Below are 55,395 nucleotides of genomic sequence, written 5' to 3'. Positions count from 1 at the left end.
TGGGTCTGCTCCCGAGATCGATTAGGACTGAATATAGTCCTTTATCGGTCTTGTTACAACCTGCGACGCGGCCGCGCACTCGACCAGCCAAAGCTGACCAGGTCAGGCGTCGGGTAGCGGTCGACCTCGCGCTCGGTGCCGGCGGTGTAGTCGATCTCGATGATGCGGTGGCCATTGGTGGCGTAGGCGAACTTGAGCCCTAGGAGCTCCGCGTACTCCCGGGCCTGCTGCACGCCGGTTTCGGCGGGCAGGCCGATCTGCTTGGCTTCGACGACCGCCAGCGGGTAGTCCCGGCGGTAGTACAGCAGGTAGTCGGCACGCTTCTGCTTGCCGCGACGTACCTTCCCGCCCGCGACGATGATGCGGCCATTGGTAAAGCTGCGCTGCTCGCCGATGGTGTGCAGTGCCGCGCCCCATCCCGCCTCGACCAGCCGCGGTGTGACGAACTCGCGGCAGGTGTCTGCTTCGGTGATAAAGCCAGGCCGAACGGCCTGGCTTTCGTGTCGGTGGTGGCGTGTGGTTGTCGGTCACAAAACGCGCCCGTTGAGCTTACGAGCAATGCCGCGGGCATCTGCGGACTGGTGAGCACCCGTCAGCGGGAGAGCAGTTCCACATACGCCTGGTAGCTGTAGACGCGGTTCTTCTTCTGCCCAGTGAGCTCGGCCAGGATGCCAAGATCCTGCAGCAGCTTGACGGCGGCGCTGGCCGTGGGAAACGTCGTCTCCAGCCGCTGGCGAACATGCTCGACGCTGAAGCGCGGCATCATCGGCAGCAATTCGAACAGACGGTAGCTGATCGGCCCCGCCTTGGGAGATTCGAGCAGGCGCTTGCGATCCGCCGTGATCAGGCTGGCCACGTCGATGATGCTGCGCTCGGCATCCGCGGACGCCACCGCCACGCCCTCCAGGAAGAAGGATACCCAGCCCTCCCAGTCGCCGTCGCCGCGGATGGCGGATAGGCGCCGGTAGTACTCGGTCTGGTGCTGCTTGAGGTAACCGCTCAGGTACATCAACGGCTCTCTCAACAGCCCCCAGTGCTCCATCAGCGCGGCGATCAGCAGCCGCCCGATGCGCCCGTTGCCATCCAGGAAGGGGTGGATGGTTTCGAACTGGGCATGGATCAAGGCGACCCTGACCAGCGGCGGCAGGTCAGGGTCGGAGGCATGGATGAAGCGCTCCAGGTCCGTCAGCAGATTGGCCACCTGCTGCGGGGGTGGCGGCACGAAGGCGGCGTTGCTTGGGCGCGTGCCGCCGATCCAGTTCTGCGAGCGGCGAAGTTCGCCCGGCTGTTTGCCCGCGCCGCGCACGCCGTCGAGCAGCAGGCGATGGGCTTCGCACAGCAGGCGAACGCTGATCGGCAAGCCCTGCGGGTCGCGCAGTTGCCCCTGTACCCAACGGAAGGCGCGCAGGTAGTTGGTGACCTCCTCGACATCGTCGGTGTTGCTGACCTTCAGCCCGGCTTCCTCGTCGAACAGGTCGGTCAGCGTAGCCTGGGTGCCCTCGATTTGCGAGGTGAGCAGCGCTTCCTTGCGGATGGCGCTGTAGAGCAACCATTCCACCGACGGGACCAGGCCCGACACCCCGGCCAGGCGCGCCAGCGCCAGTTCGGCCTGCCGGTTCAGGTCGGCGAAGCAGGTCGGCGCCAGCGGAGGATCAGCCGGGGGCAGCGGTCGCGGTACGAAGGCGCGGACCGACTCACCCAGCGTGGTCGCGGTGTCGTAGGTGCCGGTGGTGCGGGGCATTGAAAGCGTGCTTTGATTTCCCGGATCAAATTAAAGCACGCTTTACTTTTATGCGCCAGTATCAAAGCAGGCTTTCATACGGCACGACGCCGACCTCGATATGGCTTCGAGGTGTTCCGTGCGCTCGGTCAGGACCAGCACCTTGCGGCCCTGTGCGAAGGCGTTGCGCACCTCGGCAGCGATGGCCGCGGTCCTGGCCTGATCGTTGGCGAGATGTCGGAAGACATCCTGGATGCCGGCATCCTGCGGCAGATCGATGCGAGCGTGGCTGGCGCGCGGCACGACCTCCAGATCGTGCGGCGCGCCGGCCGGAGTGGCCGCCGTGTGGCGAATCGGCCCGCACTGCATGAAGATGATCGGCTGTTGCCCGTCGCGTCGGATCGGGGTCGCCGTCAGGCCGAGCACGAACTTGGCCTTCGTCCGTTTCAGGATGGCATCGAACGACACGGCGCCGACGTGGTGGCACTCGTCGACGATTACCTGGCCGTAGTCCTCGACCAGCGGGTTCACCTCGCCCTGGCGGGACAAAGACTGCATCATGGCAATGTCGATCCTGCCGGTTGGCTTCGCCCTGCCGCCGTCGATGTAGAACTTGCGCGGCTCGGGCGATGGCTCGTTGATGAGGATTCCGGTGTCCGGGCCGATCTGCTCTTCAGGCACCTCGTACTCCAATATCCGGGGCTCGGGCGGCGTCTCGGGCTCGATCTCCGTGACACTGACCTGCTCGCCCGACTCGTCGACCGTAACCTCCTCGATGCGTGCCGGCTCGCCATCGAAGTTCGGATCGGCAAAGTGGCGGGTAGCCGTGCCGGTGAAGTCGATGATGTTGAAGTACGTCTTGCCGTAGTCGACCTTCAGCCGCGTGCCGCGACCGACGATCTGCTTGAATTCGGCGCGCGAGCCAACGACGCGGGCCAGCACCACGTTCTTGACCATCTCGGCATCGACGCCGGTGGTCAGGAGCTGGGAGGTGGTCAGGATGACGGGCGCCGGCTTGTCCACATCCTGGAAATGCGCCAGATGCGTCAGGCCAATGGCGCCCTCGTCGGCCGTCACGCGGGCGACGAAGTCCGGGTACTGCTTCACCAGATCGCTGTTGAGGTGGATCAGCTCCTGGCGCATCTCGGCGGCGTGTTCCTGGTCGACGCAGAAGACCAGCGTCTTGGCGAAGCGGTCGGTGCCCCCGAGGAAGTCGGTCAGGTGCCGGGCCATCGCCCGCGTGCGGGCGCGCAGGGCCACGACACGCTCGAAGTCCTTGGTCTGGTACTCGTCGTCCGGCACCACGCGGCCGTAGCGGTCGAGCTCATCCTTGTTCGGCCGCCAGCCCGCCGCATCGACGGTGGTAATCACCCGATGCACGCGATATGGCGCGAGAAAGCCGTCCTCGATGCCCTGGCGCAGACTGTAAGTGTAGACCGGGTTGCCGAAGTACTCGTAGCTGTCGCGCGACTCCTCGCGCAACGGCGTCGCCGTCAGGCCGAACTGCACTGCGGGGGCGAAGTAATCCAGCACGGCGCGCCACGCGCTCTCGTCGCGGCTCGAGCCCCGATGGCACTCGTCAATGATGATCAGATCGAAGAAGTCGGGCCGGTACTGCCGAAAGACGTCGGTGCTGGCAGTGCTCAACGCCTGATAGATGCCGAAGTACATGTCACGACCCTGGCTGACGTCGCCGCCGGCGATCTTGTGACGAGCATCGCCGAAAGGCGCGAACATCTTGGCCATCGGATCGTCTACCAGGATGTTGCGATCGGCGAGGAACAGGATCTTGGGTCGGCGGTACTCGCCGGCGCGGTTCCACCGGCTGCTCCACAGCTTCCAGCAGATCTGGAACGCGACGCAGGTCTTGCCGGTGCCGGTGGCCAGGGTCGCGAGAATGCGCTTCTGCCCGAGCAGGATCGCCTCGATCACGCGATCAATGGCGATCCGCTGGTAGTAGCGCGGTACCTTGCCCGACACCAGATTGAACGGCTCCAGCAGGTGTGACGCCGCTTCCTGGGGCAGATGTGACGCGGCGGTCAGGCGGGCAAACAGCTCATCGGGCGTCGGATAGCGGTCGATCTCGCGCTCGGCGCCGGTCGTGTAGTCGATCTCGATGATGCGGTGACCGTTGGTGGCATAGGCGAACTTCAGGCCGAGGATTTCTGCGTATTCCCGGGCTTGCTGCACGCCGGCTTCCACGGGCAGACCGATCTCCTTGGCTTCGATGACGGCCAACAGGTAGTCGCGACGGTAGTACAGCAGGTAGTCGGCACGCTTCTGCCTGCCGCGACGCACCTTCCCACCGGCGACGATGATGCGTCCATCGGTGAAGCTGCGCTGCTCACCGATGACGTGTGGTGCGGCACCCCACCCCGCCTCCACGAGCCGGGGTGTGACGAACTCACGGCAGGTATCTGCTTCGGTGATCACGCCATCGCGCATGGCCTGCCCCTTCATCGTCGTCCTTCAGTTGATCGATACCTTGAAGCTGGTGGCCAGCGCCATGGGCGCGATTTCGCGGACTCTCCTCCTCGAGGTCGCCAATCGGTCGCTTTCCATCATCGGCAAGGTGCGCGACAGGTTCAGCACCTAGCGCCTGTCAGGTCAGCCGATTCTCTCAACGACGCGAGTGGCTGATCTCGGATGAAGCGCAACAGAAGCTGGTTGCCCTCCGACAAGATCGCCGCCATCGTGCCCACCAAGGGAAACCAGATAGTCGGCGGGTCCTTGTCCGATGTCGGCTCAGGCTCCCCGGGTCGACGAATACCGACGCGTAGCGTTTCATCTCGAGCCGCTCGGGTGATGGCGCTGCACGACCCGCAGCGCGCGGAGACCTCCCGCTGAAGCTGGCCACCAGCTGGCCGCCGCACTGCAAGGATGCGGCTCAACGCGGGTGCCGTGGACGTCGCGAATCGAATGGGTCAAGCGGGCCAGCGCTTGCCGTCGGCTCGGCGAACGCCACCGTCACGCGCAAGCCGGGGTGGGCGTCGGCAAGCTCGATGCTGGCCCCGTGTCTCGCCGCAATCGCGGCGACCAGGCTCAGGCCGAGGCCATGCCCCGGCGAGGAGCGGCCGCGATCGAGCCGATAGAAGGGCTGCGTGACCCGCGCCCGCTCCGGGGCGGGGATTCCGGGCCCCGCGTCGGCGACCCAGAGCAGGGTGCGCGCGCCCTGCTGATGGGCACCGAGGCGGATCGGCGTGCCCGGCCCTGTGTGGCCGATCGCATTCTCCAGCAGGTTCACGAGCAATTGCACGAGCAGGCGGCGGTCCGCGAGGACGCGGACGGGGGCGGGGATCTCCAGCGCGAGCGTCTGGCCCTTGTCCTGGACGATCGGCTGATAGAGCTCGTCGAGCTCCTGGAGCAAGGGACCGACCTCGATCCACTCCCTGTTCAGCGCGGCGTTGCCGGACTCGATCTCGGCCAACCGCAGCAGCGAACCGAAGAGTCCTAGGATCTGGTCGAGCTCGGTCAGCGCCGCGTCGGCGAGCGTTGCCGCCTCCGCCGGCAGGGGCAGGGCCTGCATCCTCTCGAGCTTCTGGCGCAGGCGCCCGAGCGGCGTGCGCAGGTCGTGGGCGATGTTGGTCGAGACCTGCCGCACCTCGCTCATCAAGCGCTCGATGCGGTCCAGCATCTGGTTGATGGTCGCCGCCAGCTGGGCGAAGGCATCTTGCTCGCGGCCGATTGGAATGCGCAACGACAGCGACTCCTCGCCGATCGCTTGCGCAACCCGCTTCAGTCGCTCGACTCGACGCAGGAAGCGGCGGCTCACGACCGTGCCGCCGCCGACGCCGACCGCGAGCGTGACAAAGAAGACGGTCAGCAGCATCCGGCTCAACGCCTGGGTCATCTCCTGCGCAGGGCCGCGATCGGCCCCGACGCAAAGACGATAGCCGGCCTCCAGCGCGGTGCAGAAGAGCAGCAGCTCGCGGCCATCGGCCGTTTGAGCGGCCTGCCAACCGTCCCTGTCGGCGTATCGCACGGGGTCGAAGATGGCACGCCCCGCGGGGTTGATCAGCACGTAGCGGAGCCGGCTGGACGGATTGGCCTCGATCCGCTCGCGAATGTCGTGACGCAGCTCCTCGAGCCCGTCGTCGCGATAGTCGCCGAGCAGCTGCGCCAGGTCGGACTCGACGTGCGCCTGAAGCTGCCGCTCGAGCGAGAGGCCCACACCCCAGAGCACCAGGGCCCCGACCACCGCCATCGACAGCGCGAAGACGGCGGCGAAAAAGGCCATCAGCCGGACGTCGCTGCGCCGGGCGAGGTCCCTAAGGCGGGTCATCGATCCGATATCCCGCCCCCCGCACCGTCTTGATCAGCGGGACGGGCGCATCGCGGTCGATCTTGGCGCGCAGCCGGCTGATGTGCGTCTCGACGATGTTGGTACGGGGATCGAAATGGATGTCCCAGACCGCCTCGAGCAGCATGGTGCGCGTGACCACCTGCCCCTTGTGACGCAGCAGGTGCTCGAGCAGGCGAAACTCGGTCGGCTGCAGCGCGATCGGCCGCGACCCGCGCTGCACGACGCGCCCCACCAGATCCATTCGCAGATCGCCGGCCTGAAGCAGCGTCACCGGCGCCGCGGCGCGCTGGCGCCGCGTGATCGCCCCGACGCGGGCATAGAGCTCGGCGAAAGCGAAGGGCTTGACCAGATAGTCGTCCGCCGCCGACAGCCCCTGCACGCGGTCCTCCAGGCCGCTCATGGCCGTCAGGAGTAGGGCCGGGGTCGCCATGCCGCCGGCGCGCAGCATCTTCAGCAGAGCGAGGCCGTCGAGCCGCGGCAGCATGCGGTCGATGATGAGCACGTCATAGTCGGTGCCACTCGCGAGCATGAGTCCTTCATGGCCATCCGCGGCCAGGTCCACGACGTGCCCCTGCTCGCGCAACCCCTGCGCGATATAGCGCGCGGTTTCGGCATCGTCTTCGATCACCAGAATGCGCATGGCTCCTCGCGCGCCGCCCCGGCCCGCGGAGCGATCCGAACCGGGGCGGCCATCGATCGCGTCAGTCAAGCGGCCAGACCGGCCCCGCTCGCGGGTTGCGGGTCCGCCCGCGCGGCGAGTGCCGTCGCACGACGCTAGTCATCGAGGTCTTCGCGGACGCCAAACACCGCGCCGTTGACGGCATCGACCTGGACATCGAAGACCCGGCCGTCCTTGACGACCGTGACCTCGTAGGCGGGGCGGAAGCTGTCGTCGTCGAGCCCCGCCTCGATCGCCTGCCCGCCCTGATGGGTCTCGGCCGAGCGAATCGCGTCGATCAGGCTGATCTTGGCCTCCGACAGCATCCGAATCGCATCGCGATCGGCCCAGACGGGGCCGCCGACCAGTAGCATCGCCATCAGGATAGCAATCGACAAATGGGTGAGAGGGGACTTCATTGGCCTGTCCTCGGATTGATTGGATGCGGGTCGTGTGGCTCGGCGAGCGGCCGAGCTGGTAGCCAGTCTAGGCCCCATCACCTCACGGGCGAATGTCCAGATCTATACGATCCTGTAATCTTGGCGCCGACGGGAAAACCAGCTCGGCCAGTTCGGCCAGTTCGGCCGCGTCAATCTCGACGGCGCCAGGATTCACGCCAACATCAGCCGGCACAGTGCGCTGTCTCAAGGCCGCGCCGCGACCATCGGGCGGCGCGCCGACTGCGGCACCAATCTGCGGGGATTCGATCCTGTCGATGCGGGAAATCGGCATTTGTCTTGCACGCATCGGTCATCCAAGCCCTCAGTCCTCGGGCAGCGGGAGACGCAGAACCAGGTCGTCCCAAGCGATCGCCACACCCGGCAGGACCGCCACCGGCGTCTCCCCGACGAGCTCGCAGATCTCGGGCTTGCCGAACCGGCCCTCCGCGAGACGATAGATGGTCACCATCCGGTCGGTCGGGTGCACCAGCCAGAATTCGCGCACGCCGGCCCGCTCGTAGACCTGGCGCTTGCGCCGATGGTCATGGCTGGCGGTCGCCGGCGACAGGACCTCCACGACCAGATCCGGTGCCCCGCGCACACCGCGCCGGTCGAGCTTCGCCGGGTCGCAGACGACCAGCACGTCCGGCTGCACCACCGTGTCGACGAACTCATCGGCCTCGTCGGCACGTGGCAGGCGGACATCCACCGGGGCAATGAAGGGACGGCAGGTTTGCTTCGGGCCGGCCAGAGCGTTCGCCAACTGACGAAAGATCTCCCCGGCGACATCCTGATGCTCCAGCGTAGGCGCCGGGGCCATCAGATAGGCCTCGCCATCGATCAACTCGTAGCGCACCTCATCTGGCCACGCCAGATAGTCGGCATAGGTGTGACGATCGCGTGCGTGTCTTGCCGCTTCCATTTGAGACCTCCAGGTAGTCGTTCTCACCCGGTAGACCGCCAAATGATAGCCGGGATCGGCGTCGTCGGATCAGCATGAGACGATCCACCCGTCGTACGGGCCGCCCGCCGCGCTGCTCGGGGCCGTCCCCTATCCGGCTGGCCGCGTCGCTACCTCTGCCTCTAGCTGCGTCAGGCGATCCAGCGCGACGTTTCTGTTGGGATAGATGTTCTCCTTGCCGAGCAGGGGCAACAGGCCAGCGCGCTCGAACGCATTGAGGACCGGCTTCTTCAGGCCCGAGAACATCAGCGTGCAACCGGCGGCCCCGAGGTCGCTGGCGAGCGCCTTGATCGCCTCCGTGCCCGAAGCATCGATCCGGTTGATGCCGCTGCCGATCACCAGCACCGCCGTCGCCTTGGGGAAACTCGCGACGGCCCGGCGGACCGCCTCCTCGAAATAGGCGACATTGACGAACACCAGTGAGGCGTCGAAGCGCAGAACGACGAAACGCTCGCTGAGCGGAGGCAGATCATGTGTGAAGGCGCCGCCCAGCGAGCCCGTTGGCAGCCGCCCGAGCACCTCTGCGCGCGGACGCATCGTACCGATCAGGAAGGCCAGCGCCGCAAGCACAACCCCCACGAGCACCCCTCCGGCGAGGTTGGGGGCGAGGGCAAGTGTTGCGAGGAAGGTCACTAGCCCGATGACACCGTCAGCGCGCTGGACGCGCCAGGCGCCGACCAGCGCCTTGACATCGATCAGCCCGAACACCGCCGTCATCACAATCGCTGCGAGCACAGCCTGAGGGAGGTGATAGAGGTAGGGGGTCAGAAAGAAGATCGCGGCCACCACCGCGAGCGCGCTCACCACCGCATAGAAGCCGGTTTGCGCCCCGGCGCGCGCGGCCACCGCAGAGCGCGAGAAGGAGCCACTGACCACGTAAGCGTGGAATATGCTGCCGATGATGTTGGCGAGCCCCTGGCCGATCAACTCCTGGTTCGTATCAAGCTTCTCGCGCTTCTGGGCGGCTAGGGCGCGGGAGATCGCGGTGGCTTCCATGAAACCGATCAATGCGATGACCAAGGCCGCCCCGAACAGCGACGGGGCCACCTCCCAATCCACTACCGGCAGGGCCGGCGCTGGCAGTCCGCGCGGGATGTCGCCGACCACCTGGCCGCCGCGGGCGAGCAGAACCTCATCGATATCGACCCGCACCACTCGCCAGCCGCCTTCACCGGGCGATGCCTTGCGGTACCCGACCACAGCGCCGCCATCCGCCACCGGCGCCAGCACGAAGCTGTGCGCAGCGATGCGCTGGGCGTTGAGCTGTCGCTCGAGGATGCGCTCGGCCGCTGCCAGCCGGGCTTGCTCCACCTCGAGCTCCGGCATGAACTCTCCGCGGCGCTTCGCCTCCCGCAGCTCGTCCCCGAGCCCAGCGAGTCGCTCGCTGGTCGCCCCGAGCTCGGCACGCGTCCGAGCAAGCGCCTGGTAGGCTTGGCGAGCCGTCGTGTCGAGGATACCGTCGAAGGGCACGCTGGCATTCTGCTCGAAGCCGATCACGGCGCTGACGCTGGTCCCCAGCAGAACCGCCAGCAAGACGGCCGGAACCCGCGGTGCCATGCGGCGCATGAGGAGCAGGAAGGCGAGTGTCGCCACGCCGAACACCACCGTCGGCCAATGCGCATGCGGGAATTGGGCCACCACGGCAGACAGGTCCACCACGAAGCTGTCCGAGCGCGGCATCGGCACATTGATGAAGGTGTTCAGGAGCGACAAGCCAATGATGAGGGCCGCGGCGTTGGTGAAGCCGAGGGTCACCGGGTGCGAGGTGAAGTTCATCAACACGCCGAGACGGAACAGGCCGAACGCCAGGCGCAGGACGCCGACCATCAGTGCGAGCATCACAGAGAGCGTGATGAACTGTTCACTGCCAGGTGTCGCGAAAGGCGCTATCGCCGCCGCCGACATCAGCGACAGCATTGCGACCGGCCCCGTGTGCAGGAAGCGGGAGGACCCCCACAGCGCGGCCACCGCGACGGGTAGCGCCGCTGCATAGAGCCCGTAGACAACCGGGAGCCCGGCCAGCCCCGCGTAGGCCATGCTCTGGGGGATCAGCACCATGGCCACGCTGAGGCCGGCGATCAGGTCGGCGCGCAGGCCTGCACGACTCATTGGGAACCATCGCAGGAAAGGGAACAGGATCGATAGCCAGGCGGACACGAAGTGGCGACCTCTAGAGGAAGGAAAACGATCGAAACGGGCTAACAGCTAACCCTGGACGGCTAGCGCCCGCCCGCCACTGCGGCGTTCGTTCGGGGGCGAAGCGTCCCGACCACGCCTGTGTAGAAGGCGTTCGGCGGGCGCTCGACTCGCCCTTGTCTGGAGGGCGATGGTGACCCGGAGCCCACTACCCCCTGGATACGAGGCGTGTCCGCCCGAGCGGCAGCGCCGTGCCCTCCGCCCTGACGATGACAATGGGCAAGCCGAAATCCATCCGGCGACGCCCGCCACCGCGCACCTCGTGGCCGAAGAAGCCGGCGTCGCTGCACGCCAAGAACAGCATGCGTCGCTCTTGGCGCAGGTAGCGCACGAGGCTGGAGTGTGGTTCCCCCTGCAGGCGGGCAATCCGCCAAGGCACGCCTGCGCCTTCCAACTCGGGGAGATGCGGCGCGAGCAACTCGCGGACAGTGTCCTCCGACTGGAAGGTCACGAGCGTCAGGGTCGACTGGATTTCGCGACAAGTGTCGGCGGCATAGCGGATCACTGCCGGGTCCAGGGTCGCCCCGAGGTACAGACCGACCTGCTGCCTGAGCCCCGGCAGCGGGGTGACTGTCGCGGCCTGGCGCAGCAACATCGAAGTTGCGGTTGGTGTTGCAGGGACGGGTTTGACGGACATCCCGAGGACCCTGTCCTTGTCGATGCCCGGGAGCATCTCTCCGACATCGGCGTAAGCGAGGGCGGCCAAAGCCTTCTTCAGCTGGGCGATGAGTCGCTTCATCGTGTTTCTCCAGAGAACTGAGCCGAATCCAGCCCTATTCCAGCAATCCGCGCGCCAATGCGCTTCAATGCGGCAACCCGCTGTTTCTGAATGCGGCCTTGGTGAACTGCGAGAGGGTTCAGTCGTTGCGTAACGCAACGCCGTTAGCATTCAGATCGGTACGCACTCAAGCTTGCCTAGCGACTCGCCGGAGTGTTACAAAATGCAACGTCCAATGTTGCATGCTGCAACCGATTACCGCGCGCAATCCATGACCAGCCTGCGCCGCAAGATCACCTTCGGCTACTTCCTCGCCGCCGGGGCCGTGCTGGCGTTGGCGCTTCTGCAGTTCGCGGTCCTTGGCCTGGTGGAGCGAGGCCTGGCGAGAGGCGAGGCGGTGGCCGACCTGCTCCAGGACAGCCTGGAGATGCGCCGCAACGAGAAGAAGTACTTCCTCTCCGGGGATGACGCGGACCTCTCGGCCGCGCTCGATCATGCCGAACGAGGGCTCGCCCGCCTGCGGGACCAAGCCAAGCTGTTCAACCGACTGGCCTCGCCGGCTGAGCTTGGGCAGCTCGAAGCGAGCCTGACCCGCTACCACGAACTCTTGACCAGCTACGCGACCGCCTCGCGCGCCGAACGGGAGGGCATCAGCGAGCAGGCGCGCAGTGCCGGCCACCTCGCCTCCCAAACGGCGAAGATCCTCAGCCGGCGCGAGCGTGACGAGCTCACGGCCAAGGTTGAGCGGTCGGTGAACGCCCTGATCGCTTTCTCGATCCCGGCGGTGATCCTGGTGCTGGTGGGCGGGCGAACCCTCGCGGCCCGTATCCTCTCGCCAATCAAGGCACTAGAGACGGACCTCAAACCGATCGGCGAGGGGCGCTATCGGCACCTCGCGCTTCCCACCATGGACCGCGAGATCGTCTCCTTCACCCGCACCTTCAACAGCATGCTGGCCGAGCTTCAGGCCCGCCAGGATCAGCTGCGTCATTCCGAGCGCCTCGCCTCTCTCGGCACCCTGGTCTCGGGGGTTGCCCACGAGCTCAACAACCCGCTTGGCAATATCTCTTCGTCGACGCAGCTGCTCATCGAGGGGGGCGAGGCCACCCCCGCTGAGCAGCGGTGTACCTGGCTCAGGCAGATCGAGGGCGAGACCGAACGCGCCCGCGGCATCGTGCGCACCCTCCTCGATTACGCAGGCAAGGAGCCGCTGCGCCCCCGCCAGATGGAGTGCGTTGCCCTGGAGGAGATTCTCGTCGCCGCCCGCGCCTCGGTGGCCCGCAGCGCCACGTCCATCGCGCGAATCGTGCTCGATGTGCCGCCCGAGCTGGTCCTGATCGCCGATGAGGAGCGTTTGCGGCAGGTCTTCATTAACTTGATGAAGAACGGTCTCGATGCCTGTGGGCCGACAGGTGCTCTGCGGGTCAGCGCCCAGCTCAGCACCTGGGCCGCGAGCACACCCGACGCCGCCGCTTGGACCTTGGGGGGCGAGCCGCTGGCGCGCGACCCCGAGCAGCCCCTGATCCTGATCCGCGTCGAGGACGACGGCCCGGGCATCCCGCCCACGATCCTCCCGCGTGTCTTCGATCCCTTCTTCACCACGCGCGAGACGGGGCTTGGCACCGGCCTTGGGCTCTACATCGTGCAGGAGATCGCGCAGGAGCACGGTGGCTGCGTCAGCGCCGAGAACCGCCCGCAGGGCGGCGCCCGCTTCACGCTCTGGCTGCCGACCAGCTGCGATCAGGCGGACGCGTGACCCAGCCGCTTGGCGTCCCGACCCGCCTCCTCGTGATCGACGACGAGGCGATCGCCCTCGAGAACCTGGTCCAGATCTTCGAACGCGAGCCCTACCAGGTTGTGCCATGTCCGACCGGGACCGCGGCGCTCGCTGCCCTGGAGCGCGAGCCCTTCGATGTGGTCCTGACGGATCTGCGCATGCCGGAGGTGGACGGCATGAGGATCCTGCAGCACGCCCGGGCCCTTTGGCCCGACATCCAGGTGATCCTTGTCACCGGCTATGCCACACTGAACTCCGGGATCGAGGCGATGAAGCAGGGCGCCTACCATTACATCGCCAAACCCTATCGTCTGGACGAGGTGCGCGAGGTCGTGCGCGGCGCCGCTGAGATGGCACGTTTGAAGCGCGAGAACCGCGAGCTGCGCGAGCAGGTCGCGTCGACCACCGGCCAAGGGACCATCGTCACCCAAGACCTGGGCATGCAACGGCTGTTGGCAACCGCGCGCCAGATCGCGCCAACCGACTGCAACGTCGTGATCACCGGCGAAAGCGGCACCGGCAAGGAGCTCCTGGCCCGCTATCTGCACCGCCACAGCAACCGGGCGGACAGCCGCTTCTTCGGGGTGAATTGCGGGGCACTGCACGAGGACCTGTTGGCGAGCGAGCTCTTCGGGCACGAGAAGGGGGCCTTCACCGGGGCCATGGCTCGCAAGCTCGGTCTGATCGAGGCGGTATCCGGCGGGACCCTCCTGCTCGATGAGGTCGCGGAGATGCCGATGGCGATGCAGGTCAAGCTCCTGCGCGTCATCCAGGAGCGCGAGCTGCTGCGTGTCGGCGGTCACGAGCCGGTGCCGGTGGACGTGCGGTTGATCGCCGCCACCAATCGCCCGTTGGAGGCCGCGGTCGCTACCGGGCGGATGCGCGAGGACCTCTTCTTCCGCCTGAACGTGGTCAACCTGGGGGTACCACCGCTGCGCGAGCGACGCGACGACGTGCCGCTGCTGGCCTACTATTTCCTGCGGCGCCACGCCGTCACCATGGGGAAGGAGGTCGACGAGATCGCCCCCGAGGCGATGCGTCTGCTTGCTGGCTACGACTACCCGGGCAACGTGCGCGAGCTGTCGAACTTCATCGAGCGTGGCGTGGCGCTCGCCACCGGACGCGAGCTGCTTCCCACCCATCTCCCCGAGGCCCTCACTCGGCTGGAGGTGCGGGTGATGCACCCGATCGAGGCGGGCGGCCTGCCGACCCTGGAGGCCCAGGAAGAGCAGTTGATCCGCGCGGTCCTCGTGCGCACCTGTGGCAACCGCACCCGTGCCGCCGAAATCCTCGGGATCGACCGGGTGTCCCTGTGGCGCAAGATCAAACGACTGGGCATCGATGTGTGAGCCTGTGGACTGCGCAGTCGTGAAGGTGATCCGGCCACCTATCGAGACCCACGACATGGCCGATCTGCCTTGGGGTCGGGCTACTGCGCGACTGGCCTGGCACACCATTGCTCGCTCCCGGCGGTCGCTTGGCTTTGGCGAACGTCGGCGAGCAAGATCGCGCCGTCGAGTCGAAGGTTGTGTGTCGACGGCGCATCACGTAACGTCAACCAGCCCCATTGGAAACCTAAGGATATTCGACGACGAACACTGTTATGCTCTAGGAGTCGAGAATCCCTGACGCCACCCGCGCTGACCGATGAGCCTGCTCGAGAAGATCCACGCCTGCAACCATTGGGATCCCGCCGATTACGTCCCCTTCGTCGTCGCCGGTGAACGACTGGGGCTGACCCGCCGGGGCTTCGCCGAGGCCCTGGCCGCCGAGGACCGCGACTTTAGGCTTGACCGCGACGGCCTCGTCTGGTGGTCGGCGCCGACCGAGTTCGACGCGCGCTCGGCGCAGTTCGCCGCGATCCTCGCCCGGCTGGTCGACGCCGGCCTGATCGGGCCGCTGCACCGCGAGCCCTACCCGGTCACGGCGGGCGGGCGCGGGCAAGCCCGCTTCCTGATCGATCGCGCCGCGGCCCCGTGCTTCGGAGTCCGGGCCTTCGGCCAGCATCTGAACGGCTACGTGCGCACGGCCGCCGGGCTCGAACTCTGGGTTGCCCGCCGCGCGTGGGACCGGCGGCACTATCCGGGGCACCTGGATCACCTGGTCGCCGGCGGACTGCCCTGGGGCGTGTCGCTGAGCGAGAACCTGCGCAAGGAGTGCCACGAGGAGGCCGGACTCGACCCGGAACAGGCGGACCGCGCGCGACCGGTTGGCGCCGTGACCTACTGCCGGGCCTCGACCTCCGGGCTCAAGCCTGACGTGATCTACTGCTATGACCTCGAGTTGCCGGCCGATTTCGTGCCCCACTGCACCGACGGCGAGGTCGCGGCTTTCTATCGCTGGCCGGTCGACGAGGTCCTGGCGATCGTCCGCGATAGCGACGACTTCAAACTCAATTGCAATCTGGTCATCATCGATTTCCTGATCCGCCACGGACTGATCGGCCCCGAGGAGCCGGACTATCTGGCGCTGGTCCAAGGGCTGCGCGCACCGCTACCATAGCCGGGGGCCGGACCGCGGCGGCCCCATCCCGAGCCGACGCGGACCCGCCGGTCCGGATCGGTTCCTTCCCGCCGACCATCACAGACAGCCACCATGAGTACCTCAGCGATCCAACGTCACCCCACCCTACCGGTCCGCATCGGCGACATCGTCGTCGGCGGTAACGCCCCGATCGTCGTGCAGTCGATGACCAACACGGACACCGCCGATGTCGCGGCGACCGTGACCCAGGTCGCCGACCTCGCGCGCGCCGGCTCCGAGCTCGTGCGGATCACCGTCAACAACGAGTCGGCCGCGAAGGCCGTCCCGCGGGTCCGCGAGGCGCTCGACGCGCGCGGGATCGGGGTCCCGCTGATCGGTGACTTCCATTTCAATGGGCATCGGCTCCTGACCGATTACCCAGCCTGCGCCGAGGCCCTCGCGAAGTATCGGATCAACCCGGGCAATGTCGGTCGCGGCGAGCGCCGCGACAGCCAATTCGCGACCATGATCGAGATCGCGTGTCGCTATCGGCGGCCGGTCCGCATCGGCGTCAACTGGGGCAGCCTGGACCCGGAGCTCATCGCGCGGATGATGGACGAGAACGCCCGGTCCGCCTCGCCGAAGCCGGTCGATGCCGTGATGCGCGAGGCGATGGTGCAATCGGCGCTCGAGAGCGCAACGCGGGCCGAGGCGCTCGGCTTGCCGCGCGACCAGATCCTCTTGTCGTGCAAGATGAGTGGGGTTCAGGACTTGATCGCCGTCTACCGTATGCTGGCAGCGCGCGGGCCTTACGCGCTGCACCTCGGCCTGACCGAGGCCGGCATGGGCTCGAAGGGTATCGTCGCCTCGACCGCGGCGCTCGCGGTTCTGCTGCAGGAGGGGATCGGTGACACGATCCGCGTGTCCCTGACGCCGGAACCCGGCGCATCGCGGACCAACGAGGTCGTCGTCGCCCAGGAGATCCTGCAAACCATGGGCCTGCGGTCCTTCACGCCGATGGTCACGGCCTGCCCCGGTTGCGGACGGACGACGAGCACGCTGTTTCAGGAACTCGCCCGCGACATCCAGGACCACCTGCGTGCGCAGATGCCGATCTGGCGCGAGCAATTCCCCGGGGTCGAAACGATGCAGGTCGCCGTCATGGGATGCGTGGTCAACGGACCCGGCGAGAGCAAGCACGCCAATATCGGCATCAGCCTGCCCGGCACCGGCGAGCGCCCGTCGGCCCCGGTCTTCGTCGACGGCGAGAAGGTCACGACCCTGAAGGGCGACAGCATCGCCGAGCAGTTCCTGCGTCTGGTCGACGACTATGTCAAGACGCGCTATCGCGTACGCTAGCGATCAGTAATGGTTTATCCTGACACCAAGCCACGACCAACACGACCTGAAAGCACATGACCGACACCGCTTCCCACGAAGACCCATTGCTCGTCGCCGGCCAGAGCTACGGTTCCCGCCTGCTGGTCGGCACCGGCAAGTACCAGGATCTCGAACAGACCCGGCTGGCTGTCGAGGCGAGCGGCGCCGAGATCATCACGATCGCGGTACGCCGCACGAACATGGGCCAAGACCGCGACCAACCGAACATCCTCGACGTCCTGCCGCCCGATCGCTACAGGATCCTGCCCAACACGGCCGGGTGCTACGACGTCGATTCGGCGGTCCGGACCTGCCGCCTCGCGCGGGAACTGCTCGATGGCCACAACCTGGTCAAGCTCGAGGTCCTCGGCGACGAACGCACCCTGTTCCCGGACGTGGTCGCCACGATCCAGGCCGCCGAGACGCTGGTCAAGGAGGGCTTCGACGTCATGGTCTACACGAACGATGACCCGATCGTCGCGAAACGGCTCGAAGAGATCGGCTGTGTTGCGGTCATGCCGCTCGCGGCGCCGATCGGCTCCGGGCTCGGGATCCGCAACCCACTGAACATCCGCACCATCGTCGAAAACGCCCGGGTCCCGATCCTGGTCGACGCCGGGGTCGGCACGGCGTCGGACGCCGCTGTCGCGATGGAGCTTGGTTGCGATGGGGTCCTGATGAACACCGCGATCGCCGCGGCGCGCGACCCGATCATGATGGCCGGGGCGATGCGCAAAGCCGTCGAAGCGGGGCGCGAGGCCTACCTGGCCGGCCGCATGCCAGCCAAGCGATTCGCGTCGGCCTCGTCGCCGATCGAGGGGCTGTTCTTCTGATCCGCTCGCTGACCATCCGCTCCGCCATGCCGGAACCGCCTCGCGCTCTGGATCCGCGCCCGCACCGGCCGATCCGCAGCTTCGTGCTGCGCGAGGGGCGTTTGACCGCGGCCCAACAGCGTGCGTTCGTCGACCTGTGGCCGCGATTCGGCGTCGACTGGGGCGGCGATGGGCCACTCGACCTCGGCGCCTTGTTCGGCAACGATCAGCCGGTCGTCGTCGAGATCGGATTCGGTAACGGTGCCGGGCTGGCCGAGCTCGCCGAACGCCACCCGGAACGCAATTACCTCGGCATCGAGGTCCACCGACCGGGTATCGGCCACCTGCTGCTCGAGGGCGAACAGCGCGGCCTGCAAAACCTGCGGATCCTGCGCCACGACGCGGTCGAGGTGCTGACGCAGGGTCTAGCGCCCGCCAGCCTGGTCGGCGTGATGCTCTACTTCCCCGACCCCTGGCCCAAGAAGCGCCATCACAAACGCCGGATCCTGAATGAGGCCTTCGTCGCTCAGGTCGCCCGCGTACTGCAACCCGGCGGCCTGTTTCACGCCGCCACCGATTGGGAGGCCTACGCCGAGCAGATGCTCGCAATCCTGTCGGCGTCCGCCGCCTTCGAGAACGCCGCGGGCCCCGGCCGCTACGCGCCACGACCCGACGAGCGCCCAATGACCCGTTTTGAACGGCGTGGCCTCGGGCTCGGTCACCCGGTACGCGACCTGGTCTTTCGCCGCCGCTGACGGCCACCCAACGGAACGACCGCGACATGGCGGCCGTCTCGCGCACCGGCCCGCCCCGCCCTTTCCCGCTGGCCGGCGCCTGTCCGCATCTGGTCGCGGACGCGGCGCCAACGCCCTTCCCCGCGCAACGGGACGTTCGGGGTTAGAATGACGCCATGACCGCGTTGAACCCGACCCCCTATACGAACCTGACCCCGGACCGGGTGCTCGATGCTATCGAAGACCTCGGGCTCGTCCCGGACGGGCGTCTGCTCGCGCTCAACAGCTACGAGAATCGCGTCTATCGGATCGGCCTCGAGGACGGATCCCCGGTCGTGGCCAAGTTCTATCGCCCCGGGCGCTGGTCGGACGAGCAGATCGAAGAGGAGCATGGTTTCACGGCCGAATTGGTCGAGCGGGAGATCCCAACGATCCCGCCTTTGGTCATCGGTGGACGCACCCTGCACCACTTCGAGGGCTTTCGCTTCACCCTGACACCCATGCGCGGTGGTCGGACGCCGGAGCTCGAGGACACCCAAGTCCTCGAATGGCTCGGACGCTCGATCGGGCGCATCCACGCGGTCGGCGCGCGGGTGCCGTACCGCCATCGCCCGACGCTCGACATCGCGACCTTCGGCGAGGCACCGCGCACGCTGCTGTTCGCCGAAGGCTGGATCCCGGCCGATCTGGACACCGTGTTTCGCAGCGTGCTCGATCAAGCACTGGACGGGGTACGCACTCGGTTCGGGCTCGCGGGCGAGATCCGCACGCTGCGCCTGCACGGCGACTGCCACCTCGGCAACCTGCTCTGGAACCAGGACGGCCCGCTGTTCGTCGACCTCGACGACACACGCATGGGACCGGCGATCCAGGACCTGTGGATGCTGCTGTCGGGGGACCGTTTCACGATGAGCGGACAGCTCGCGCATGTGCTCGCTGGGTATGAAGCCTTTCACCCTTTCGACTACCGGGAGCTCCATCTGATCGAGGCCCTGCGCACGCTGCGCCTGATCCATCATTGCGCCTGGCTCGCCCGCCGCTGGGAAGACCCGGCCTTCCCGATCGCCTTCCCCTGGTTCAACACCCAACACTATTGGCAGGACCTGATCCTGCAACTGCGCGAGCAGATCGCCGCGATGGAGGAGGGTCCGTTGTGGCCAAACTGAGAGGGTGTGAGCAAACCCCGACTGACCGCGGACGCTGGGCAACGGCGCCGGCTCGAACCGTCGTGCGACAACGACCATCATGTCCGGGCACGCCTTGACGATCACCTCGAAGCTCATGTCCGTCGTCGGATACCTGGTCCTCGGACTGGTCCTGCTCAACGGCTTGATGTTCCTGGCTCAGCCCTCGATGGTCTTCATGCCGCACAGCCGGATTCATGCCACGCCTGGGGACTGGCGGATGAGCTACGAGGACGTTTGGTTCACCGCGACCGACGGTGTCGAACTGCACGGCTGGTACATCCCCGCGCCCGTGCCCCGAGGCACCCTGCTCTTCCTTCATGGCAACGCCGGAAACATCTCTCATCGGCGCGATTCGATCGCGATCTTCCGGCGACTCGGCCTGAACGTCTTCATCCTCGACTATCGCGGGTACGGTCAGAGCCGCGGCGCACCGAGCGAACGCGGCCTCTACGCCGATGCGCTTGGAGCTTGGATCTACTTGACCGAGGAACGCGGCATACCGGCGGACGATATCGTCATCTTCGGCCGCTCGTTGGGCGCCATCGTCGCGACGCACTTGGCCTCGCAGGTCGACAGCCGGGCCCTGATCGTCGAATCGGGTTTCACGTCGGCGGCCGACATGGCCCGCCACAGCTTTCCGGTCTTGTCCAGCCTGGTGTTCTTGCGCTTCGACTTCGATGCCGTCGGCCGAATCGCTCATGTGGATGCGCCGGTCCTAGTGCTGCATAGCCCGGACGATGAAATCATCCCTTACGAGCTCGGTCGAAAGCTTTACGCGGCAGCGCGCGAACCGAAGGAGTTCGTGGCGCTGCGCGGGGACCACAACAGCGGGTTCTTGCGATCCCAGCCGGCCTACGAGCAATCCCTCGCGGCGTTCCTTGCAAACCATCGCGGGAGCGGCGGGACCCCTTGAACCCGACTGACGAACCCAATGCCAAGGAGTTTTGCCATGTCGAATGAGAATCCACGCAACCGCATCGTCGAAGAAATCACGGTCTCGGGTCACGAACTGGTCGATAAGGTCAAGCAGTTGATCGCCGAAGGCAATGTTCGGCGGCTCATCGTACGCAAGCCGAACGGCGAGGAGCTGATCGAGATCCCGTTGAACGCCGGCATCGCCGTCGGTGGGCTGATGACGGTGATGGCCCCCGTGTTGGCCGCCCTCGGCGCGATGGCCGCGCTGGTTGCGAACTTTCGCGTCGAGATCGTTCGCCGGACCCCCGACGAACCGCCGAAGGAGATCCCGGAGCGGCTCGACGAGCATGATCCCCGTTGACGCCTTGCCGGCCCGTGCGGCGAGTGCAACCCGAACCCAACGGAGCCGGTCACGTCCGCGGGTGGCGAAGCGCACTCGCAAGGTTTAGTATCGACTCCCGAATTTTTCGCCGGATCCAGCCAGTTCCTGGTCGGATCCGGCCCGACTAGACCACAACGAAGAGGAGAGGCCTGCCATGTCAGAACAAAAAATCTATGCGATCCGAGAGTCGATCGCCGCGAAGGCCCACATCAACCAGGAACGGTACGAGGCGATGTACCAGCGCTCGGTCGACGACCCGGAGGGCTTCTGGGCCGAGCAAGCGGAACAATTCGTCACCTGGTTCAAGAAGTGGGACAAGGTGATGGATTTCAGCTTCCAGGCCGATGACCTGCACATTCGCTGGTTCGAAGGGGCCAAGCTCAACATCGCCTACAACTGCCTCGACCGGCACCTCGAGACGCGCGGCGACCAGGTGGCCATCATCTGGGAAGGCGACGATCCGACCGAGGACCGGAGCCTGACCTACCGCGAACTCCACGGCGAGGTCTGCAAGCTCGCGAACGTGCTCAAATCGCGCGGCGTCGCGAAAGGCGACCGCGTCTGCATCTACTTGCCGATGATCCCCGAGGCGGCCGTCGCGATGCTCGCCTGTGCGCGGATCGGCGCGGTGCACTCGATCGTCTTCGGTGGCTTCTCCCCCGACAGCCTGCGCGACCGGATCCTGGACTCGGACTGCCGCACCCTGATCACGTCCGACGAAAGCGTCCGCGGCGGCCGGCACGTGCCGTTGAAGAAGAATGCGGACACCGCGCTCGCCGAGTGCCCGAACGTCAACACGGTGCTGGTCGTGCGGCGCACCGGCGGTCAGATCGCGTGGGATGCCGCGCGTGACGTCTGGTACCACGAGGCAATGGCCAATGCCGCCACCGAATGCCCGGCCGAGGAGATGGACGCCGAGGATCCGCTGTTCATCCTCTACACCTCCGGCTCCACCGGCAAGCCGAAGGGCGTGCTGCACACGACCGGCGGCTATCTGGTCCATGCGGCGATGACGCACAAGTACACCTTCGATTACCAGGACGGCGAGGTCTACTGGTGCACGGCCGATGTCGGCTGGGTCACCGGTCACACCTACATCGTCTACGGTCCGCTGACCAACGGCGCCATCTCGCTGATGTTCGAAGGGATTCCCAACTACCCGGACGTCTCGCGCTTCTGGCAGGTGGTCGACAAGCACAAGGTCGCGATCTTCTACACGGCCCCGACCGCAATCCGGGCTCTGATGCGGTCCGGCGAGGAACCGGTCAAGGCCACCTCGCGCGCGTCGCTGCGGATCTTGGGCTCGGTCGGCGAGCCGATCAATCCCGAGGCCTGGGAATGGTATCACCGCGTCGTCGGCGACGAGCGCTGCCCGATCGTCGACACCTGGTGGCAGACCGAGACGGGCGGCCATCTGATCACGCCGCTGCCCGGCGCCACGCCCTTGAAACCGGGCTCGGCCACACGGCCCTTCTTCGGAGTCGTGCCGGCGCTCGTCGATCCCGCCGAGGGTACGCTGATCGAAGGTCCCGGCGAAGGGGCCTTGGTACTGAGCCGCTCCTGGCCCGGACAGATGCGCACCGTCTATGGTGACCATCAGCGCTTCATCGAGACCTACTTCAAGCAGTACCCGGGCTACTACTTCACCGGTGATGGCGCCCGGCGCGACGAAGACGGCTACTATTGGATCACCGGCCGCATCGATGACGTGCTGAACGTATCCGGGCATCGGCTCGGCACCGCCGAGATCGAATCGGCGCTGGTGCTCCACCCGCATGTCGCCGAGGCTGCCGTCGTCGGCTACCCGCATGACATCAAGGGTCAGGGCATCTACGCCTATGTGACCCCGATGACCGGCGTCGAACCCACCGACGCGCTGAAGAAAGAATTGGTGGCGCTGGTCCGCGGCGAGATCGGCCCGATCGCGACGGTCGATATCATCCAATGGTCGCCGGGGTTGCCGAAGACCCGCTCGGGCAAGATCATGCGGCGCATCCTGCGCAAGATCGCCTCGAACGAAGTCGACTCGCTCGGGGATATTTCGACGCTGGCCGACCCGAGCGTCGTCGAGGATCTGATCAACAACCGCGCGAACAAGTAACCGATCCTCACCTCCTCACCGCTCGCCGAGGCCGATTCAGCCGCCTCCGCGCGCGGCCCGTCCCGAGAGCGGATCGGGCGACCAGGTTCGTCGCCCCTTCCGCGATCGGCCTTCTCGGTTTGCCCCGCTCGACATTCGACCCGGCGTACTGGTGATCAGTCGGTCGATTTACTTACATCAAGCACCGGGGCATCCGGCCTCTCGACCCCTCTTGACACACTGATCGATAGCTCTCAGGTAAACACGATTCTTTATCTTCAGAGGTTTCAAAACTTGAATTCCGGACTGCGAGTGGGCGTTTTCGTCGACGCCGAGAACGTTCGTTACAACGGTGGTTATCAGATGCGTTACGACGTGCTGCGGCGCTACGCGGCACGCTCCGGTGGCGAACTGCTGCGATTGAACACTTACATGGCTTTCGATTCGGAACGGGCGCGCGAGGACTACGAGTACGCAAAAAAGGCGCGCGCCTACCAGCAAATGGTCCGCGACTTCGGATGGAAGATTACCGTCAAGACCGTTCGGCGCTACACCGATGACAATGGGAATGTCACGACCAAGGCCAACGCCGATCTAGACATGGCCGTCGATGCGATGCTGCAAGCCAGCATGCTCGACAAGGTTCTGCTGGTCACCGGGGACGGTGATTTCCTGCAGGTCGTCAACGCGCTACAGAACCGCGGGTGCCGCGTCGAACTGATCGGCTTCAAGAACGTATCGCGGCAGCTGCAACAATCAGTCGACACCTTCTACTCGGGCTATCTGATACCGGATCTGCTGCCGATCCCCTATGAACCGCGCAATGAATGGGGCAAGGTCGGTTCCTGCGTCCGCGGGGTCTGCACCAAATGGTTCCCGGACAAGGGCTATGGGTTTCTGCGTGTCCTGGACCACATCTCGCCCAATCTCTGGATCACCGATCCACGGGATGAAGGATCTCCGTACATCAGCGTCTTTTGCCATGCCAATGAACTGGCCGAAGACGTCACCGAGGATCTGGTGTTGAATCGCGAAACCATCCTGGAGTTTTATCTGAGCGAGAGCGAACAAAAGGATAATGGCTTCGTTGCCAGTAATGTCCGCCTGGCCTTCTCGATCAATCGGTAGAAGCCGGCGCGTCCGGTGGGTGGGCGGACTGACCAGGTAGAAGTCCGGGTCTTGGGGTGAGACAGGCTTCACACCCGCATCCTTCGACTCAGTCTATGGGCACATACACCGATGAAATTGATCGACAACCTGGAAAGACTCCTCGAACAAGGCCAGGACACGCCGCTGATGCGGTACGGCCTTGGCAACGCCTACTTCAATCAAGGTGCCGCGGCGCAAGCCCTTCCACATCTCGCCGAAGCCGTCAGACAGGATCCCGGATATTCCGCGGCCTGGAAGCTCTACGGCAAGGCGCTCGCCGCGACCGGAGAACATGAACAGGCCGTCGCGGTCTTCGACCGCGGGATCGCGGCGGCCGAGGCGAAAGGAGACATCCAGGCCGCGAAGGAGATGCGCGTCTTTCGCCAGCGCTCGGCGAAGGCCTTGGACTGAGCCGGCCATCGCAAGCACGCGGAATGCCCCACACCGGTTGAGAAAATCCGAACTACCCCGGACGCACCAGCTCGCACGCGCAACTTCGCCCGGCGACCACTCCGGCGCGGCCCGGACAGTGCGTGCCAGGCCATTTTCGCATCAGAGCCAACCCCATCATTCCCGCGAATCGGGTATGCTTGGGCGCGTCATCGTGCGAGGAGCGACCATGTCCAAAACCGAGGAAACCATCCGCTTCAGCGTGTCTCTGCCGCGCTCGCTGCTCGAGGAGATCGATCAGCGCGTTGTCGGACGAGGTTACGCGTCGCGCTCGGAACTGGTCCGCGACCTGATCCGGGAGCGGATGGTCGAGGATGCTTGGACGGCTGGCACCGAGGAGGTCAGCGGGGTATTGACGATCGTCTTCGATCACCATCAGCGGGATCTGGCGCAGCAGGTCCTCGATATCCAGCATCGTGACTACGTGCACGTGGTTGCAACCACCCACGTCCACATGGACCACCACAACTGCCTGGAAGTCATCATACTGCGTGGCCAGGCCGATCAAATCGAGCGCTTGAGCATCGAGATCGGCGGCCTGCGCGGTGTGCGACTGGCGAAACTGACGAAGGCGTCCCGGCTCACCGCTTGACTGTCATGCCCGCTGCCGAGGCACCCCAAAGGATGAAAGGAGCCACGGAAACTCACGGATCGAATCAGCCATGTGCCGACTTGTCCGTTACTTGGTCTTATTCCGTGTCCATCGGTGCGCATCCGTGGCTTTGTGTTCACGCTGAGGACAGAGGAGGCCCTGATCGGCACGGAAGTCGACAGCGCGGTATCCGGCTGCCTATCTTTTGGTCGCCGATCGCGACGGAACGGGGTATCCTTGCCCCGCGCGGGCAGCTTGTAACGTTACCAAGCGCCCTTACAGGGCGCACCCGGTGAGCCCCCGGCTGTCGATGCCGAGCAGGAAGAGATAGCGATTGACGATGCTCTCGGCCGCCGGCAGCGCGTTCGGATCCTCACCGGGATACAGGCGAACCCGCAGCCCGCTGCGGACGGCGCCGGGATCGAGGCTGTTGACCCGGATGCGGCCGGCCGAGCGGGTCTCGTCGGCAAGCGTCTGCATCAGCCCTTCGATGCCGAACTTGGCCGCGCCGTACGCCCCCCAATAGGCCCGTCCCTGTCGGCCGACGCGATCGGCGCTGAAGACGATCGAGGCCTCCTCCGCCGCCCTCAGCAACGGCAGGCAGGCGCGCGTGAGCAGGAAGGGAGCGGTCAGATTCACGCGCAGGACCTGCTCCCAGTCACCGGCGCCGAAGTCATCGATCCGGCTCAAATAGGGGGTGTAGGCCGCGCAATGCACCAGGCCATCGAGTCGCCCGAATTCCTGCGCCAAGGTCTCGGCGCACCCGAAATAGGTCGTCTCGGTGGCCTTGTCGAGGTCCAACGGCAGGATCGCGGGTTGCGGATCGCCGGCGGCCTCGATCTGATCGTAGACCGGTGCCAGCGCTGGCTCGTCGCGATCGGACAGGACCAAAGTCGCCCCATGCCGCGCGCAAGCGACGGCCACGGCGCGGCCAATGGTATCGGCCACGCCAGTGATCAGGATCACGCGACCCTTCAACAGGTCCGCGGCCGGCTGATACGCGGCGATCCGGCTGGTTGCTTCGGCTTCCGTCTGCATCGGATCTCGCCTCCTCAGGTGTCGGCGTCGAGCCGGCAGGTCGCCAGGTAGTTCACGTCGAGTCGCCGCTTCTCCAGCCTGTATTCCTGGTTCAGTGGGTTGTAGGTCATGCCCGTCAAATCGGTGACCTGCATGCCGGCGTCGCGGACCCAAGCGGCCAATTCCGCGGGGCGAATGAAGCGCGCGTAGTCATGGGTGCCCTTCGGCAACATCCCGAGGATGTACTCGGCACCGACGATCGCCATCAGGTAGGATTTCGGGTTGCGGTTCAGCGTCGAGAAGAAGACGTAGCCGCCCGGCCGGACCAGGGTGGCACAGGCGGCGACGACCGCGGCCGGATCCGGCACGTGCTCGAGCATCTCCATGCAGGTGACCACGTCGAAGCTCGCCGGACGCTCGGCGGCCAGGGTCTCGACCGGCACCAGGCGGTAGGTCACCTCGACGCCAGATTCGAGCGTGTGCAACTCGGCGATGCGCAGGGGCATCTCGCCCATGTCGATGCCCATGACGCGCGCACCGCGCAGCGCCATGGCTTCGGCCAGGATGCCGCCGCCGCAACCGACATCGAGGACGTCGCGCCCTTGAAGCCGCGCCGCCTGATCGATGTAGTCCAGACGCAGCGGGTTGATGTCGTGGAGGGCCTTGAACTCGCTGTGAGGATCCCACCAGCGCGAAGCGAGTTCCTCGAACTTCCGGATCTCGGCGTGATCCACGTTGTGGCTAGTCTGTGTCATCGTCTGCCTCGGCTGGCCGCCGGGCACGGGCCGGCGGTACGAAATCGGGGTGGTTGGCCGTGAGTCGGGTCACTGATCGACGAATTCTAACCCAAGTCGGCGGCGGACCCCGGCATCGCCTAGCAATCGGCATCCGGTCTGTCGATGAGGCTTGCCTTCGCCGTGAGCGACCCTGACACTACAAAGGCTGTGTATCGCCTTGCGAGCCGTTGTGAATCGCCTACTCAAGTTTTTCATCCCCGTCCTGATCCTGGCCCTCGGTGTGGGCGTGTTCCAGTACCTCCAGCAGACGCGTCCGGAACGTCCAACGCCGGAGATCCGCGAGCGGGTCTGGCGCGTCGAGACCGAACGGATCGAACCACGCCGCCTATCGCCGACTCTGGAGCTCTATGGTCGTGTCGAGACGCCCGATCGCTTGCAGGTCGCTGCCCCCGCGGCGGCCCGCGTGCTGCAGGTCGCGGTCCGCGAGGGCGACCGGGTCGCGCCGGGACAGCGGCTGCTCGAGCTCGACCCGCGAGATTTCAGCCATCGGCTGGCGCAGGCCCAGGCGCAGGTCGATGAATTGCAGGCTCAGATCGACAGCGACACGCAACGCCACCTCGGGGATCTCGCGGCCATGGAGCAGGAACGCGCGCTGCTGGCCATCGCCGAGGACGGCGTCGCGCGCGCGCAGCGACTGGCGACACAACAGGTCGGGTCGCAGACCGACCTCGACACGGCGCGCCAGGAGCTCGCTCGACAGACGCTCGCGGTCGCGCAGCGCGATACCAGCTTGGCGGACTTCCCCGCCCGCCAGCGCGCCCTGCTGGCTCGGTTACGGAGCGCGCAAGCCCGTCTCGACGAGATCGCGCTCGAGATCGAACGGGCGCAATTCGCCGCGCCTTTCAGGGCCATCATCGCAGAGGTGAACGTCACCACCGGTGACCAGGTGCGCCGCGATGATGTGCTGCTCAGCCTGTACCCGCTGGCCAGCCTCGAGGTCCGGGCGCGCATCCCCACCCCTTTCCAGGAGGAACTGGCGGCATCGTTGGACCAGATGGGTTACCTGCCGGCCAGCGCGCACGTCGGAGAGCAGGTGCTCCCGCTGCGGCTGGTTCGGTTCGCCGGGGATGCGACGACCAGCGGGGTCGATGCACTGTTTCGGCTCGAGGGTGAGACGGGGCTGTTGCGGGCCGGCCAGATGTTGGTCGTGCACCTCGAGCGGCGCGCCGTCGATGATGCCATCGCGGTGCCCTTCGGTGCCGTCTACGGCGGCGAGCGCATCTACCGGCTCGTCGACGGTCGCATGGAGGGCGTCCGAGTACGGCGCCTCGGGAGCTGGTACGACGAGCACGGCGATGAGCGGCTCCTGGTCCAGGCGCCGGCTCTGACGGCCGGCGACGAGCTGATCGTGACCCACATGCCGAACGCCATCGACGGCCTGCGCGTCGAAGCCCGGCGATGAATACCAACGCACGGGATACGGGTCATCGCCGCGACCTGATCGGGCTCTTCGCTCATCACAAGGTCGCCGCGAACCTGTTGATGGTGCTGATGATCCTGAGCGGCGTCTTCGCGCTCGATCGCCTCAACGTCCAGTTCTTCCCGAGCTTCGACCTGGACGTCGTCACGGTGCGGGTGATCTGGAGCGGGGCCAGCGCCGAGGACATCGAAGAAGGCATCACGACGCCGTTGGAGCAGCGCTTGCGCGCGGCCGACAACCTGCGCCGGATGACCTCGACCTCGACGCAGGGGATCTCCGCAATCACGCTGGAGTTTCGCGAGAACATCGATCCGCTGCTGGCGCTCGATCAGGTGCGGCGCCTGGTCGATGATTTTCGCAACCTGCCGCAGGACGCCGAAAAGCCGGAAATCGCGCTCGTGACCCGGTACGAATCGGTCGCGCGTTTGGTCCTGACCGGCGTCGACCGGCCCGACGAGATGCGCCACCTCGCGCGTCGCTTCGAGGCCGAGCTGCTCGAGCGCGGCATCGACACGATCGATCTGCGCGGGCTACCGCCGGAAGAGATCAGCATCCAGGTCGATCACGCCCGCCTCACCGAGCTGGGGGTGGGGCTTCCGGAGATCGGCGAACGGGTGGCGGCGTCGAGCCGCGATCTGCCGGCGGGCGCCATCGGTCGCGGCGAGGCGGCGCGCGAGCTGCGCAGCCTCGATCGCCGCCGGGACGAGGTCGAATTCGGCCAACTGCCGGTCAAGGCCAGCGAAACGCTGACGGTCCAGCTCGGCGACATCGCGACGATCGAACGGGTCCCGCGCGACGGCACGCTCCGGCTGTCGGTCGACGGACGGCCGGCGGTCGAGATGGTGTTGCAACGAGCCGAATCCGGAAACTCGCTGACCGCGGCCCGGATCCTCGAGGACTGGCTGGCCGAGACCCGCCCGCAGCTGCCTCCGGGGGTCGAGCTGCTCGTTTACGACGCCTCGTGGGAGCTCATCCGCGATCGCATCATGCTGCTCGTGACCAACGGGCTCGGTGGACTGGTGCTGGTGGTCGCCATCCTGTTCCTATTCTTGAGCGGCCGCGTCGCCTTTTGGGTGGCCTGGGGCATCCCGGTCTCGTTCCTGGCGACCCTGTTCATCCTGTACCTGTTTGGCGGCAGCATCAACATGCTGAGCCTGTTTGCGCTGATCATGGCGCTCGGCATCATCGTCGACGATGCGATCGTCGTCGGCGAGGATGCGATGGCCCATCACCAGATGGGCGAGGCGCCTTTGCTGGCGGCCGAGGGCGGCGTGCGGCGCATGCTCGCGCCAGTCGTCGCCTCGTCGCTGACGACGATCGCCGCCTTCCTGCCGCTGATGCTGGTCGGCGGCACCATCGGCAACATCCTCGGGGTCATCCCCCTGGTGATCGTGGCCGTGATCCTCGCCTCGCTGATCGAAAGCCTGCTGGTGCTGCCGGGGCACCTGCGCACGGCCTTCGTGCACAGCCACAAGATCCAACCGCGGTCGCTGCGCGCGCGGCTCGATCGCGGCTTCGAGCGCTTTCGTGACCAGGTGTTCCGACCCCTGGTCACGGTCGCCGTCCATCACCGATTCGCGACCATCGCGGCGGCGATCGCCGCGCTGCTGATCGCGCTCGGGCTCTTTGCCGGCGGCCGCCTCGCCTTCGTCTTCTTCCCGACGCCGGAAGGCCAGATCATCACCGCGAACGCGACCTTCGTCGCCGGAACGCCACGCGCCCAGGTCGACGCCCTGTTGCGCCACCTCGACGAGACCCTGTGGGAAACAGAGCGGGCGCTGGATCAGGGGCAACTGGTCAACCTCGCCGTCGCCTACCATGGTGGCCGCATCGCCGGCGGCACCGGCGATCAACTCGGCGCGCTGCAAGTCGAGCTAGTGCCTTCGGATGCGCGCGAGATCCGAAACGAAGCCTTCATCCGCGCCTGGCGCGAGCGGATCGAGCTCCCACCCGGAATCGAGAGCTTCACGGTCACCGCCCGGCGCGGCGGCCCTCCGGGACGCGACCTGACGGTGCGGCTCTATGGGGCCGATTCCGAGACCCTGAAGGACGCAGCGCTCGACCTGGCCGAGGTCTTGAGGGGCCTGCCCGGCGTCTCGGCCATCGAGGACGACATGGCCTTCGGTCGCGAACAGATCATCTATTCGCTGACGCCGGCGGGCCAAGCCCTGGGCCTGACGATTCTCGACCTCGGAACCCAACTGCGCACGGCCTTCGAAGGCCAGCTGGTGCAGATCTTTCAGGACGGTGCCGACGAGGTCGAGGTCCGCGTCAAGCTGCCGCGAGCCGAACGGGACCGGCTCGGCAGCCTCGAACGGATGAACATCCGGTTGCCGGACGGCTCGTCCGTCCCGCTGACGACCGTCGCCGACTGGAGCACGCGACGCGGCTTCGAGGTGCTGCGCCACGCCGAAGGGCAGCTCGCGGTCGAGGTCTCGGCCGATGTCGACGCCGCGCTGAACAACGCCGTGGCCATCACCGAGGACCTCGAGGAATCCGTGCTCCCGGCGCTTCAGACGCGCTACGGGCTGCACTATTCGTTCGAGGGCCGGTCCGCCGATCAACGCGAGACGCTCGAGGATCTCCGCAAAGGCGTCGTGCTGGGCCTGATCCTGATCTACGTGATCCTGGCCTGGGTCTTCGCGTCCTACTCCTGGCCCCTGGTCGTCATGACCGCGATCCCGTTCGGGTTGACCGGTGCCCTGCTCGGCCACTGGATGATCGGCATCGACGTGACCATCCTGTCGTTGTTCGGGATGTTCGGCTTGTCGGGCATCGTCATCAACGACTCGATCATCCTCGTCAAGTTCTACCAGCAACAGCTCGAACAGGGGCTTGACCCGCGCGAGGCCCTGATCGAGGCTGCCTGCCAACGGCTGCGCGCAGTGCTGCTGACATCGCTGACGACGATCGCCGGGCTGACACCCCTGTTATTCGAGAAATCCGTGCAGGCCCAGTTCCTGATCCCGATGGCGACCTCGATCGCATTCGGGCTCGGGTTTGCGACGCTGCTCATCCTGCTCGTCGTTCCGGCTATGCTATCGATTCATGAGAGTCTGCACCGGCGCTTGGGCCGACTCGTCGGGGCCGTGGCATCGACCCGCTGACACGGCACCGGCGTGATTACGGCAACGCCAACCAACTACCCACAGATTTGGAAGCACACGCGATGTCCCTGACCGAACGCCAAAAACGCTGGCTGAAGCCACGAGTCCACCATCTGCGACCGGTCGTGATCCTCGGCCACGCCGGTTTGACCGACGGGGTGTTCAACGAGATCGAGGCCGCGCTCGATCATCACGAACTGATCAAGATCAAGGTCAACGCCGGTGACCGCACCGAGCGCGATGCGCTGGTCGGCGCGATCGCGGAACGCGCCGGCGCGACGCTGATCGCCCGGATCGGCAATACGGCGGCCTTCTTTCGCGCGAACCCGACGAAAAAGGACCGCCTGATGCCCCCGGCTCTGTGACGCCGGCAACGACTCACGCGCGTGAGTCGCATGATTAGAGACCCGCCTCGATGACCAAGACGCCTGATGAGATCCGCTTGACCCGCCCCGATGACTGGCACCTGCACCTGCGTGACGGTGCGCAGATGGCTGCGGTCGTCGGTCACACGGCGGCGCGCTTCGCGCGCGCGATCGTGATGCCGAACCTGAAGCCACCGGTCACGACCACGGCGCTGGCCCGGGCCTATCGCGAGCGCATCGTCGCGGCCGTGCCGCCGGGACTCGCGTTCGAGCCCCTGATGACGCTGTACCTGACCGATCGCACATCGGTGAGCGAGATCCGGACCGCAAAGGCGAGCGGGATCGTCCAAGCCGCCAAGCTCTATCCGGCCGGGGCCACGACCAATTCGGACGAAGGGGTCACCCGGCTCGAGGCGCTCTTCCCGGTGCTCGAGGCGATGGAGCGCGAGGACCTGCCGCTGCTCGTCCATGGCGAGGTGACCGACCCGGCCGTCGATGTCTTCGATCGCGAACCGCGTTTCATCGACGACCATCTGGCCCGGATCGTCGCGCGGTTCCCGGGGCTACGGGTCGTCTTCGAGCACATCACGACCGCAGAGGCGGCCGATTTCGTCCGCACCGGCCCACCGCGGCTCGCGGCCACGATCACGGTCCATCACCTCCTCTACAACCGCAACGCGATGCTCGCCGGTGGGATCCGTCCGCACTACTACTGCCTGCCCGTCCTCAAGCGCGAGCGTCACCGCGAGGCGCTGGTGGCCGCCGCAACCAGCGGCGATCCGCGCTTCTTCCTCGGCACCGACAGCGCGCCTCACGCGGTCACGGCCAAGGAGAGCCGCTGCGGTTGCGCCGGCCTGTTCACGGCCCACGCCGCGATCGAGCTCTACGCCGAGGTGTTCGACGAAGCCGGCGCGCTCGATCGGCTCGAAGGCTTCGCGAGCCATTTCGGCGCCGACTTCTACGGGCTGCCCCGCAACCGGGACCAGATCCTGTTACGGCGCGAGACCTGGACGGTACCGGAGGCCTTCGCGTTCGGCGACGACCGGGTAATCCCGCTGCGCGCCGGCGATCAGATCGGTTGGCGACTGGTCGCGACGACCGGCGACGAGACCCGCTGAAGGGGACCGGCCCCGAGCTCGTGCGGGCTCAGAGCAGCGTCTCGACGTGCCCGCCACGCGCGAGGATCGCGGCCTTTGCCGTCTCGAACGCCGTCGCGTGCAGCGGCCGCGTCGCGTTTTCGATCAGCGTCGCGTCGAACCCTTCCTCGAGGGCATCCATCAGCGTGTAATAGACACAGATGTCGCCGGCCAACCCACACAGGCTCAGCCGATGGACACCGCGATCGCGCAGATAACCGGCCAGGCCCGTACGCTTCCTGTGGCCGTTGTCGTAGAAGCCGCTGTAGCTGTCGACGTCCGGATCCGTTCCCTTGCGGATGATCGCCTCGATCCGGTGCTGATCGAGATCCGGGTGGAGGTCGACGCCGGCGCTCAGCTGTACACAGTGATCGGGCCAAAGCACTTGCTCGAGCCCGTGTAGCTCGATGACATCGAATGGCCGCTTGCCGGCGTGATTGGAGGCGAAGCTCCGGTGCTCGGGCGGGTGCCAGTCCTGCGTGGCCACGACCAGGTCGAACCGGTCGAGAAGGCCATTGATGACCGGGACCACGGCGTCCCCGTCGGGAACCGCCAGCGGCCCGCCGGGCATGAAGTCCTTCTGGACGTCGACGATGATCAAGGCGTTCATGATGACGGCTCGCTTCGGTGTGCGGCGATGAGCCGGTTGCGCTCTTGGTCGAGCCGCGTGCTGAGCCCGACCTTGTACAGATGAGGGTACTCGAATCGCTTGTACTCCGCCGGCAACCGAGCCAGCCGCTCCTGACTGTAGCGCTTGATCTCGGTCAGACTCGCCGGCTCATGCCGACGCCGGCCCTGCGCCATGACCGGGTGTAACAAGGGTTCCTGCGGACGCCCTACGAGCACGAGCGATTGATGCGGATCCGACGGATGATGCATGCGCTCGACATCGGTTTCATCGGCCATCGCGATCGCGTCGGCGCCCCAAAAGCCGCCCGTCTCATCGAGCACACGGAACACCTGTTTCGCGCACGGCACCGTGATCTTGTCGGTCGACTCCGAGAGCTTGAGGCAGGGCCGACCCTCGACCTCGGCCAGCTTGTAGACACCATCGAGCGCCCCGTCGGGCTGACCGGTTGCCAGGCTGGTGCCGACACCGAAAAGATCGATCGGGGCACCCTGCTCGCGCAGGCTCCGGATCACGTACTCGTCGAGCTGGTTGGACGCGGCGATCTTGGTCTCGGTGAGACCCGCGGCGTCCAGCATGTTGCGCGCCTGCTTGGAGAGGTAGGCCAGGTCGCCGCTGTCGAGGCGAATCCCGCGCAGCCGCTGACCGCGTTGGCGCATCTCCTGCCCCACGCGGATCGCGTTGGGCACGCCGCTGTGCAGCGTATCGTAGGTATCCACCAGCAAGACACAGTTGGTCGGGTGCGCGGCAGCGAAGGCCCGGAAGGCCGCGAGTTCCTGATCATGCGCCTGGATGAAGGAATGCGCCATGGTGCCGGAGACCGGGATCCCATAGTCCCGTCCCGCGCGCACATTGCTGGTCGCATCGAAGCCGCCAACGATCGCCGCGCGACTCGCGGCATAGCCACCGAGGCCCGGGGCACGGCGCAGCCCGAAATCCACAAGCGTCGCCTCGTTCCCGGCCGCGAGCCGCATGCGACTCGCCTTGGTTGCGACCAGCGTCTGAAAGTTCAGGATGTTCAGCAGCAGCGTCTCGACGATCTGCGCCTCGATCAGGCTCGCCTCGACCGTCACGACCGGACAGGTCGGAAAGACCAGATCGCCCTCGCGGACCGCCAGCACGCGTCCGCGAAAGGCAAAGCCGCGCAAGGACTCGACGAAGGCCGGATCCATGCCCTGCTCGCGCAGGAAGCCGAGGTCCGCCTCGTCGAAACGCAGCCGCTCGAGCACCGTCAGCAAATCCTCGAGCCCGGCGAAGACCGCGTAGCCGCCACCGAAAGGCAGCTTGCGGAAGAAATAATCGAAGCGCGCCGACTCGCGCCCGCGGCCACTCAGGAAGTAGGCCTGCGCCATCGCGAGCTGGTACTGGTCGGTATAGGTTCCGGTGATGTCGATCATGTCATGCACCCGCTCGTATCCCGCCTTGATCTGCGATGTTACGCCCCTTCGCACCGCGATCAAGGGTCGGGGCAACATCTACCCTGAATACGACGATCTCATCTGCAAGACCTCCGACAGGTCGAGCCGATCGATCTTGCCGAGCAAGATCACTGGCGAGGCATTGGCGAGCCAGCGGCTAGTCGCCATGGATCTCCTCCGACAGCTGGTCGGGGGTCACCCGGCAGGCGGGAACGCGGCGCCGGTGCAACTCCTCGAAGAACTCGACCCGGCTCAGCCCGGCCAGCTCCGCGGCCTTGCCCTGCGAGACGATCTCTTCGGCGCAAGACGCAAGCGCGCCGACTCCGTCAAAGCGTTCCGGTGTCGTCGGCAAAAGCCAACGACGCACGCCCCATCTTGCTCGCCATGACCGCGTCCCACGCCATGGACTTCGCAAACACGGGGAGCATGCCTTATTGTAGGTGCATTGCCAGAACGAACTATGCGACAGGCGGCCGCCCTCGAGCATCCGAGGGCGGCCGCCGAATCGATGCTGGCCCCTGGTGGCCCGCGTCAGTCGCGAAGCCATCGACGCAAAGACGGGAGGCCGTATGCTGGCATCATCGACGGGCATGGAGCAACGAGAGAGGCTTCGGCTTAAGTTCCAACAGGTCCGTACCTTCAGCGAGCGACTCTGCGAGCCGCTGGCCATCGAGGATTACGGGCTTCAGACGACCCTGGAGGCCAGTCCGCCCAAGTGGCACCTGGCCCATGTCTCCTGGTTCTTCGAGACCTTCCTGCTGCGTCCGTATCAACCGGGATACCGGGTCTTCCACCCGCGCTTCGAATACCTCTTCAACAGCTACTACGAGCAGACCGGGACCGGCTTCTGGCCTCGCCCGGAGCGGGGACGGCTGTCCCGCCCCACCGTCGCCGAGGTCTACGATTATCGGCACCACGTCGATGAGGCCATGTCGCGACTGATCGTGTCTTGTCCGGATGCGGATTGGCCAGCGCTCTCGCAGCGACTCTTGATCGGGCTCCACCACGAGCAACAGCACCAAGAGTTGCTAGTGACCGATATCAAGCAGCACCTGGCCTACAATCCGCTACGACCGGCCTATCGGGCCGATCTGCCGCAGGCGCCGCTGAAAGACCCCGACCCGATCGCATGGCAGACCTTCGACGGTGGCCTGATCGAGATCGGAGCCCCGCCCGAGGCCTTCGCCTACGACAACGAACGCCCGCGCCATCGCGTCTTCGTCGCACCCTTCGCACTCGCGGACCGGCCCGTGACGAACGGCGAGTATTTGGCGTTCATGGCCGATGGCGGCTACGAGGATTCGGTTCACTGGCTCTCGGATGGTTGGGCAACGGTCAAGGAACGTGGCTGGCGGCATCCGCCTTACTGGGAGCAACAGGACGGAACCTGGCAGATCTTCACGCTGGCCGGGATGCGACCGCTGAATCCCGCCGAGCCCGTCTGCCACCTGAGCTACTACGAGGCGGAGGCCTTTGCGACCTGGGCCGGAAAGCGTCTCCCGACCGAGGCGGAATGGGAACTCGCCGCACGAGGACGGACCCTATCCGGCAACTTCGTCGACGCCGGGTGGCTGCATCCGCGGCCCGCGGGGTCCGAGGATGGCCTGCGACAGCTGTTCGGGGATATCTGGGAGTGGACCGGCTCGGCGTACCTGCCCTATCCCGGCTATCGCGCCCCGGCTGGGGCGCTCGGGGAATACAACGGCAAGTTCATGTGCAACCAGATGGTGCTGCGCGGCGGCTCCTGTGCGAGCTCCCAAGATCACCTTCGGCCCAGCTACCGCAACTTCTTCTACCCGCACGAGCGCTGGCAATTCCAGGGGCTGCGGCTGGCGGAGGATCTCGCGTGACGTCTCGGACCACAAGCCATCGCGCCCAGTCCTTCGGCGACCGCAACGCCGGCGCCGAGCAGCGAACCGAGGCCAGCCGCCACGCGGATCAACGGACCGCTTCGATCGCCTTCTACGATTATCACCCGACACCGGCCGATGTGCGCAGCGAGGTGCTCGCGGGCCTGGCCCAGCCGGTCAAGCGTTTGCCCCCGAAGCTCTTCTACGATCAGGAAGGCTCGCGACTGTTCGATGCCATCACGGAGCTGCCCGAGTACTACCCGACACGGACCGAGATCGGCATCCTGCGGCGGCATGGCGCCGAGATCGCGGCCTGGCTGGGCCCGGATGCGGTGCTGATCGAGCTCGGCAGCGGCAGCAGCCTGAAGATCCAGACCCTGCTGGCCGCGCTGCGACCGCGCGTCTACCTGCCGGTCGATATCTCCCGCCAGCATCTGCGCGAGTCGGCGCACGCGCTCGCGGCGCAGTTCCCGGCCCTCGCGATCCGCGCGGTCTGCGCCGACTACTCGGTGCCCTTCGAGCTGCCGCTGGAGCCGCACTGGGATCACCTGGCTGCGTTCTTTCCCGGATCGAGCATCGGCAACTTCGAGCCGGCCGATGCCCGGCGACTACTGCGGCAGGTGGCCGAGCGACTCGGCGACGGCGGTCGTCTGCTGATCGGTGTCGATCTGCGCAAGGATGCGCGCATCTTGGATGCCGCCTACAACGACGACCAGGGGGTCACAGCGACCTTCAATCTGAACCTGCTCTGGCGCATCAATCGCGAACTCGACGGCGATTTCGACCCGCACCAGTTCAGACATCGGGCCTTCTTCAACAGTGCCGCCAGCCGCGTGGAGATGCACCTCGTCAGCCAGGTCGATCAACAGGTGGAGATCGCCGGGCAAGGCTTCGGCTTTGCCCGCGGCGAGAGCATCCACACCGAGAACTCCTACAAGTACGGCATCGAGGATTTTCGCGAGCTCGCACGCGGGGCCGGCTTTCGGCCGGAAGAGGTCTGGACCGATCCCGATCGGTACTTCAGCCTGCACGGCCTGCGCGTCGACGACCGGCGCTGACCCGGAGCCTCGACCCGCCCCCCTCCGATACGGCCAGGCGGGCGGGTCGTCACGCTCGAGCGCCGCACGGTAACGCCGACCCAAGGGCTCCGGAACGCGCCCAACCGAATCCGAGGTTCTAGCGCATTCGTCGCACTCATGGCTAGGGCCTCTGGGAAAGCCCCTGGTCTCGACCATCCGAAGAGCCCAAGCACAGATACCCATACGTTGGGGTCCATGCGCCGGCATGGCAGGACAATTGGCTGGCGTCGGGACCAGGGGCCGCCCGCGGCTTGAGATCAGAAATCCAGATTCACCGCCGCGTACAGGCTGAGCGGGCTATGGATGGTGTTGAAGCGGTTGCTGAAGGCCTCGGTACCGGGTCCCGTGCAGCCGGCGTTGGTGCAGCGCGTATAGCTTCGGTAATCGTTGAAATCCTTGTTCAGCAGGTTTTGCACGACCCCGGTCACGCGCAGGTTACGGTTGACCCGATACGTGGCCCCGAGATCGAGGATGGTGTAGCCGTCAAAATCGCCGAGCACGATGTTGCTGTCACTCCAGCTCTCGTCGACGCGACCCTGGGCATTGCCCCCGTTCTGTGGCTCGTGGAAGTTGCGCGGCCGGAACGCACTGCTTCGGTATTCCGCGTTCAGGAAGGTACTGAGGCGCGGTGTCGCCTGCCAAGTCAGGCGCGCGTTCAACATGTGGTCAGGCACGCTGACGAGCGGATCGCCCTTCTTACTGGCGATGCGCTGCGCCGGGCTGCCGGTGTCGAGTTGAGTCTTCGTGACCTCGCTGTCGATGTAGCTGTAGTTGCCGGACAGGTAGAGGGTTTCGGTGATGTCCCAGCCCAGGGTCAGTTCGACGCCCTGAATGCGCGCCTCGCCGATGTTCAGATCCTGGCCCGCGTTGGCCCCGGTGCCACGCTCGACGAGATTGTCGAGCTCGTTGCGAAAAACGGTGGCCTGCGCGCGCACCGTCGCGATGGGACGGAAGACCGCGCTCACCTCGTAGTTCACCGCGGTTTCCGGCCGCAAGTTTGGATTGCCTTGAAGCGGAACCGTGCCCTGATCCCCGAACCCGATGATGCCATCGGTGAGCTGCTCCAAGAACGGGGTGCGGAAACCTTTGGCGACGCCGCCCTTCAGAATCCACTGATCGGTCGCGTTCCAGACCGCGTAGAGCCGTGGCACCCATTCGCCACCGTACGCGTCGTTGTTGTCGTAGCGCAAACCGCCGGTCAGCGCGAGCTGATCGATTGGCCGCCACTCGTCCTCGACGAACAGACTGTACTGATCCAGCGTATTGTTACCGCCGCCCCAGAGGCCGTCGGTCATCTTCGCATGGATGTACTGGCCGCCGACCGTCACCAGATGGTTGCCGATCCCAGTCAGGAACTTGGTATCGAAGAGCCAGGTATCGAGGTCGAGCCGCCGCGGGGAACCCTCCAAGGCCGGGTTGAGACCGCTGTTCAGCGGTATTGTCCGACCCTCGGTCTCCAGCGAATCCCAGGTCAGTTTGGAGACCAGTGTGCCGAAATCGAAGCTACCCTGATGGCCGAGCGTCACCTGATCCCGGTTGAAGCGCAGGGTCTGCTCGTAGCCACGACAGAAATTCGGCGCGGGCACGGTATTGCAGGCGCTGGCGGCAGGGTTGCCGGTGCGGTGCAGGGCCCCGATGTCGCCTTTGGAGTTGTCGAACTTCTGGCGCGTCGTGTTGAAGCCGACGGAGAGGTCGTTCGCAAAGTCCGGGCTGAACCGAACCTCGCCGCCCAAGGTGTAGTTGTCGGCGGCCACCGGATTCTGTCCCATCGTCGGGGTATCAGCCGTGATCGCGCGTGGATACTCGACCCCTGGAATCCGAATGTCGGACGCTTGCCGGTCGAAGTAGCGGCCGTACAACTGCATCGAAACCCTGTCCGCGACGAGCGGCCCGGATGTGTAGAGTTCGACCTTGGTCTCGTCGCCGAAGTCACCGTCGGTCTGGAAGGTGCGGCTGACTGTTGCCGACACACCCCATTCGGTGCCCGGACGGCGTGTGATGATGTTCACGACGCCGCCTAAGGCGTCCGAGCCATAGAGCGTGGACATGGGTCCCCGGATCACCTCGATCCGTTCGATCGCCGCGACCGGCGGGATGAAGACCGACTGACTATCGTTGAACGAATTCGGGGTGATGTTCCCCATCGGGTTCTGCCGTACCCCATCGATCAGGATCAGCGTGTATTCCCGGGGTAAGCCGCGCAGGCTGATGGATTGATTGCCGGTCTTGCCGTCTCGGGCATCGAGTGGTGACACATTGATGCCTTCCACGCCCCGCAGCGCATCGGCGAGGCTGGTGACCCGCCGTTGCTCGAGTTCCTCGCGGGTGATGATCGTGATGCTGGCGGGGGCCTCGTCGATCTCCTGCTCGAAGCCAGTGGCGGTGACCACGAGCGCCGCCATTCGCTGCACCTCCTCGGCCGACGCCAAGGTTGCCGTCGTGGCGACGCCCAGCAGGGCGGTGGCGGCAACGGCCAGGCTCGCTCGCAACGGCCGATCGAAACGGGACGACGCGCCCCGGCCAGGATGCGCTTCGCGTATAATGCACCTCCTCGGAGATCAAGGTCTTGTTGGGCTTTTGGCTGGCTCAAGACCCGCGAGGGGACATTTGGCTGGCTGCTGGGACGTTAGACTATGCGTTCGTGCGCTTCAATGATCAAGCCCGGATACCGACGGGCAGGGGCACCTTGGCCCAGCGACCGACCCACTGACCCGTCGCTTTACACCGCAATTGAGCGGGTGGGGCCACGGACGGCGGGCAATCACGAACAAGCCGCGAGGAGTCGACCATGACCCGGCCATCCTTCGATCGAAGCCGCTTCGAGCGAGCGCGTTGGACCATCTTCTGGCTGCTCGTCGGCTCCTACATCATGGTCTATTTCCACCGCATGGCCCCCGGGGTCATGGCCGCGGACCTGATGCAGACCTTCGCGATCAGCGGCGCGGCGCTGGGTTCACTGGCCGCGACCTATTACTATGTCTACACGGTCATGCAAATCCCGGCTGGCGTGCTGGCGGACACGTTGGGACCACGCCTGAGCGTCGCCAGCGGCGCCCTGGTGGCCGGTGTCGGGTCGATCCTGTTCGGCCTGGCGCCGGATTTCGCGACGGCGAGTTGGGGGCGGCTGCTGGTCGGGCTCGGCGTCTCGGTGGTCTTCGTCGGACTGATGAAGAGCAATGCCGTGTGGTTCGCCGAACACCAGTACGGGCGCATCAGCGGGCTGACGCTGATGCTCGGCAATCTCGGCTCGATCCTGGCGGCCGGCCCCCTCGCGTTGCTGCTGATGGGGCTATCCTGGCGCCAGGTCTTCGTCGCGGCTGGTGTCCTGTCGCTCCTGCTCGCGATCGTAACACTGTGGCAGGTCCGCAACCGCCCGGAGGACCTGGGTTTCCCATCGCTGCGCGAGCAGAGCGGCCTGCCGCCGCATCCACCCCGTCACCGACACTGGTGGCACGACCTCAAAGAAGTGCTGATGCGGCGTGACGCCTGGCCTGGCTTCTGGGTCAACTTCGGCGTCACCGGCACGCTGTTCGCGTTCGCCGGGCTCTGGGGGGTTCCGATGATGCGGGACCTGTTCGACCTCGACCGAACCGCGGCCTCCCTCTATACGACCTCGGCCCTGGTCGGGTTCGCGGTCGGTTCGATGGCCGCGGGCTGGCTGTCGGACCGCATCGGCCGGCGGCGACCGGTCATCGTCGGCGGCGCCGGGCTCTCGGCCCTGGCCTGGCTGGCCCTGATCGGGCTGCCCTGGCAAGCCGGCTGGAGCGGGTTGCTGCTCTACGGCGTGCTCGGCCTGGCCGCCGGTGGCTTCGTCGTCACCTATGCCGCCGCCAAGGAGTGCCTCCCGGCCGGCGTCTCCGGCATGGCGATCGCGCTGGTCAACACCGGCCTCTTTCTCGGCGCCGCGATCATGCAGCCGGCCTTCGGCTGGGTGCTCGATCTGACCTGGGATGGCACGCTGCGCGACGGGGTCCGGGTCTACGCGGCAACCGACTACCGCAATGGGTTGTGGCTATCCTTCGCCTTCGCGGTCATCGCGCTGCTCGCCGCCTTGCGGATCCGCGAGACCCATTGCCGCCACCTGTAGATCGGCAGGACGGGGATCTGCGCGAAAAGGGACGCGCACGGGACGGGCGGCCGTCGTCGCGCCAGCAGTAGGTGCGGCTTCAGCCGCAAGACGGCCAGGACGGCCCGGCCGTCTGCGCCAATGGCGTTGCGGCTAAAGCCGCGCCTACACCGAGCGTTGCGGCTAAAGCCGCGCCTACACCGAGCGTTGCGGCTGAAGCCGCGCCGACAGTCCCGCTCGGGAGCGCTGAGCCGTTCAGCGCTCCCCTAGACCTCGTCGAAGCCGGCCAGGCGGAACCACTTGCGTGCCAAGTCGTCGTCTTTCGGCACACCGCGGCCTTCCCGATACATCATTCCAAGCGTCGTCTGGGACCCGGCGAGGCCCTGCTCGGCGGCCCGCGTGAACCACTCGACGGCCTTCGCCGGATCCTTCTCGGTACACTCGCCCTCCATATACATGAAGGCCAGTCCATGCTGCGCGACATCGAGCCCGGCCTTAGCCGCGGCCCGCATGTACTTGAAGGCGAGCAGCGGGTTGGCGTGCATCCCCAGGCCATTCTGAGCCATGATCGCGACACGGTACTGAGCCTCCGGACGCCCGGCCTCGGCAAGCGGTGACAACAGACCGACGGCGCGCGAGAATTGCTTGGACTCGAACGCGGTGATGCCGCTCGCGAGGGCCATATCATCGTCGGAGATGGGTTCAGCCATGGTCGGACTCCTGACCCGGGCGGCCCGGGCATCGTGATGGAACGAACCGCCTAGGGTGCGGCTCTGAAGATTCGGATGCCGCCAAAGCTGAGGGTCGGCACCGCCGATTCAAGCGGTCCACAGACGGAGTCGAGCGGCAACGCGCGGCGGGCGCGATGACGGCATCTTCCCGGGTATCCTCAGATCTTGTGAGCGAGCTCGACACTTGATCTCGTCACTTTCGGTAAACGATGTTGAGAACTAGCCGCGCCGACGAGTGGTCATCGGGACCCCGTTTTTCGCGACACCTGCTGGTGTGGCTGCCGTCGCTGCTGCTGTTGGCCCTCCCGGCGCCTTTGGGCGACGGCCACCTCTCGGATCGCATCGAGCGACAACGCGAGGCGTTCGTCGAACTGGAGACCTTCCTAGCCCAGGGAGTCGTCCCGGACGCCGAGATGGCGGCCCGGATCGCGGCCCTTCAGGACTACCCGCTCGCCCCCTATCTGCGCTACGCCGAACTGACCGCGAACATCGCGACGGCCGACCCATCGTCCGTCGCGGCATTCCTCGCCGAACAGGCCGGCACGGCGTTGGGTGAGCGATTGCGCGATCAGTGGCTCGAGCAGCTCGCCAGGCGTGGCCGATGGTCTGAATACCTCGCGTACGATCGGCCGGACCCGGCGCCGACCCGCCAATGCCGACGTCTGTTCGCGCTGTTCGCCACTGGGCGCCGCGATGAGGCCTTGGCGCAGATCCCCCCGTTGTGGCTCGTCGGTCGGTCGCAACCGGCCGCCTGTGATCCGGTCTTCGATGCCTGGCGGGCCGCCGGGCTCCTGACCCCGGATCTGGTCCGACAGCGGATCGACCTCGCGATGGACGCCGACGACAGGCGTCTGGCGCGGTACCTGGGCCGCTACCTGCCGGACGAGGAACAGCCCCGGCTGGCCGACTGGCTCGCGGTGCGAGCCGACCCGCGACGCGTCGCCGACCTCAAGGTCGGCGAGCCCGACGACGCCTGGCAAGAGGCCATCATCGTCGATGGGATCGCACGGGTCGCCCCGCTCGATATCGAACGGGCGATCGCGATCTGGGCCGCGAAGGCGGCAAGCCAGATCCTGTCGGATGAAGCGCACGCGGCCATCGAATCGGCACTCGCGATGGCCCTGGTCCGTGATCGGGATGACCGGGCACTGGCCTTCTTCGATCGCATTCCGGCCACTGAGGCCAATCTGCCGCTGCAAGAGCGACGGCTGCGCGACGCGCTGGAGCGGCAAGATTGGATGCGCGTCGCCGATTGGGTCGCCGCGATGCCGGATAGCGACATCAAGACCGAACGCTGGCTCTATTGGCACGCTCGCGCGGAGGAGGCCCTGGGTCGACACGAAACGGCCCACGACCTCTATCGACAGGCCGCCAGCGTCCGCGGTTTCTGGGGGTTTCTCGCCGCCGACCGGGTCGGGGCTGCCTATCACCTGGGCCATCGACAGACCCCGTTCGACGAACGCGTCGGGCGCCTGATCGAGGATCCCGCACGCGTGCGGATCGAGGAGCTCCTGGCACTCGGCCGGGAGGCCGACGCGCACTGCGAGTGGACCTATCTGACACGCGAGCTGGCCGGTGACGAGCTCGCCGCCGCGGCCGTCATCGCTCACGGCCTCGATTGGCCCGATCGCGCCATCCGGACGCTGGCGCGCGCCGGCCGCTGGGATGATCTCGCGTTGCGTTTCCCGATCCACCACCGGGAACTGGTCCAGTCCCAGGCCGCCGTGACCGAGCTCCCGGAGAGCTGGATCTATGCGGTCATCCGTCAGGAGAGCGCCTTCGCGACGACGGCGGGCTCGTCGGCCGGCGCCGTCGGCCTGATGCAGTTGATGCCGGCGACCGCGCACGAGGTCGCCGCGCGACTCGACCACCCGCCCCCATCGCGCGCCGAGCTCGTCGACCCGGCGACCAACATCAGGCTCGGCAGCCACTATCTCGCGCAGATGGCGCGCTGGTTCGACGGTCATCCGGTCCTCGCGACCGCGGCCTACAACGCCGGACCGGGCCGGGTACGCCAATGGCGGGCCGGTGGTCCGGCCGAAGCGGATCTGTGGATCGCGACGATTCCTTTCTACGAAACCCGCAGCTACGTGCAGCGGGTGCTCGCCTACCGGATCATCTACGCCGACCGTCTCGGTCTCGACGACGGCCCGCTCAGCGCCTGGTTGACACCGATCGTTGCACGCGCTGGACATCACGCCCAGTTGACAGCCGAAACCGCCTCGGACGGTGGATGAGGATGCGCGATCCAATGACAGACCAACCTCCGCTGACGGCAAGCCATAGAAAGGGCAGCGCGCCCGCGCCGCCACACCTGGCCCTGATGGTCACCGATTTCGGCGACGGCGGCGTCGAGCGCACGCTGAGCAACCTGGCCGCGGGTCTCGTGAACCTCGGCGCGCGCGTCGATCTCCTGGTCGGACAGCCACGGCATCCGTACCTCGGCGACCGGCCCGGCCAGGGCACGATCATCGCGATGCGCGAGCCATACCCTGGCGGATTGGAGCGCTACCTCGCCGACGCCCGCCCGGACCTGCTGATGACCGGGAAGCGTCGGGACGATGCGCTCGCGTTGGCGGCTCGAGACCGCCTCGGGGTACCAACCCGCCTTGTGACGACCGTCGGCACGCCATTGTCGGCACTGCTCAACGAGCGGGGCTGGAACCCGATCAAGCGTTATCGCGAGGCCCGTGATCTGCGCGGCCTCTACCCGCGGTTCGACGGCATCACAGCCGTCTCGACGTCCGTCGCGGCCGATCTGCGACGACACTTCGGCGTCGCTGACCGAGCGCTTCGTGTGCTGCCGAACCCGATCCTCCCCGCGGACCTCGAGACCCTGGCGGGCGCGCCCACCTCGCACCCGTGGCTGGCGTCCGGCGAGCCCCCGCTCATCATCGCCGTTGGTGGACTGCGGAAGGTCAAGGACTTCGACACCCTGATCCGGGCCTTCGCCAGGATCGCCCCGCGGACGAATGCCCGCCTGCTGATTCTTGGCGAAGGGCGACAACGAGCCCAACTGACAGCCTTGATTGTGCGGCAGCGCCTGGGTACCCGAATCGACTTACCGGGGTTCGTCGCCAATCCGTTTCCATACATCGCACGAGCCCGGCTGCTCGTCGTGTCATCGCGACGCGAAGGCCTGGCCAACGTCCTCGTCGAAGCCATGGCCCTGGGGACGCCGGTGGTGGCCACCGACTGTCCAGGTGGCATCCGCGATTTACTGGCCGACGGCGAGCTCGGCCCCTTGGTCCCGGTTGGCGACGAGCGGGCGCTCGCTAGCGCGATGCTCGACACTCTGGCGGCACCGCGTACACCAGAACGGCTTCGGCAGGCGGCTGAGCCGTATCGGATTCTGTCCGCAAGCCGCGCTTACCTCGGGTTCTTCGGGGAGATCCTGGGTCGTCGATGATGCAAGATGCTATTCTCGGCCTGGGATGACGCCGCCATCAACGACGCCTTTCACGACGCCCCCTGCTCTGCTAGGCTCCGCAGCAGGCCACCCCGAGCGTGCAGACCAATCGATCATGATTCGCGCCCAAGCCAGCATTCTCATTGCCAGACCCACGGCCTTGGTGTTCGACTTCGTCGCGGTCGGCTTCTTCGAGAATTATCGACGCTGGTCGCCCGAGGTCGAGCGCCTCGATGTCCTCACGCCCGGCCCGATTCGCGTTGGCAGCCGGGCCCGGCAGGTGCGCACGGACCAGGGCCGACGCACCGAGACGAGCTTCCGCGTCGCGGTCCTCGAGCCCCCGCGACAGCTTGAGTTCGTCGAGTCCGGCAACCAGTTCCAGATCCGTTACCGATTCGATCCGCTCGGTGACGCGACGCAGCTGGGTTTCGCGTTCGAGCTGACCCGCCTCGACCTGTTCATGCGCCCGTTCGAGAAACTGATCCGGGTCACGGTGCAGGACGGCGCCGATCGTGTGGTGCGCAACATCAAGCGGCTCGTCGAGGCCGAGGTTACGGTGCAGGCCGCCAGCGACTGATCGCCGATGGCAGTGCCCTGCCCCGCCGTCCGGGCTCGGGGGACCGTAAGTCGGTGCCGAGTTCGCCCGGCCTCGACCAGAATCCGGTGCGGATTGACCTATTTGGAGTAACCGATGGACTTCGTTGCCGAAAAAGACCAAGACACCATCCCGTTCATCCTGTCGCAGATCCTCGATACCTGCGTTAACGGGATCACGCTGTCGGACCCGGATCAGGAGGACAACCCGTTAGTCTACGCCAACGCCGCCTTCGAGCTGATCACCGGCTACGACCGACAGGAGATCCTCGGGCGCAATTGCCGTTTCCTGCAGGGCGACGACCGGGATCAGCCGGAGATCGAGCGGATTCGCGACGCGATCCGCGAGCAACGGCCGGTGACGGTGACGCTGCGCAACTATCGCAAGGACGGCACCCTCTTCTACAACCGGTTCTCGATCCGCCCGCTGTTCGACCGTCAGGGCCGGCTGATCTACTACCTCGGCATACAGCACGACATCAGCGAGTCGATCCGCGCCCAGGAGGAACTCGATCGCATCAATGCGCTGCTGACCTCGCTCGGCGAACAGCCCTAACCCCTCTGAAGGCCAGGGCTGCGAAGACCCACGTCGGGTCGGGCGGCGCTCGCCCGACATGCCGGCTCTGAATCGGCCCCTTAACTGTCGTTGAACAAGATACCGGATGCCCCCTCGACCGCCCTCCGCCGACAGCCAACGCCCGCTGTCGCGCAATCTCATCCCGCTGGTGCGCTTGCTGGCCTTCGTCCGGCCCTATCGCGGGCGCGTCCTGCTCGCCGCCGTCGCGCTGTTGATCGCGGCTGGGTCCGTGCTCGCGTTCGGCCAGGTCATCCGGACCCTCGTCGACTCGGGCTTGGGCAGCGAGGCGCCGGGGGCACTGGACCGCGCGCTGCTGAGCTTCCTCGCGGTCGTGCTGGTCATGAGTCTCGCGGTCTTCGGCCGCTCGTTCCTGCTCAACTGGCTCGGCGAACGGGTCGTCGCCGACATTCGCCGCGCCGTGTTCGAGCGGGTGCTCGCGCTCGATGTCGGCTTCTTCGAGACGACCCGCACCGGCGAGGTCATCTCGCGACTGACGGCCGACACGGCCCTGCTCCAGGTCGTCGTCGGCTCGACGCTGGCGATGGCCCTGCGCGCCTTGCTGCTCGTCGCCGGCGGGATCCTGATGCTGGCCGTGACCAGCCCCAAGCTGACCGCGCTGGTCCTGCTCGGCACACCGGCGATCCTGGTCCCGGTCTGGCTGCTCGGGCACCGGGTCCGGCGTTTGTCGCGCGCGAGCCAGGATCGGCTGGCCGATGTCGGGGCCTACGTCGACGAGGTGCTGCATGGGATTCGGACCGTGCAGGCCTTCTGCCACGAGCCGATCGACCGCCGCCGTTACCGCGACCGGGTCGAACAGGCCTTCGCCGCCGCCCGGCAGCGCTCGCTGCTGAGCGCGCTGCTCGCGAGCACCGTGATGGCCTTGACCTTCGGCGCGATCGGGCTGGTGCTCTGGTTCGGCGGCCAGGAGGTCCTGGCCGGCAACATGACCGGCGGCGAACTGTCGGCGTTCCTCTTCTACGCGCTGTTGGTCGCGAGCTCGGTCGGCGGCCTGAGCGAGGTCACCGCCGAGCTGCTGCGCGGCGCCGGGGCCAGCGAACGCCTGCTCGAACTGCTCGGCCAGGAACCGCAGATCCAGCCGCCGCGCGAGCCGCGGGCGCTGCCCAGCCCCGGGATCGGACGGATCGAGATCCGCGATCTGACGTTCGCCTACCCGGCCCATCCGGACAACCCGGTGCTCGAGGGGCTGTCGCTTGGGATCGCGCCGGGCGAAAAGGTCGCCTTGGTCGGCCCGTCCGGCGCCGGCAAGTCGACCCTGTTCCAGCTGCTGCTGCGCTTCTACGACCCACAACAGGGCGGCATCCGGCTCGACGGCCTCGACCTGCGCGACCTGCATCCGACCGATCTGCGGCAACGGATCGCGATCGTGCCGCAAGACCCAGTCATCTTCGGCGCCGATGCCTGGGAGAACATCCGCTACGGCCTCGCTGACGTCAGCGACGACGCGGTCCGGCAAGCCGCCGAGGCGGCGCAGGCCACGGAATTCCTGGATCGGCTGCCACAGGGCTTCGGCACCTTTCTCGGTGAACGGGGCGTGCGTCTGTCCGGCGGCCAGCGCCAACGGATCGCGATCGCCCGCGCGATCCTGCGCGACCCGCTCGTGCTGCTGCTCGACGAGGCGACCAGCGCGCTCGACGCCGAGAGCGAACGGCTGGTCCAGCGCGCGCTCGAGACCCTGATGGAGTGCCGCACCAGCCTGATCATCGCCCACCGGTTGGCCACGGTGCGCAAGGTCGACCGGATCCTGGTCATCGATCGTGGGCGCCTCGCCGCCAGCGGCCGCCATGACGAACTGATGGCCGCCGACGGCCTCTACGCCCGACTGGCCCGACTCCAGTTCCACGCCGACCAGGAGCTCGACCCACGGCTCCCGATCACGGCCGAAACGCAGCCGAGTGAGAAGGCGGGGATCGAGGCAGCCTGACCGCTGGGATCTTGTTGCGACGAACGGCTCTCGAATGGGCGGCCGGGTCTACCAGGACCGCACCTGCCGTGCACTCATGCAGCTGCTGTACGCCCGATCGTAGGCACTGCGCATCTCGCCTCGATTCGCCAGGTAGGCGGCCGACGCGCCCCCGACAGCACCGATCGTGGCGCCTTCGATGGTGCGGTCCTTCTCGAGGTTGCGGCCGACCAGGCCGCCGACCGCGGCGCCGGCCGCCGCGCCGACTCCCCCTTGCGCCATGTTCTGGCGTTTCACCCGATCGGCTTCGGATTGCGCCACGCCTTGACAATAGCGTTCACTTTCCGTGGCGAAGCCTCCGGCTCCATATTGCGGCGACGTCTCGAGGGTCGAGCAGCCAACAAGGCCAGCCAACGACAACAAGCAGGCCATTCTGCGGTAATTCATCGAGCGCATGGCTCTTCTCCCAAGTAGGGTTGACGACAAGACGCGATTGCTTGGAGAGACCGATCGGCTCGACAGCTGCCCCATCCGACACAATCGACCAGGCGAGTCCCCTTGCCGTCGACGGCAAGCACACCAGCTCGCCAGCGCTTTTCCGCATGCCGGGAACTCGGGATCAGGCTAGCCTGATCACCCTGAACGAAGGCTGAATGGCGCGCCAGGGGTTCGTCGCAGGTGTCGAACTCGGCCAATCTGGCGTTCTCGGTCGCCGACGCCGCGCTCCCGACGAGCCCGGAGGCAATCAGCGATCAGAGATGCGCGATAGCGAAGCGCTGAACTATTCAGCGCTTCCCATGCGGGGTAGGAGCGCTGCCGTGGGCAGGCGCGATCAGCGACGGAACACGAAGGAAGCCGGAAACCGCGTTGTCGACTTCCGTGCTGGTCTTTGGCCAGGACGGCTAATCGATCAGCGTCTCCATAGGAAGGAGCGGGCGCAGATCTTTGACGAGGAGGAACAGATGAAGCGGATCGGTCGAGGAGGGCACAAAACCAAAGTGGGCGTAGAAGCATCGGGCGTCGTCGTCCTTGGCGTGGACCGCAAAGGCACGGATACCGCCGATCTCGGCAGCCTGGAGCGTGCGGCGCATGGCGTCTTTGAGCAAGCCCGCGCCGATCCCACGACGCTGCCAGGGGACGGCGACCGCGAGCCGGGCGAGCAACATGATGGGCACGGGATGGCGGGCGAGCCCCTTCGTCAGTCGCTCAGGAGCATCGTCGTAAGCCACCTCACCCACCACGAGGGTGTAGAACCCGATCACCTCCTCATCATGCAAACCGAGATAGGTCTGCGAGGCGTTGGCCTGCTGATTGGTGTAGGCATAGCGGAGGAGGAAGCGATCGAGCGCCTGACGGCCGCTCGAGAACCCGTCGAGCGGATGGTCGCGGCGCAGCTTTTCGATCCGGAAGCCGGCGGTCACGTCGAGTCGGGCGGATCGAAGGGCGTTGGCTCACGTAAGAGGCGCTCGAGGCGCGGCAGCGCACGGGGCGGCCTATCGAGCGCCGCGATGAAGGCGCTCCAGCGCTCGGCATCGAGCCTAAAATGTTGCCGATCGGCCAGGGTCTCGTCAGCACGCTCCAGTGCGCTGCTCAGTACAAACTGGCTCACCGACTGGTGACGCTCCCGGGCCGCGGCACTGAGCCGCGCCTTCGCTTCGGGCGTGAGCCGCAGATCGAGCTTCGTGCTTCGGGCCTGAGGGTTCGACATGCGCGTCTCCTGTTGACAAGTCGTCAGGATACCTGGCAGACATTGTCATGACAATGTGCGATTCATGTCGCACCGATGGCCGGTGGTCGAAGACAGACAAGCCGCAGGCCAGTCGATCCTGCTACGTCGAGGAGGAAGAATCGCCCTCTCCTGCCGGGAAGTTGGTCGATCAATCACCGCTGCGGGCGGCCTGGCTCGCCATCAGATCCTTCATAAAGCTTGAATTTCCGGTCGCGCGCCGCCAACGCTGCCAGGTGAGGATGGGGGCGGCAGGATTCACCGGCCGCTGGGAATCGACGAGCGCAAAGGCCCGAAAAGCATGATTAACGACTTCGAAGACCTGCTGACGATGGCGCATGCGATGGATGAGCCGCAACGCCTGCTCCTGCTGCTGGCGAAGACCGAGTCCCACGGGGGCAACGGGAGCGAGACCCAGACCGGGACCCTCACGCCGGTGATTTGCGTGGACAAGGCACCGGAGGAGCTCACGGATTTCCGATCCCTCGTTGCCGAGGCCGATCAGGTGACCCGCGACTGGGATCTGATCTTGGTCACCAGTCTCAGCGGCACCGCCGACAATCCGCCGACCAGCGAACAGGCCGAACCACACCTGCACAAGATGACCAACGACGTGCTCAGCGGACAAGACCTGAGTCGCTACGTCATCTTCGACCGTAACGAGAACCTGGTCTTCATCCATCCGCGCGACGGCATCTGGACGGTTTGACGCGACCCGGGCGCCGCCCGACTCACACCGCAAGTCGCCTGGAGGAGCACCGCCCACCCGACCTTATTCGGCTCGCGACAGGCAAGGGATTGCCGAAACCTAGGGCCACATCTGGCAACAGATGGGGCACGTCTGGCCGGATGGCCGTCGGTGCGACCGCCGAATCCACCCGCGCGAGACACGGACGGCGGCGCAAGATGCGCCGCCGTCCGTGGTTGGGCAAGCATCGCGGGCGCGGTCCGGACCACGCACCGGACGCGACAGGATCAGAGTTCGAACCGATCAGCGGTCATGACCTTGTGCCACGCCGCCACGAAGTCCGCGACGAACTTCTCGCCGGCGTCGGCCGAGGCGTAGACTTCGGCGATCGCGCGCAGCTCGGAGTTCGAACCGAAGATCAGGTCGACCGGGGTGGCGGTCCACTTGACCTCGTCCGAGGCCCGGTCGCGGCCTTCGTACAGACCATAGGCGCCGTCGGTCTTGGCCCAAACGTTGTCCATGCTCAACAGGTTGACGAAGAAGTCAGTGCTGAGCACACCCGGACGGTCGGTAAAGACGCCATGCGCCGCGCCACCAGTGTTGGCGTTGAGCGCCCGCATACCGCCGATCAGCACCGTCATTTCTGGTACGGTCAGATTCAGCAGCGCGGCCCTGTCGACCATGGCGGCGGTCGGCGCGAAGTAGTGCCGATCGCTGTAGTAGTTGCGGAACGCGTCAGCTGCGGGCTCGAGTTCATCGAACGAGGCGACGTCTGTCATGTCCTGGGTCGCATCGGTACGGCCCGGGATGAAGGGCACGGCCATCTCGTAGCCGGCATCCGCGGCGGCCTTCTCGATGGCGGCAGCACCGCCGAGCACGATCACGTCAGCCAGCGACACCCTTTTGTTACCGCTCTGGCCATCGTTGAAGCCCTTTTGCACGCCTTCGAGCACGCCCAGCACGCGGGCTAGCTCGTCGGGATCGTTGACTTCCCAGTCCTTCTGCGGAGCCAGTCGCAAGCGCGCACCGTTTGCGCCGCCGCGCATGTCGGAGGCGCGGAAGCTCGAGGCCGAGGCCCAGGCCGTGCGCACCAGCTCCGGCACGCTCAGGCCGGTATCGAGGATGGCGGCCTTGATCGTGGCGGCATCGCCAGCATCGATCAACTCGAAGTCGACCGCCGGCACCGGATCCTGCCAGACCAGTACCTCATCAGGAACCTTGCTCCCCACGTAGCGGGCACGTGGACCCATGTCGCGGTGCGTCAGTTTGAACCAGGCACGGGCGAAGGCGTCCTCGAACTCCGCCGGGTTGCTCAGGAAGCGCTCGGAGATCTCGCGGTAGATCGGGTCTTCCTTCAGCGACAGGTCCGTCGTCAACATGATCGGTGCATTGAACTTGCCTTCGACGTGCGCGTCGGGCACCGAATTGTCGAGCGCGCCGTCCTTGGCCACCCACTGGATCGCACCGGCCGGGCTGCGGGTTTGTTCCCACTCATGGTTGAGCAGGTTGGCCAGGTACAGCATCGACCAGCGCGTCGGCATCTGGGTCCAGGCCCCTTCCAGACCGCTGGTGACTGTGTCCTCGGCATGGCCCTTGCCGCAGCTGTTGATCCAACCCAAGCCTTGGTGCTCGATCGCGGCGGCGGCGGGCTCGGCCCCGACGCAGTTCTCTGGATTCATCGCCCCGTGAACCTTGCCGAAGGTGTGGCCACCGGCGATCAAGGCCACCGTCTCTTCGTCGCCCATCGCCATCCGGCCGAACGCGGCACGGATATGCTCGGCAGCGGCCAGCGGATCCGGATTGCCGCCCGGGCCCTCGGGATTGACGTAGATCAGGCCCATCTGGGTCGCGGCCAGGGGCCCCTTCAGCTGGCCCTGCTCATCGGTGCGCTCGCCGGCCAGCATCGCCTCTTCCGGCCCCCAGTAGACCAGGTCCGGCTCCCAGTCATCGGCCCGGCCGCCGGCGAAGCCGAAGGTCTTGAAGCCCATGTCTTCGAGCGCAACGTTGCCGGCCAGCACCATCAGGTCGCCCCACGACAGCTTGCGCCCATAGGCTTGCTTGACCGGCCACAGCAGCCGGCGGGCCTTGTCGAGGTTGGCGTTGTCGGGCCAGCTGTTGAGCGGATCGAAACGCATCTGGCCGCCGTCGCCGCCACCGCGGCCGTCGAGCGAGCGGTAGGTGCCGGCGCTGTGCCAGGCCATGCGAATGAACAGTGGGCCATAGTGGCCCCAATCGGCCGGCCACCACTCCTGCGAGTCAGTCAGGACCCGGCGGATCTCGGCCTTGACCTCATCGAGGTCCAGCGTCGCGAACTCGGCGGCGTAGTCGAAGTCGGCCCCGTAGGGGTTGGACTGAGGGGAATGCTGACGCAGCGGAGTCAAGTCGAGCTGCTCCGGCCACCAGAACGAATTGGGTTTGGCCTCGCCCATGGCGAACGCCGCGCCGGGCACCGCGGCGACCGCCAGAGCCGTCACCAGGGCCTTGATTTTCATACGCATGAATGTACTCCTCCAGATTTGAAGCCGAGCCTTCGGCGTGCACGATTAAAACCGATCAAAACTCCGATTTCAATCGAAAATACCTATCACTGCGATTGACGGACGCCGTGCGCGAATCCGCGATGGGAAGGCGGCCCTGATCAGTGCCGCCATTACCAAAAGCGCGCCGGTCTTGTAGACTCTCGCCCATGAACGAGACAGATGATTTCGCGGCGCTGTTGCGCCAGTACGAGGGGGCGCCGAGCGCCTCGACGCCATCGCGGCCGAAGGTCGGCGATCAGGTCGAGGGCCAGGTCGTCGCGATTCAGGCCGACCTGATCTATGTCGACCTCGGCGGCAAGACCGAGGGCCTGATGGAGACGGCGGGCTTCCTCGATGACGAGGGTCACCCGACGATCGCGGTCGGCGACCGGATCAAGGCCCGAGTCGCCGCCATCGATGCCGACAGCGGGCAGCTGCGGCTCGGTGTTCAAGCCGGCCGCCGCTTCCATGACGTCGCCGAATTGGAGCAGGCCTACCGGGAGCGGCGGCCGGTCGAGGGCCTGGTGACCGGCCTGATCAAGGGCGGCGTCGAGGTCCAGATGGCCGGGGTCCGCGCCTTCTGCCCGGCATCGCAGATGGATCTGCGCTTCGTCGACGACCTGTCCGAGTTCGTCGGCCAGCACCTGGCCTTCCAGATCACGCAATTCGAGGGCGGCCGCCGGACGAATCTCGTCCTGTCGCGTCGCGCCCTGCTCGAAGAGGAACGCCAGCAACAGGCCGCCGCGACGCGCGCCCGCATCGAGGTCGGGGCCGTGCTCGAGGGCACGGTGACCAGCATCAAAGACTTCGGCGCCTTCGTCGACCTCGGCGGGATCGAGGGCATGATCCATGTCAGCGAGCTGGCATTCGGGCGCATCAAACACCCGAGCGAGCTGCTGTCGGTCGGCCAGCCGGTGACGGTGTCCGTCCTGCGCATCGAGCCCAGCCGCTCGCCCCGGCAACCGGAGCGTGTCGCACTGTCGCTGCGGGCGTTGGCTCAGGATCCCTGGGCCGAGGCCGCAACACGCTTCCCGGCCGGCGCCCGGGTTGCCGGGCCGGTGACCCGTGTCGAGGCCTATGGCGCCTTCGTCGAGCTGGAACCTGGGGTCGAGGGATTGGTCCACATCAGCGAACTGGGCGCCGGACGGCGGATCGGCCATCCGAACGAGGTCGTCAAGGTCGGAGACCAGGTCGCGGCGACCCTTCTGTCGGTCGACCCGGCCAAGCGCCGCATCGCGCTGTCGCTGGCCACCGCGGATACACCAGACGAACCGGCCGCGCGGCCGGAGGCCAGCGAGCCGAAAACCGGTTTCGGGACCTTCGGTGATCTGCTGCGGGCCTCGCTTGCCGACAAAAAGTCAGCGGGCCAATGATCTAACTCTCGACGGCGATCCGCCAACACCGCGCCTGATCCGGGTCGGGACCGGTTC

At 66.4% G+C, this 55,395-nt stretch carries 50 protein-coding genes; 28 read left to right on the top strand and 22 right to left on the bottom strand.

The annotated features are described in order from the left end of the window. Positions 1–53 precede the first annotated feature (53 nt). The 3 genes from ABC977_RS14045 to hsdR all read right to left on the bottom strand — a co-directional run bounded on the left by ABC977_RS14045 (position 54) and on the right by hsdR (position 4,180). Entirely contained in the window at positions 54–359 is a 306-nt protein-coding gene (locus tag ABC977_RS14045; RefSeq protein WP_369667898.1) for a type I restriction enzyme HsdR N-terminal domain-containing protein, read from the bottom strand. Between the two features lie 233 nt (positions 360–592). Further along, positions 593–1,741, bottom strand: coding sequence for a Fic family protein (locus ABC977_RS14040; protein ID WP_369667894.1), 1,149 nt, complete (start codon positions 1,739–1,741; stop codon positions 593–595). Positions 1,742–1,789: 48 nt separating this feature from the next. Beyond that, positions 1,790–4,180: an EcoAI/FtnUII family type I restriction enzme subunit R gene (gene hsdR, locus ABC977_RS14035; RefSeq protein ID WP_369667893.1), complete on the bottom strand. Its 2,391-nt coding sequence runs from the start codon at positions 4,178–4,180 to the stop codon at positions 1,790–1,792. A 13-nt stretch (positions 4,181–4,193) separates the two neighbouring features. On the opposite strand from hsdR, the gene ABC977_RS14030 reads away from it, so the two are divergent. Next, positions 4,194–4,316 (top strand): hypothetical protein, encoded by a 123-nt coding sequence (locus tag ABC977_RS14030; RefSeq protein ID WP_369667892.1) that lies wholly within the window; start codon positions 4,194–4,196, stop codon positions 4,314–4,316. A 291-nt stretch (positions 4,317–4,607) separates the two neighbouring features. Here the strand turns inward: ABC977_RS14030 and ABC977_RS14025 are convergent, their stop codons facing one another. From ABC977_RS14025 to ABC977_RS13995, 7 genes are all read right to left on the bottom strand, one after another. Beyond that, complete coding sequence (locus ABC977_RS14025) at positions 4,608–6,002, bottom strand: HAMP domain-containing sensor histidine kinase (protein ID WP_369667891.1); 1,395 nt, start codon at positions 6,000–6,002, stop codon at positions 4,608–4,610. Further along, positions 5,989–6,663: a winged helix-turn-helix domain-containing protein gene (locus ABC977_RS14020; protein WP_369667890.1), complete on the bottom strand. Its 675-nt coding sequence runs from the start codon at positions 6,661–6,663 to the stop codon at positions 5,989–5,991. The genes ABC977_RS14025 and ABC977_RS14020 overlap by 14 nt, the downstream gene beginning before the upstream one ends. Positions 6,664–6,797: 134 nt before the next feature. Further along, the gene (locus ABC977_RS14015) at positions 6,798–7,100 is read right to left on the bottom strand and encodes a PepSY domain-containing protein (RefSeq protein WP_369667889.1); all 303 of its coding nucleotides are present in this window, start codon (positions 7,098–7,100) and stop codon (positions 6,798–6,800) included. A gap of 82 nt (positions 7,101–7,182) precedes the next feature. Further along, entirely contained in the window at positions 7,183–7,428 is a 246-nt protein-coding gene (locus ABC977_RS14010) for a hypothetical protein (protein ID WP_369667888.1), read from the bottom strand. 15 nt (positions 7,429–7,443) lie between these two features. Further along, the gene (locus ABC977_RS14005) at positions 7,444–8,043 is read right to left on the bottom strand and encodes a Uma2 family endonuclease (RefSeq protein WP_369667887.1); all 600 of its coding nucleotides are present in this window, start codon (positions 8,041–8,043) and stop codon (positions 7,444–7,446) included. 129 nt (positions 8,044–8,172) lie between these two features. Further along, complete coding sequence (locus ABC977_RS14000) at positions 8,173–10,191, bottom strand: SulP family inorganic anion transporter (RefSeq protein WP_369667886.1); 2,019 nt, start codon at positions 10,189–10,191, stop codon at positions 8,173–8,175. Between the two features lie 235 nt (positions 10,192–10,426). Further along, positions 10,427–11,017: a hypothetical protein gene (locus ABC977_RS13995; protein ID WP_369667885.1), complete on the bottom strand. Its 591-nt coding sequence runs from the start codon at positions 11,015–11,017 to the stop codon at positions 10,427–10,429. 202 nt (positions 11,018–11,219) lie between these two features. Between ABC977_RS13995 and ABC977_RS13990 the strand changes: the two genes are divergently transcribed. The 13 genes from ABC977_RS13990 (at position 11,220) to nikR (ending at position 24,917) form a co-directional block, all read left to right on the top strand. Continuing rightward, positions 11,220–12,752 (top strand): sensor histidine kinase, encoded by a 1,533-nt coding sequence (locus ABC977_RS13990; protein WP_369667884.1) that lies wholly within the window; start codon positions 11,220–11,222, stop codon positions 12,750–12,752. Next, the gene (locus ABC977_RS13985; protein ID WP_369667883.1) at positions 12,749–14,122 is read left to right on the top strand and encodes a sigma-54-dependent transcriptional regulator; all 1,374 of its coding nucleotides are present in this window, start codon (positions 12,749–12,751) and stop codon (positions 14,120–14,122) included. The genes ABC977_RS13990 and ABC977_RS13985 overlap by 4 nt, the downstream gene beginning before the upstream one ends. Positions 14,123–14,420: 298 nt before the next feature. Next, positions 14,421–15,275, top strand: coding sequence for a DUF4743 domain-containing protein (locus ABC977_RS13980; RefSeq protein ID WP_369667882.1), 855 nt, complete (start codon positions 14,421–14,423; stop codon positions 15,273–15,275). A gap of 93 nt (positions 15,276–15,368) precedes the next feature. After that, the gene (ispG, locus tag ABC977_RS13975) at positions 15,369–16,595 is read left to right on the top strand and encodes a flavodoxin-dependent (E)-4-hydroxy-3-methylbut-2-enyl-diphosphate synthase (RefSeq protein WP_369667881.1); all 1,227 of its coding nucleotides are present in this window, start codon (positions 15,369–15,371) and stop codon (positions 16,593–16,595) included. A 56-nt stretch (positions 16,596–16,651) separates the two neighbouring features. Then, positions 16,652–17,449 carry a thiazole synthase gene (locus tag ABC977_RS13970; RefSeq protein ID WP_369667880.1) on the top strand — a complete coding sequence of 266 codons (798 nt, stop codon included), beginning with the start codon at positions 16,652–16,654 and terminating at the stop codon, positions 17,447–17,449. Between the two features lie 26 nt (positions 17,450–17,475). Beyond that, entirely contained in the window at positions 17,476–18,183 is a 708-nt protein-coding gene (trmB, locus tag ABC977_RS13965; protein ID WP_369667879.1) for a tRNA (guanosine(46)-N7)-methyltransferase TrmB, read from the top strand. 155 nt (positions 18,184–18,338) lie between these two features. After that, positions 18,339–19,328 (top strand): serine/threonine protein kinase, encoded by a 990-nt coding sequence (locus tag ABC977_RS13960; protein WP_369667878.1) that lies wholly within the window; start codon positions 18,339–18,341, stop codon positions 19,326–19,328. A 79-nt stretch (positions 19,329–19,407) separates the two neighbouring features. Next, positions 19,408–20,262: an alpha/beta hydrolase gene (locus ABC977_RS13955; protein WP_369667877.1), complete on the top strand. Its 855-nt coding sequence runs from the start codon at positions 19,408–19,410 to the stop codon at positions 20,260–20,262. Between the two features lie 36 nt (positions 20,263–20,298). Next, on the top strand, positions 20,299–20,625 hold the full coding sequence (locus ABC977_RS13950) for a DUF4342 domain-containing protein (protein ID WP_369667876.1): 327 nt from the start codon (positions 20,299–20,301) through the stop codon (positions 20,623–20,625). A gap of 175 nt (positions 20,626–20,800) precedes the next feature. Further along, complete coding sequence (gene acs / locus ABC977_RS13945) at positions 20,801–22,747, top strand: acetate--CoA ligase (protein WP_369667875.1); 1,947 nt, start codon at positions 20,801–20,803, stop codon at positions 22,745–22,747. Positions 22,748–23,020: 273 nt separating this feature from the next. Continuing rightward, positions 23,021–23,854 (top strand): NYN domain-containing protein, encoded by an 834-nt coding sequence (locus ABC977_RS13940; protein WP_369667874.1) that lies wholly within the window; start codon positions 23,021–23,023, stop codon positions 23,852–23,854. A gap of 111 nt (positions 23,855–23,965) precedes the next feature. Then, complete coding sequence (locus ABC977_RS13935; protein ID WP_369667873.1) at positions 23,966–24,286, top strand: tetratricopeptide repeat protein; 321 nt, start codon at positions 23,966–23,968, stop codon at positions 24,284–24,286. 208 nt (positions 24,287–24,494) lie between these two features. After that, positions 24,495–24,917: a nickel-responsive transcriptional regulator NikR gene (gene nikR / locus ABC977_RS13930; protein WP_369667872.1), complete on the top strand. Its 423-nt coding sequence runs from the start codon at positions 24,495–24,497 to the stop codon at positions 24,915–24,917. A 276-nt stretch (positions 24,918–25,193) separates the two neighbouring features. Here nikR and ABC977_RS13925 read toward each other — a convergent pair whose 3' ends face one another. Continuing rightward, positions 25,194–25,955, bottom strand: coding sequence for an SDR family NAD(P)-dependent oxidoreductase (locus tag ABC977_RS13925; RefSeq protein ID WP_369667871.1), 762 nt, complete (start codon positions 25,953–25,955; stop codon positions 25,194–25,196). A gap of 14 nt (positions 25,956–25,969) precedes the next feature. Next, complete coding sequence (gene ubiG, locus ABC977_RS13920; protein ID WP_369667870.1) at positions 25,970–26,689, bottom strand: bifunctional 2-polyprenyl-6-hydroxyphenol methylase/3-demethylubiquinol 3-O-methyltransferase UbiG; 720 nt, start codon at positions 26,687–26,689, stop codon at positions 25,970–25,972. Between the two features lie 211 nt (positions 26,690–26,900). Here ubiG and ABC977_RS13915 point away from each other — a divergent pair, with 211 nt between their 5' ends. The 4 genes from ABC977_RS13915 (at position 26,901) to pyrC (ending at position 32,741) form a co-directional block, all read left to right on the top strand. Beyond that, positions 26,901–28,133, top strand: coding sequence for an efflux RND transporter periplasmic adaptor subunit (locus ABC977_RS13915; protein WP_369667869.1), 1,233 nt, complete (start codon positions 26,901–26,903; stop codon positions 28,131–28,133). Further along, positions 28,130–31,258, top strand: a complete 3,129-nt coding sequence (locus ABC977_RS13910; RefSeq protein WP_369667868.1) for an efflux RND transporter permease subunit — start codon at positions 28,130–28,132, stop codon at positions 31,256–31,258. Before ABC977_RS13915 ends, ABC977_RS13910 begins: the two co-directional genes overlap by 4 nt. A gap of 62 nt (positions 31,259–31,320) precedes the next feature. Beyond that, complete coding sequence (yhbY, locus tag ABC977_RS13905; protein WP_369667867.1) at positions 31,321–31,623, top strand: ribosome assembly RNA-binding protein YhbY; 303 nt, start codon at positions 31,321–31,323, stop codon at positions 31,621–31,623. 50 nt (positions 31,624–31,673) lie between these two features. After that, positions 31,674–32,741, top strand: coding sequence for a dihydroorotase (pyrC, locus tag ABC977_RS13900; protein ID WP_369667866.1), 1,068 nt, complete (start codon positions 31,674–31,676; stop codon positions 32,739–32,741). A 28-nt stretch (positions 32,742–32,769) separates the two neighbouring features. Here pyrC and pncA read toward each other — a convergent pair whose 3' ends face one another. The 3 genes from pncA to ABC977_RS13885 all read right to left on the bottom strand — a co-directional run bounded on the left by pncA (position 32,770) and on the right by ABC977_RS13885 (position 35,172). Beyond that, positions 32,770–33,369 carry a bifunctional nicotinamidase/pyrazinamidase gene (gene pncA / locus ABC977_RS13895; protein ID WP_369667865.1) on the bottom strand — a complete coding sequence of 200 codons (600 nt, stop codon included), beginning with the start codon at positions 33,367–33,369 and terminating at the stop codon, positions 32,770–32,772. Then, positions 33,366–34,784, bottom strand: coding sequence for a nicotinate phosphoribosyltransferase (locus ABC977_RS13890; RefSeq protein WP_369667864.1), 1,419 nt, complete (start codon positions 34,782–34,784; stop codon positions 33,366–33,368). The genes pncA and ABC977_RS13890 overlap by 4 nt, the downstream gene beginning before the upstream one ends. A gap of 178 nt (positions 34,785–34,962) precedes the next feature. Next, entirely contained in the window at positions 34,963–35,172 is a 210-nt protein-coding gene (locus ABC977_RS13885; protein ID WP_369667863.1) for a UPF0175 family protein, read from the bottom strand. 202 nt (positions 35,173–35,374) lie between these two features. Here ABC977_RS13885 and egtB point away from each other — a divergent pair, with 202 nt between their 5' ends. Together egtB and egtD are read left to right on the top strand one after the other, a co-directional pair. After that, positions 35,375–36,655 (top strand): ergothioneine biosynthesis protein EgtB, encoded by a 1,281-nt coding sequence (gene egtB, locus ABC977_RS13880; RefSeq protein ID WP_369667862.1) that lies wholly within the window; start codon positions 35,375–35,377, stop codon positions 36,653–36,655. Positions 36,656–36,759: 104 nt separating this feature from the next. Then, positions 36,760–37,713 carry an L-histidine N(alpha)-methyltransferase gene (gene egtD / locus ABC977_RS13875; RefSeq protein ID WP_369667897.1) on the top strand — a complete coding sequence of 318 codons (954 nt, stop codon included), beginning with the start codon at positions 36,760–36,762 and terminating at the stop codon, positions 37,711–37,713. Between the two features lie 278 nt (positions 37,714–37,991). Here egtD and ABC977_RS13870 read toward each other — a convergent pair whose 3' ends face one another. Then, entirely contained in the window at positions 37,992–40,223 is a 2,232-nt protein-coding gene (locus ABC977_RS13870; protein ID WP_369667861.1) for a TonB-dependent receptor domain-containing protein, read from the bottom strand. 299 nt (positions 40,224–40,522) lie between these two features. On the opposite strand from ABC977_RS13870, the gene ABC977_RS13865 reads away from it, so the two are divergent. Beyond that, a complete protein-coding gene (locus ABC977_RS13865) occupies positions 40,523–41,821 on the top strand; it encodes an MFS transporter (protein ID WP_369667860.1) in 1,299 nt (432 codons plus the stop codon). A gap of 245 nt (positions 41,822–42,066) precedes the next feature. On the opposite strand, the gene ABC977_RS13860 is transcribed toward ABC977_RS13865, so the two are convergent. Continuing rightward, the gene (locus tag ABC977_RS13860; RefSeq protein WP_369667859.1) at positions 42,067–42,510 is read right to left on the bottom strand and encodes a tetratricopeptide repeat protein; all 444 of its coding nucleotides are present in this window, start codon (positions 42,508–42,510) and stop codon (positions 42,067–42,069) included. Between the two features lie 230 nt (positions 42,511–42,740). On the opposite strand from ABC977_RS13860, the gene ABC977_RS13855 reads away from it, so the two are divergent. From ABC977_RS13855 to ABC977_RS13835, 5 genes are all read left to right on the top strand, one after another. Continuing rightward, entirely contained in the window at positions 42,741–44,768 is a 2,028-nt protein-coding gene (locus ABC977_RS13855) for a transglycosylase SLT domain-containing protein (protein WP_369667858.1), read from the top strand. Positions 44,769–44,782: 14 nt separating this feature from the next. Continuing rightward, positions 44,783–45,940: a glycosyltransferase gene (locus ABC977_RS13850; protein ID WP_369667857.1), complete on the top strand. Its 1,158-nt coding sequence runs from the start codon at positions 44,783–44,785 to the stop codon at positions 45,938–45,940. Between the two features lie 115 nt (positions 45,941–46,055). Next, on the top strand, positions 46,056–46,517 hold the full coding sequence (locus ABC977_RS13845; RefSeq protein WP_369667856.1) for an SRPBCC family protein: 462 nt from the start codon (positions 46,056–46,058) through the stop codon (positions 46,515–46,517). Positions 46,518–46,631: 114 nt separating this feature from the next. Continuing rightward, entirely contained in the window at positions 46,632–47,090 is a 459-nt protein-coding gene (locus ABC977_RS13840) for a PAS domain-containing protein (protein ID WP_369667855.1), read from the top strand. Between the two features lie 106 nt (positions 47,091–47,196). Beyond that, positions 47,197–49,053 carry an ABC transporter transmembrane domain-containing protein gene (locus ABC977_RS13835; protein ID WP_369667854.1) on the top strand — a complete coding sequence of 619 codons (1,857 nt, stop codon included), beginning with the start codon at positions 47,197–47,199 and terminating at the stop codon, positions 49,051–49,053. A gap of 48 nt (positions 49,054–49,101) precedes the next feature. On the opposite strand, the gene ABC977_RS13830 is transcribed toward ABC977_RS13835, so the two are convergent. From ABC977_RS13830 to ABC977_RS13815, 4 genes are all read right to left on the bottom strand, one after another. Beyond that, entirely contained in the window at positions 49,102–49,488 is a 387-nt protein-coding gene (locus ABC977_RS13830; RefSeq protein ID WP_369667853.1) for a hypothetical protein, read from the bottom strand. Between the two features lie 446 nt (positions 49,489–49,934). Then, positions 49,935–50,453: a GNAT family N-acetyltransferase gene (locus ABC977_RS13825; RefSeq protein WP_369667852.1), complete on the bottom strand. Its 519-nt coding sequence runs from the start codon at positions 50,451–50,453 to the stop codon at positions 49,935–49,937. Next, positions 50,450–50,740, bottom strand: coding sequence for a type II toxin-antitoxin system TacA family antitoxin (locus ABC977_RS13820; protein WP_439849193.1), 291 nt, complete (start codon positions 50,738–50,740; stop codon positions 50,450–50,452). Before ABC977_RS13820 ends, ABC977_RS13825 begins: the two co-directional genes overlap by 4 nt. Before the next feature lie 169 nt (positions 50,741–50,909). Then, complete coding sequence (locus ABC977_RS13815; protein ID WP_369667851.1) at positions 50,910–51,116, bottom strand: hypothetical protein; 207 nt, start codon at positions 51,114–51,116, stop codon at positions 50,910–50,912. Between ABC977_RS13815 and ABC977_RS13810 the strand changes: the two genes are divergently transcribed. Next, a complete protein-coding gene (locus tag ABC977_RS13810; RefSeq protein ID WP_369667850.1) occupies positions 51,102–51,467 on the top strand; it encodes a hypothetical protein in 366 nt (121 codons plus the stop codon). The two genes, ABC977_RS13815 and ABC977_RS13810, sit on opposite strands and share 15 nt — an antisense overlap. Before the next feature lie 266 nt (positions 51,468–51,733). Here the strand turns inward: ABC977_RS13810 and katG are convergent, their stop codons facing one another. Then, positions 51,734–53,938: a catalase/peroxidase HPI gene (gene katG / locus ABC977_RS13805; protein WP_439849194.1), complete on the bottom strand. Its 2,205-nt coding sequence runs from the start codon at positions 53,936–53,938 to the stop codon at positions 51,734–51,736. A gap of 194 nt (positions 53,939–54,132) precedes the next feature. On the opposite strand from katG, the gene ABC977_RS13800 reads away from it, so the two are divergent. Next, positions 54,133–55,338: a 30S ribosomal protein S1 gene (locus ABC977_RS13800; protein ID WP_369667849.1), complete on the top strand. Its 1,206-nt coding sequence runs from the start codon at positions 54,133–54,135 to the stop codon at positions 55,336–55,338. Positions 55,339–55,395 lie beyond the last annotated feature (57 nt).

The sequence above is a fragment of the Thioalkalicoccus limnaeus genome (assembly GCF_041197575.1).
In the GTDB taxonomy this organism is placed as follows: Bacteria; Pseudomonadota; Gammaproteobacteria; order Chromatiales; family Chromatiaceae; genus Thioalkalicoccus; species Thioalkalicoccus limnaeus.
The sequence above is the reverse complement of the archived record's forward strand: the minus strand, read 5'-3'. Positions and strand labels throughout refer to the sequence as shown.

What these genes read in the sequence shown, in the direction of transcription:
- ABC977_RS14040 (WP_369667894.1), bottom strand. Translation starts at nt 1,741, where the DNA reads ATGCCCCGCACCACCGGCACCTACGACACCGCGACCACGCTGGGTGAG.
- hsdR (WP_369667893.1), bottom strand. Translation starts at nt 4,180, where the DNA reads ATGAAGGGGCAGGCCATGCGCGATGGCGTGATCACCGAAGCAGATACC.
- ABC977_RS14025 (WP_369667891.1), bottom strand. Translation starts at nt 6,002, where the DNA reads ATGACCCGCCTTAGGGACCTCGCCCGGCGCAGCGACGTCCGGCTGATG.
- ABC977_RS14020 (WP_369667890.1), bottom strand. Translation starts at nt 6,663, where the DNA reads ATGCGCATTCTGGTGATCGAAGACGATGCCGAAACCGCGCGCTATATC.
- ABC977_RS14015 (WP_369667889.1), bottom strand. Translation starts at nt 7,100, where the DNA reads ATGAAGTCCCCTCTCACCCATTTGTCGATTGCTATCCTGATGGCGATG.
- ABC977_RS14010 (WP_369667888.1), bottom strand. Translation starts at nt 7,428, where the DNA reads ATGCGTGCAAGACAAATGCCGATTTCCCGCATCGACAGGATCGAATCC.
- ABC977_RS14005 (WP_369667887.1), bottom strand. Translation starts at nt 8,043, where the DNA reads ATGGAAGCGGCAAGACACGCACGCGATCGTCACACCTATGCCGACTAT.
- ABC977_RS14000 (WP_369667886.1), bottom strand. Translation starts at nt 10,191, where the DNA reads ATGAGTCGTGCAGGCCTGCGCGCCGACCTGATCGCCGGCCTCAGCGTG.
- ABC977_RS13995 (WP_369667885.1), bottom strand. Translation starts at nt 11,017, where the DNA reads ATGAAGCGACTCATCGCCCAGCTGAAGAAGGCTTTGGCCGCCCTCGCT.
- ABC977_RS13990 (WP_369667884.1), top strand. Translation starts at nt 11,220, where the DNA reads ATGCAACGTCCAATGTTGCATGCTGCAACCGATTACCGCGCGCAATCC.
- ABC977_RS13980 (WP_369667882.1), top strand. Translation starts at nt 14,421, where the DNA reads ATGAGCCTGCTCGAGAAGATCCACGCCTGCAACCATTGGGATCCCGCC.
- ispG (WP_369667881.1), top strand. Translation starts at nt 15,369, where the DNA reads ATGAGTACCTCAGCGATCCAACGTCACCCCACCCTACCGGTCCGCATC.
- ABC977_RS13970 (WP_369667880.1), top strand. Translation starts at nt 16,652, where the DNA reads ATGACCGACACCGCTTCCCACGAAGACCCATTGCTCGTCGCCGGCCAG.
- trmB (WP_369667879.1), top strand. Translation starts at nt 17,476, where the DNA reads ATGCCGGAACCGCCTCGCGCTCTGGATCCGCGCCCGCACCGGCCGATC.
- ABC977_RS13960 (WP_369667878.1), top strand. Translation starts at nt 18,339, where the DNA reads ATGACCGCGTTGAACCCGACCCCCTATACGAACCTGACCCCGGACCGG.
- ABC977_RS13955 (WP_369667877.1), top strand. Translation starts at nt 19,408, where the DNA reads ATGTCCGGGCACGCCTTGACGATCACCTCGAAGCTCATGTCCGTCGTC.
- ABC977_RS13950 (WP_369667876.1), top strand. Translation starts at nt 20,299, where the DNA reads ATGTCGAATGAGAATCCACGCAACCGCATCGTCGAAGAAATCACGGTC.
- acs (WP_369667875.1), top strand. Translation starts at nt 20,801, where the DNA reads ATGTCAGAACAAAAAATCTATGCGATCCGAGAGTCGATCGCCGCGAAG.
- ABC977_RS13935 (WP_369667873.1), top strand. Translation starts at nt 23,966, where the DNA reads ATGAAATTGATCGACAACCTGGAAAGACTCCTCGAACAAGGCCAGGAC.
- nikR (WP_369667872.1), top strand. Translation starts at nt 24,495, where the DNA reads ATGTCCAAAACCGAGGAAACCATCCGCTTCAGCGTGTCTCTGCCGCGC.
- ABC977_RS13925 (WP_369667871.1), bottom strand. Translation starts at nt 25,955, where the DNA reads ATGCAGACGGAAGCCGAAGCAACCAGCCGGATCGCCGCGTATCAGCCG.
- ubiG (WP_369667870.1), bottom strand. Translation starts at nt 26,689, where the DNA reads ATGACACAGACTAGCCACAACGTGGATCACGCCGAGATCCGGAAGTTC.
- ABC977_RS13910 (WP_369667868.1), top strand. Translation starts at nt 28,130, where the DNA reads ATGAATACCAACGCACGGGATACGGGTCATCGCCGCGACCTGATCGGG.
- yhbY (WP_369667867.1), top strand. Translation starts at nt 31,321, where the DNA reads ATGTCCCTGACCGAACGCCAAAAACGCTGGCTGAAGCCACGAGTCCAC.
- pyrC (WP_369667866.1), top strand. Translation starts at nt 31,674, where the DNA reads ATGACCAAGACGCCTGATGAGATCCGCTTGACCCGCCCCGATGACTGG.
- pncA (WP_369667865.1), bottom strand. Translation starts at nt 33,369, where the DNA reads ATGAACGCCTTGATCATCGTCGACGTCCAGAAGGACTTCATGCCCGGC.
- ABC977_RS13890 (WP_369667864.1), bottom strand. Translation starts at nt 34,784, where the DNA reads ATGATCGACATCACCGGAACCTATACCGACCAGTACCAGCTCGCGATG.
- egtB (WP_369667862.1), top strand. Translation starts at nt 35,375, where the DNA reads ATGCTGGCATCATCGACGGGCATGGAGCAACGAGAGAGGCTTCGGCTT.
- ABC977_RS13865 (WP_369667860.1), top strand. Translation starts at nt 40,523, where the DNA reads ATGACCCGGCCATCCTTCGATCGAAGCCGCTTCGAGCGAGCGCGTTGG.
- ABC977_RS13860 (WP_369667859.1), bottom strand. Translation starts at nt 42,510, where the DNA reads ATGGCTGAACCCATCTCCGACGATGATATGGCCCTCGCGAGCGGCATC.
- ABC977_RS13855 (WP_369667858.1), top strand. Translation starts at nt 42,741, where the DNA reads ATGTTGAGAACTAGCCGCGCCGACGAGTGGTCATCGGGACCCCGTTTT.
- ABC977_RS13850 (WP_369667857.1), top strand. Translation starts at nt 44,783, where the DNA reads ATGACAGACCAACCTCCGCTGACGGCAAGCCATAGAAAGGGCAGCGCG.
- ABC977_RS13845 (WP_369667856.1), top strand. Translation starts at nt 46,056, where the DNA reads ATGATTCGCGCCCAAGCCAGCATTCTCATTGCCAGACCCACGGCCTTG.
- ABC977_RS13840 (WP_369667855.1), top strand. Translation starts at nt 46,632, where the DNA reads ATGGACTTCGTTGCCGAAAAAGACCAAGACACCATCCCGTTCATCCTG.
- ABC977_RS13835 (WP_369667854.1), top strand. Translation starts at nt 47,197, where the DNA reads ATGCCCCCTCGACCGCCCTCCGCCGACAGCCAACGCCCGCTGTCGCGC.
- ABC977_RS13830 (WP_369667853.1), bottom strand. Translation starts at nt 49,488, where the DNA reads ATGCGCTCGATGAATTACCGCAGAATGGCCTGCTTGTTGTCGTTGGCT.
- ABC977_RS13820 (WP_439849193.1), bottom strand. Translation starts at nt 50,740, where the DNA reads ATGTCGAACCCTCAGGCCCGAAGCACGAAGCTCGATCTGCGGCTCACG.
- ABC977_RS13810 (WP_369667850.1), top strand. Translation starts at nt 51,102, where the DNA reads ATGGATGAGCCGCAACGCCTGCTCCTGCTGCTGGCGAAGACCGAGTCC.
- katG (WP_439849194.1), bottom strand. Translation starts at nt 53,938, where the DNA reads ATGAAAATCAAGGCCCTGGTGACGGCTCTGGCGGTCGCCGCGGTGCCC.
- ABC977_RS13800 (WP_369667849.1), top strand. Translation starts at nt 54,133, where the DNA reads ATGAACGAGACAGATGATTTCGCGGCGCTGTTGCGCCAGTACGAGGGG.